At 62.9% G+C, this 55,989-nt stretch carries 57 protein-coding genes and 1 other RNA gene (2 of these 58 running past the window's edge); 32 read left to right on the top strand and 26 right to left on the bottom strand.

Going from position 1 to position 55,989, the window contains the following annotated elements; all coding sequences use genetic code 11:
* The 6 genes from AWB82_RS02150 to proC form a co-directional block, all read left to right on the top strand.
* Positions 1-774: the 3' portion of an FAD-binding oxidoreductase gene (locus tag AWB82_RS02150; RefSeq protein ID WP_086965600.1), read on the top strand. 645 nt of this gene lie to the left of the window's left edge; only the last 774 of its 1,419 coding nucleotides appear in the window; the start codon falls outside the window, past its left edge; it ends in the stop codon at positions 772-774.
* Between the two features lie 112 nt (positions 775-886).
* Positions 887-2,386 (top strand): FAD-linked oxidase C-terminal domain-containing protein, encoded by a 1,500-nt coding sequence (locus AWB82_RS02145; protein ID WP_235023140.1) that lies wholly within the window; start codon positions 887-889, stop codon positions 2,384-2,386.
* 145 nt (positions 2,387-2,531) lie between these two features.
* Positions 2,532-3,620 carry a glycolate oxidase subunit GlcE gene (glcE, locus tag AWB82_RS02140; protein ID WP_086965382.1) on the top strand — a complete coding sequence of 363 codons (1,089 nt, stop codon included), beginning with the start codon at positions 2,532-2,534 and terminating at the stop codon, positions 3,618-3,620.
* Positions 3,621-3,628: 8 nt separating this feature from the next.
* Positions 3,629-4,855 carry a glycolate oxidase subunit GlcF gene (gene glcF / locus AWB82_RS02135; RefSeq protein WP_086965380.1) on the top strand — a complete coding sequence of 409 codons (1,227 nt, stop codon included), beginning with the start codon at positions 3,629-3,631 and terminating at the stop codon, positions 4,853-4,855.
* Positions 4,856-4,899: 44 nt separating this feature from the next.
* A complete protein-coding gene (locus tag AWB82_RS02130) occupies positions 4,900-5,595 on the top strand; it encodes a YggS family pyridoxal phosphate-dependent enzyme (protein WP_086965378.1) in 696 nt (231 codons plus the stop codon).
* Between the two features lie 14 nt (positions 5,596-5,609).
* The gene (gene proC, locus AWB82_RS02125; RefSeq protein WP_086965376.1) at positions 5,610-6,422 is read left to right on the top strand and encodes a pyrroline-5-carboxylate reductase; all 813 of its coding nucleotides are present in this window, start codon (positions 5,610-5,612) and stop codon (positions 6,420-6,422) included.
* 52 nt (positions 6,423-6,474) lie between these two features.
* Here the strand turns inward: proC and AWB82_RS37875 are convergent, their stop codons facing one another.
* From AWB82_RS37875 to recG, 7 genes are all read right to left on the bottom strand, one after another.
* A complete protein-coding gene (locus tag AWB82_RS37875) occupies positions 6,475-7,614 on the bottom strand; it encodes a methyltransferase domain-containing protein (protein ID WP_235023136.1) in 1,140 nt (379 codons plus the stop codon).
* Between the two features lie 422 nt (positions 7,615-8,036).
* The gene (gene ubiA / locus AWB82_RS02115) at positions 8,037-8,897 is read right to left on the bottom strand and encodes a 4-hydroxybenzoate octaprenyltransferase (protein ID WP_086965375.1); all 861 of its coding nucleotides are present in this window, start codon (positions 8,895-8,897) and stop codon (positions 8,037-8,039) included.
* Between the two features lie 163 nt (positions 8,898-9,060).
* A complete protein-coding gene (locus tag AWB82_RS02110; RefSeq protein WP_086965373.1) occupies positions 9,061-9,549 on the bottom strand; it encodes a Dps family protein in 489 nt (162 codons plus the stop codon).
* Between the two features lie 175 nt (positions 9,550-9,724).
* On the bottom strand, positions 9,725-9,877 hold the full coding sequence (locus tag AWB82_RS37560) for a hypothetical protein (protein ID WP_159462551.1): 153 nt from the start codon (positions 9,875-9,877) through the stop codon (positions 9,725-9,727).
* Between the two features lie 35 nt (positions 9,878-9,912).
* A complete protein-coding gene (locus tag AWB82_RS02105) occupies positions 9,913-11,385 on the bottom strand; it encodes a catalase (RefSeq protein ID WP_086965371.1) in 1,473 nt (490 codons plus the stop codon).
* A gap of 329 nt (positions 11,386-11,714) precedes the next feature.
* On the bottom strand, positions 11,715-12,674 hold the full coding sequence (locus AWB82_RS02100; protein ID WP_086965369.1) for a hydrogen peroxide-inducible genes activator: 960 nt from the start codon (positions 12,672-12,674) through the stop codon (positions 11,715-11,717).
* A gap of 130 nt (positions 12,675-12,804) precedes the next feature.
* Positions 12,805-14,991 (bottom strand): ATP-dependent DNA helicase RecG, encoded by a 2,187-nt coding sequence (gene recG, locus AWB82_RS02095; RefSeq protein WP_086965367.1) that lies wholly within the window; start codon positions 14,989-14,991, stop codon positions 12,805-12,807.
* Between the two features lie 95 nt (positions 14,992-15,086).
* Here recG and queA point away from each other — a divergent pair, with 95 nt between their 5' ends.
* The 5 genes from queA to secF all read left to right on the top strand — a co-directional run bounded on the left by queA (position 15,087) and on the right by secF (position 21,045).
* Entirely contained in the window at positions 15,087-16,133 is a 1,047-nt protein-coding gene (gene queA / locus AWB82_RS02090; RefSeq protein WP_086965365.1) for a tRNA preQ1(34) S-adenosylmethionine ribosyltransferase-isomerase QueA, read from the top strand.
* Positions 16,134-16,179: 46 nt separating this feature from the next.
* Positions 16,180-17,340 (top strand): tRNA guanosine(34) transglycosylase Tgt, encoded by a 1,161-nt coding sequence (gene tgt, locus AWB82_RS02085; protein WP_086965363.1) that lies wholly within the window; start codon positions 16,180-16,182, stop codon positions 17,338-17,340.
* Positions 17,341-17,550: 210 nt separating this feature from the next.
* Positions 17,551-17,877: a preprotein translocase subunit YajC gene (yajC, locus tag AWB82_RS02080; RefSeq protein WP_086965361.1), complete on the top strand. Its 327-nt coding sequence runs from the start codon at positions 17,551-17,553 to the stop codon at positions 17,875-17,877.
* A gap of 124 nt (positions 17,878-18,001) precedes the next feature.
* On the top strand, positions 18,002-20,068 hold the full coding sequence (gene secD, locus AWB82_RS02075; RefSeq protein ID WP_086965359.1) for a protein translocase subunit SecD: 2,067 nt from the start codon (positions 18,002-18,004) through the stop codon (positions 20,066-20,068).
* 26 nt (positions 20,069-20,094) lie between these two features.
* The gene (secF, locus tag AWB82_RS02070) at positions 20,095-21,045 is read left to right on the top strand and encodes a protein translocase subunit SecF (protein WP_086965357.1); all 951 of its coding nucleotides are present in this window, start codon (positions 20,095-20,097) and stop codon (positions 21,043-21,045) included.
* An 81-nt stretch (positions 21,046-21,126) separates the two neighbouring features.
* Here secF and AWB82_RS02065 read toward each other — a convergent pair whose 3' ends face one another.
* From AWB82_RS02065 to AWB82_RS02055, 3 genes are all read right to left on the bottom strand, one after another.
* Positions 21,127-21,705, bottom strand: a complete 579-nt coding sequence (locus AWB82_RS02065) for a YceI family protein (protein ID WP_086965356.1) — start codon at positions 21,703-21,705, stop codon at positions 21,127-21,129.
* Positions 21,706-21,764: 59 nt separating this feature from the next.
* On the bottom strand, positions 21,765-22,328 hold the full coding sequence (locus tag AWB82_RS02060; RefSeq protein WP_086965354.1) for a YceI family protein: 564 nt from the start codon (positions 22,326-22,328) through the stop codon (positions 21,765-21,767).
* A 116-nt stretch (positions 22,329-22,444) separates the two neighbouring features.
* Positions 22,445-23,014, bottom strand: coding sequence for a cytochrome b (locus AWB82_RS02055; RefSeq protein ID WP_086965352.1), 570 nt, complete (start codon positions 23,012-23,014; stop codon positions 22,445-22,447).
* A 457-nt stretch (positions 23,015-23,471) separates the two neighbouring features.
* Between AWB82_RS02055 and AWB82_RS02050 the strand changes: the two genes are divergently transcribed.
* The 5 genes from AWB82_RS02050 to AWB82_RS02030 all read left to right on the top strand — a co-directional run bounded on the left by AWB82_RS02050 (position 23,472) and on the right by AWB82_RS02030 (position 27,943).
* Positions 23,472-24,131 (top strand): paraquat-inducible protein A, encoded by a 660-nt coding sequence (locus AWB82_RS02050; RefSeq protein WP_086965350.1) that lies wholly within the window; start codon positions 23,472-23,474, stop codon positions 24,129-24,131.
* On the top strand, positions 24,128-24,811 hold the full coding sequence (locus tag AWB82_RS02045; RefSeq protein ID WP_086965348.1) for a paraquat-inducible protein A: 684 nt from the start codon (positions 24,128-24,130) through the stop codon (positions 24,809-24,811). Before AWB82_RS02050 ends, AWB82_RS02045 begins: the two co-directional genes overlap by 4 nt.
* Positions 24,804-26,486: a PqiB family protein gene (locus AWB82_RS02040; RefSeq protein ID WP_086965346.1), complete on the top strand. Its 1,683-nt coding sequence runs from the start codon at positions 24,804-24,806 to the stop codon at positions 26,484-26,486. The genes AWB82_RS02045 and AWB82_RS02040 overlap by 8 nt, the downstream gene beginning before the upstream one ends.
* Entirely contained in the window at positions 26,483-27,187 is a 705-nt protein-coding gene (locus AWB82_RS02035) for a PqiC family protein (RefSeq protein ID WP_086965344.1), read from the top strand. The genes AWB82_RS02040 and AWB82_RS02035 overlap by 4 nt, the downstream gene beginning before the upstream one ends.
* Positions 27,188-27,334: 147 nt before the next feature.
* Entirely contained in the window at positions 27,335-27,943 is a 609-nt protein-coding gene (locus tag AWB82_RS02030; RefSeq protein WP_086965595.1) for a glutathione S-transferase C-terminal domain-containing protein, read from the top strand.
* A gap of 318 nt (positions 27,944-28,261) precedes the next feature.
* On the opposite strand, the gene AWB82_RS02025 is transcribed toward AWB82_RS02030, so the two are convergent.
* The 3 genes from AWB82_RS02025 to AWB82_RS02015 all read right to left on the bottom strand — a co-directional run bounded on the left by AWB82_RS02025 (position 28,262) and on the right by AWB82_RS02015 (position 30,600).
* Positions 28,262-28,819, bottom strand: coding sequence for a TetR/AcrR family transcriptional regulator (locus AWB82_RS02025; protein ID WP_086965342.1), 558 nt, complete (start codon positions 28,817-28,819; stop codon positions 28,262-28,264).
* Between the two features lie 160 nt (positions 28,820-28,979).
* Positions 28,980-30,110 carry a tRNA 2-thiouridine(34) synthase MnmA gene (gene mnmA, locus AWB82_RS02020; RefSeq protein ID WP_086965340.1) on the bottom strand — a complete coding sequence of 377 codons (1,131 nt, stop codon included), beginning with the start codon at positions 30,108-30,110 and terminating at the stop codon, positions 28,980-28,982.
* Between the two features lie 7 nt (positions 30,111-30,117).
* The gene (locus AWB82_RS02015; RefSeq protein WP_200818021.1) at positions 30,118-30,600 is read right to left on the bottom strand and encodes an NUDIX hydrolase; all 483 of its coding nucleotides are present in this window, start codon (positions 30,598-30,600) and stop codon (positions 30,118-30,120) included.
* 223 nt (positions 30,601-30,823) lie between these two features.
* Here AWB82_RS02015 and AWB82_RS02010 point away from each other — a divergent pair, with 223 nt between their 5' ends.
* The 12 genes from AWB82_RS02010 (at position 30,824) to ruvB (ending at position 43,818) form a co-directional block, all read left to right on the top strand.
* A complete protein-coding gene (locus tag AWB82_RS02010; protein WP_086965336.1) occupies positions 30,824-31,969 on the top strand; it encodes a Re/Si-specific NAD(P)(+) transhydrogenase subunit alpha in 1,146 nt (381 codons plus the stop codon).
* A gap of 14 nt (positions 31,970-31,983) precedes the next feature.
* A complete protein-coding gene (locus AWB82_RS02005; RefSeq protein ID WP_061117805.1) occupies positions 31,984-32,304 on the top strand; it encodes an NAD(P) transhydrogenase subunit alpha in 321 nt (106 codons plus the stop codon).
* Positions 32,305-33,747, top strand: coding sequence for an NAD(P)(+) transhydrogenase (Re/Si-specific) subunit beta (locus AWB82_RS02000; RefSeq protein WP_086965335.1), 1,443 nt, complete (start codon positions 32,305-32,307; stop codon positions 33,745-33,747).
* A 548-nt stretch (positions 33,748-34,295) separates the two neighbouring features.
* Positions 34,296-35,597 (top strand): THUMP domain-containing class I SAM-dependent RNA methyltransferase, encoded by a 1,302-nt coding sequence (locus AWB82_RS01990; RefSeq protein WP_086965331.1) that lies wholly within the window; start codon positions 34,296-34,298, stop codon positions 35,595-35,597.
* A gap of 81 nt (positions 35,598-35,678) precedes the next feature.
* Positions 35,679-37,076 (top strand): aminopeptidase P N-terminal domain-containing protein, encoded by a 1,398-nt coding sequence (locus AWB82_RS01985; RefSeq protein ID WP_086965329.1) that lies wholly within the window; start codon positions 35,679-35,681, stop codon positions 37,074-37,076.
* 2 nt (positions 37,077-37,078) lie between these two features.
* Positions 37,079-38,269 (top strand): UbiH/UbiF/VisC/COQ6 family ubiquinone biosynthesis hydroxylase, encoded by a 1,191-nt coding sequence (locus tag AWB82_RS01980; RefSeq protein ID WP_086965327.1) that lies wholly within the window; start codon positions 37,079-37,081, stop codon positions 38,267-38,269.
* 214 nt (positions 38,270-38,483) lie between these two features.
* Positions 38,484-39,578 (top strand): tRNA dihydrouridine synthase DusB, encoded by a 1,095-nt coding sequence (dusB, locus tag AWB82_RS01975; protein ID WP_086965325.1) that lies wholly within the window; start codon positions 38,484-38,486, stop codon positions 39,576-39,578.
* On the top strand, positions 39,575-39,808 hold the full coding sequence (locus AWB82_RS01970; protein ID WP_008351548.1) for a Fis family transcriptional regulator: 234 nt from the start codon (positions 39,575-39,577) through the stop codon (positions 39,806-39,808). The genes dusB and AWB82_RS01970 overlap by 4 nt, the downstream gene beginning before the upstream one ends.
* A gap of 64 nt (positions 39,809-39,872) precedes the next feature.
* Complete coding sequence (gene purH, locus AWB82_RS01965; protein WP_086965323.1) at positions 39,873-41,438, top strand: bifunctional phosphoribosylaminoimidazolecarboxamide formyltransferase/IMP cyclohydrolase; 1,566 nt, start codon at positions 39,873-39,875, stop codon at positions 41,436-41,438.
* 102 nt (positions 41,439-41,540) lie between these two features.
* A complete protein-coding gene (gene ruvC, locus AWB82_RS01960; RefSeq protein ID WP_086965321.1) occupies positions 41,541-42,083 on the top strand; it encodes a crossover junction endodeoxyribonuclease RuvC in 543 nt (180 codons plus the stop codon).
* Positions 42,084-42,107: 24 nt separating this feature from the next.
* Entirely contained in the window at positions 42,108-42,689 is a 582-nt protein-coding gene (ruvA, locus tag AWB82_RS01955) for a Holliday junction branch migration protein RuvA (RefSeq protein ID WP_086965319.1), read from the top strand.
* A gap of 67 nt (positions 42,690-42,756) precedes the next feature.
* Positions 42,757-43,818, top strand: a complete 1,062-nt coding sequence (gene ruvB / locus AWB82_RS01950; protein WP_086965317.1) for a Holliday junction branch migration DNA helicase RuvB — start codon at positions 42,757-42,759, stop codon at positions 43,816-43,818.
* Here ruvB and AWB82_RS01945 read toward each other — a convergent pair.
* Genes AWB82_RS01945 through tyrS form a run of 3 tightly spaced genes read right to left on the bottom strand, consistent with a single transcriptional unit; the run spans position 43,815 to position 46,180 of the window.
* Entirely contained in the window at positions 43,815-44,465 is a 651-nt protein-coding gene (locus tag AWB82_RS01945) for a histidine phosphatase family protein (protein ID WP_086965315.1), read from the bottom strand. The genes ruvB and AWB82_RS01945 overlap by 4 nt on opposite strands.
* Positions 44,466-44,478: 13 nt before the next feature.
* Positions 44,479-44,937: a D-aminoacyl-tRNA deacylase gene (gene dtd / locus AWB82_RS01940; RefSeq protein WP_086965313.1), complete on the bottom strand. Its 459-nt coding sequence runs from the start codon at positions 44,935-44,937 to the stop codon at positions 44,479-44,481.
* A gap of 4 nt (positions 44,938-44,941) precedes the next feature.
* The gene (gene tyrS, locus AWB82_RS01935) at positions 44,942-46,180 is read right to left on the bottom strand and encodes a tyrosine--tRNA ligase (RefSeq protein WP_086965311.1); all 1,239 of its coding nucleotides are present in this window, start codon (positions 46,178-46,180) and stop codon (positions 44,942-44,944) included.
* A 30-nt stretch (positions 46,181-46,210) separates the two neighbouring features.
* Here tyrS and AWB82_RS36920 point away from each other — a divergent pair, with 30 nt between their 5' ends.
* The gene (locus tag AWB82_RS36920) at positions 46,211-46,450 is read left to right on the top strand and encodes a hypothetical protein (protein WP_143756672.1); all 240 of its coding nucleotides are present in this window, start codon (positions 46,211-46,213) and stop codon (positions 46,448-46,450) included.
* Between the two features lie 116 nt (positions 46,451-46,566).
* Positions 46,567-47,697 (top strand): anhydro-N-acetylmuramic acid kinase, encoded by a 1,131-nt coding sequence (locus AWB82_RS01930; protein WP_086965593.1) that lies wholly within the window; start codon positions 46,567-46,569, stop codon positions 47,695-47,697.
* Positions 47,698-47,818: 121 nt separating this feature from the next.
* On the opposite strand, the gene erpA is transcribed toward AWB82_RS01930, so the two are convergent.
* The 3 genes from erpA to rplM all read right to left on the bottom strand — a co-directional run bounded on the left by erpA (position 47,819) and on the right by rplM (position 49,214).
* A complete protein-coding gene (gene erpA, locus AWB82_RS01925; RefSeq protein ID WP_086965309.1) occupies positions 47,819-48,184 on the bottom strand; it encodes an iron-sulfur cluster insertion protein ErpA in 366 nt (121 codons plus the stop codon).
* A 197-nt stretch (positions 48,185-48,381) separates the two neighbouring features.
* Complete coding sequence (rpsI, locus tag AWB82_RS01920) at positions 48,382-48,774, bottom strand: 30S ribosomal protein S9 (RefSeq protein WP_035497678.1); 393 nt, start codon at positions 48,772-48,774, stop codon at positions 48,382-48,384.
* Between the two features lie 11 nt (positions 48,775-48,785).
* Positions 48,786-49,214 carry a 50S ribosomal protein L13 gene (gene rplM, locus AWB82_RS01915; protein WP_086965307.1) on the bottom strand — a complete coding sequence of 143 codons (429 nt, stop codon included), beginning with the start codon at positions 49,212-49,214 and terminating at the stop codon, positions 48,786-48,788.
* A 582-nt stretch (positions 49,215-49,796) separates the two neighbouring features.
* Between rplM and AWB82_RS01910 the strand changes: the two genes are divergently transcribed.
* A complete protein-coding gene (locus AWB82_RS01910; RefSeq protein ID WP_086965305.1) occupies positions 49,797-50,219 on the top strand; it encodes an OsmC family protein in 423 nt (140 codons plus the stop codon).
* A 65-nt stretch (positions 50,220-50,284) separates the two neighbouring features.
* Here the strand turns inward: AWB82_RS01910 and rnpB are convergent.
* From rnpB to pyrC, 3 genes are all read right to left on the bottom strand, one after another.
* Positions 50,285-50,699: RNase P RNA component class A (rnpB, locus tag AWB82_RS01905), an RNA gene on the bottom strand.
* Positions 50,700-50,718: 19 nt separating this feature from the next.
* A complete protein-coding gene (locus AWB82_RS01900) occupies positions 50,719-51,525 on the bottom strand; it encodes a DUF3025 domain-containing protein (RefSeq protein WP_086965303.1) in 807 nt (268 codons plus the stop codon).
* A gap of 10 nt (positions 51,526-51,535) precedes the next feature.
* A complete protein-coding gene (gene pyrC / locus AWB82_RS01895) occupies positions 51,536-52,609 on the bottom strand; it encodes a dihydroorotase (protein ID WP_086965301.1) in 1,074 nt (357 codons plus the stop codon).
* Between the two features lie 180 nt (positions 52,610-52,789).
* Between pyrC and AWB82_RS01890 the strand changes: the two genes are divergently transcribed.
* The gene (locus AWB82_RS01890; protein WP_086965299.1) at positions 52,790-53,692 is read left to right on the top strand and encodes a class II glutamine amidotransferase; all 903 of its coding nucleotides are present in this window, start codon (positions 52,790-52,792) and stop codon (positions 53,690-53,692) included.
* Between the two features lie 48 nt (positions 53,693-53,740).
* Here AWB82_RS01890 and AWB82_RS01885 read toward each other — a convergent pair whose 3' ends face one another.
* From AWB82_RS01885 to AWB82_RS01870, 4 genes are all read right to left on the bottom strand, one after another.
* Positions 53,741-54,466, bottom strand: a complete 726-nt coding sequence (locus AWB82_RS01885; protein WP_086965297.1) for an amino acid ABC transporter ATP-binding protein — start codon at positions 54,464-54,466, stop codon at positions 53,741-53,743.
* Positions 54,463-55,140 carry a glutamate/aspartate ABC transporter permease GltK gene (gene gltK, locus AWB82_RS01880; protein WP_086965295.1) on the bottom strand — a complete coding sequence of 226 codons (678 nt, stop codon included), beginning with the start codon at positions 55,138-55,140 and terminating at the stop codon, positions 54,463-54,465. Before gltK ends, AWB82_RS01885 begins: the two co-directional genes overlap by 4 nt.
* Positions 55,140-55,880, bottom strand: a complete 741-nt coding sequence (locus AWB82_RS01875; RefSeq protein WP_086965293.1) for an amino acid ABC transporter permease — start codon at positions 55,878-55,880, stop codon at positions 55,140-55,142. Before AWB82_RS01875 ends, gltK begins: the two co-directional genes overlap by 1 nt.
* Before the next feature lie 68 nt (positions 55,881-55,948).
* Positions 55,949-55,989 carry the final stretch of a glutamate/aspartate ABC transporter substrate-binding protein gene (locus tag AWB82_RS01870; protein ID WP_086965292.1) on the bottom strand. 853 nt of this gene lie beyond the right edge of the window, so 41 of the gene's 894 nt are visible here — the last part of the coding sequence; the start codon falls outside the window, past its right edge — the gene reads right to left on this strand; its stop codon occupies positions 55,949-55,951.

Genomic DNA, 55,989 nt, shown 5'->3' with positions numbered 1-55,989 from the left:
ATCACCGAAATCACGGTGCGCCTCTATCCGCAACCCGAAGCGATCTCGGCGGCCGTATGCGCGTTTCCGTCGATGGGCGACGCCGTGCGCGCCGTCATCGAGACGATTCAGATGGGCGTGCCGATCGCGCGCGTCGAATTCGTCGACAAGCTCGCCGTGCGCGCCATCAACCGTCACTCGAACCTGACGTTGCGCGAGTCGCCGATGCTGTTCTTCGAATTCCACGGCACCGAATCCGGCGTCAAGGAACAGGCGCAGACCGTGCAGGACATCGTCGCGGAGAACAAAGGCGAAGATTTCGAATGGGCGACGCGCCCCGAAGACCGCAACCGTCTCTGGAACGCGCGCCACTCCGCCTATTTCGCGATGCTGCAACTGAAGCCCGGCTGCCGCGCCGTCACGACCGACGTCTGCGTGCCGATTTCGCGCCTCGCCGAATGCGTCGAGGAAACGGAGAAAGACCTGCAAAGCTCGTACTTGCCGAGCCCGATCGTCGGTCACGTCGGCGACGGCAATTTCCACGTCGCGATGCTGCTCGATCCGGCCAAGCCCGAAGAGCTGGAAGAGGCGGAGCGGATCAATCGGCTCATCGTCGGACGCGCGCTGAAGATGGGCGGCACCTGCACCGGCGAACACGGCGTCGGCCTGCACAAGATGGGCTTTCTGATCGACGAACACGGCGAGGACGCCGTTGGCGCGATGCGCGCGATCAAGCAGGCGCTCGATCCGAAGAACCTGATGAACCCGGGGAAAATCTTCACTTTCGAAGGCTGACGAAGTCGCGCAAGATGCACGCATGAGACAGGCGGCGCCGACCGCAGTGATCGAAAAAGGAGGAGACGTGAACGCACCCGACGAGCTCAAGCCCGAGCAGTTGTCGCCCAACCTGCCGCACGAGGACGCACCCGCGCTGACCGAGGATCAACTCGCGGCGCGTCAGCGCGAAGTCGTGCAGGCGTTGATGGCCGTGCTGCCGACGCACTGTCTGCTCTTTCGCGAGGAAGACACCGCCGCATACGAATGCGACGGCCTCGCCGCGTATCGGCGTCTGCCGCTTGCCGTCGCGTTGCCGGAAACCGAAGCGCAGGTGCAGCGCGTCGTGCAGATCTGCGCGCGTCTTGCCGTTCCAATCGTTCCGCGCGGCGCGGGCACCGGTCTGTCCGGCGGCGCGATGCCGATTCGCCACGGTATCGTGCTGTCGCTTGCGCGCTTTCGGAAGATCATCGAAGTCGATCCCTACGCGCGCACCGCGACCGTGCAGCCCGGCGTCCGTAACCTCGCCATTTCGGAAGCCGCCGCGCCTTATGGCCTGTACTACGCGCCCGATCCGTCGTCGCAGATCGCGTGCACGATCGGCGGCAACGTCTCCGAAAACTCCGGCGGCGTGCACTGCCTGAAATACGGGCTCACGGTTCACAACGTCCTGCGCGTGCGCGCGGTGACGATGGAAGGCGATATCGTCGAATTCGGCTCGCTCGGTCCCGACGCGCCCGGCCTCGATCTGCTCGCGGTGATGATCGGCAGCGAAGGCATGTTCGCGATCGTCACCGAGATCACAGTCAAGTTGATCCCGAAGCCGCAGACGGCGCAAGTCATCATGGCGAGCTTCGACGATGTCGTGAAAGGCGGCGACGCGGTCGCCGCGATCATCGCTGCGGGCATCATCCCGGCCGGTCTGGAAATGATGGACAAGCCCGCGACGCGCGCCGTCGAGGAATTCGTCAACGCGGGCTACGACCTCGACGCCGCCGCGATCCTGCTGTGCGAATCCGACGGCACGCACGATGAAGTCGCCGAGGAAGTCGTCCGCATGACGGCCGTGCTGCGCGAACACGGCGCGTCGCGCATCCAGATTTCACGGTCCGAAACCGAGCGCCTGAAGTTCTGGTCGGGCCGCAAGAACGCGTTTCCGGCGGCGGGCCGCATCTCGCCGGACTATTACTGCATGGACGGCACCGTGCCGCGCCGCGCGATCGGGCCGCTGCTCAGGCGCATCGAGGAGATGGAGAAGAAGTACGCGCTGCGCTGCATCAACGTGTTCCATGCCGGCGACGGCAACATGCATCCGCTGATTCTTTTCAACGGCAACGATCTCGACGAATGGCATCGCGCCGAGGCGTTCGGCTGCGACATTCTGGAGGCGTGCGTGGAACTGGGCGGCACGGTGACGGGCGAGCATGGCGTGGGCATCGAGAAGATCAATTCGATGTGCGTGCAGTTTTCGCCGGAAGAGCGCGACGCGTTCTTCGCCGTGAAGCGCGCGTTCGATCCGCCGGGTCTGCTCAATCCCGACAAGGGCATTCCGACGCGCGCGCGTTGCGCCGAGTACGGCAAGATGCACGTGCGCGGCGGGCTGCTGCCGCATCCCGAATTGCCGCGCTTCTGAAGTCCGACGAGGCGCGGCGCGCGTTCCGCTATCCATGTTTCTCCGAGTGCGACGGCGTTAAGCGGCCGGTACAATCGACCGGACAGCCGACAGAAAGCTGAAGACAGAAGTCGAATACCGAAATCGACGAACAAGCGGAACATCCATGGAACAGGACGACATCGTCGCCGGCTGGTCGGAGAGGATCGCCCGGGCCACCGAAACCGGCGCGCTGCTGCGGATTCGCGGCGGCGGCACCAAGGACTGGTACGGTCAGACGCTCCAGGGAGAGATCCTCGACACGCGCGCGTATCGCGGCATCATCGCCTACGATCCGGCCGAGCTCGTCATTACCGCGCGAAGCGGCACGCCGCTCGCCGAAATCGAAGCGGCGTTGAGAGAGCACAACCAGATGCTGCCGTTCGAGCCGCCGCACTTCGGGCGCAACGCGACGCTCGGCGGCTGCATTGCCGCGGGGCTCGCCGGCCCACGCCGCGCCTGGACCGGCGCGCCGCGCGATTTCGTGCTCGGCGCGGTCGTCATGAACGGGCACGGCCAAGTGCTGCATTTCGGCGGGCAAGTGGTGAAGAACGTCGCGGGCTATGACGTGTCGCGCCTGCTCGCCGGATCGCTCGGCACGCTCGGGCTGATTCTCGAACTGTCGATCAAGGTGCTGCCGCGCCCCGTCGCCGAAGCCACGCTGAAATTCGACATGCACGCCACCGACGGCGTGCGCAAGCTCAACGAGTGGGGCGGCCATCCCTTGCCGATCTGCGGCAGCGCGTGGCGCGACGGCACGCTCGCGTTGCGTCTCGCGGGCGCCGAAGCCGCCGTCAAAACCGCGCGCAACACGCTCGGCGGCGAAGTCGTCGATGCGGTCGAAGCGGATCGGTTCTGGATCGGCATGCGCGAGCAGACCGACCCGTTCTTCGCGGTCATCGAGCCGCGTTCGGCGCTGTGGCGGCTCGCGTTGCCGTCGATCGCCGAGCCGCTGCATCTGCCGGGCGCGCAACTGATGGAATGGGGCGGCGCGCAACGCTGGTGGATCACCGACACCGATCCGCAAACCGTGCGCATCAGCGCGAAACAGGCGGGCGGCCACGCGACGATTTTCCGCGCCGGCTCCGCCTACGATCGCAATGCCGGCGTGTTCACGCCGCTGCCCGCGCCGCTCATGAAGATTCATCGCGGCTTGAAAACCGCATTTGATCCGGCGCGCATCTTCAACCGCGCGCGTTTGTATCCCGACTTCTAGGCGCATCGATGCAAACCAATCTCGCCGATTTCATCCGCGGCACAGCCGATGGCGACGAAGCCGACGCCATTCTGCGCAAGTGCGTGCACTGCGGCTTCTGCACGGCGACCTGCCCGACGTATCAGTTGCTCGGCGATGAGCTCGACGGGCCGCGCGGACGCATCTATCTGATGAAGCAGATGTTCGAAGGCGCGCCGGTTTCGCGCAGCACGCAACTGCATCTGGACCGCTGCCTCACCTGCCGCAATTGCGAAAGCACGTGCCCGTCGGGCGTGCAGTACGGGCGTCTCGTCGAGATCGGGCGCAAGGTCGTCGAAGAGAAGGTGGAGCGGCCGATGCGTCAGCGTCTGCAACGGCGCCTGCTCGCGAGCTTCCTGCCGAACAGCACGCTCTTCACACCCGCGATGAAGCTCGGCCAGCAGTTTCGCGGCATCCTGCCGCGCAAGCTGCGCGCGAAAATTCCTCTCGCCGAACGGCCGCTCGCCGCGCCCACGAACAAGCACGAACGCAAGATGCTGATGCTCGCGGGCTGCGTCCAGCCGGCGATGATGCCCAATGTCAACACGGCGACCGCGCGCGTGTTCGACGCGCTCGGCATCGAGATCGTCACGGCGCCGGGCGCGGGCTGCTGCGGCGCGATCCGCCTGCACCTCGGCTACAACGACGACGCGCTCGACGACGTGCGCAACAACATCGACGCATGGTGGCCGTATGTGGAAAGCGGCGTCGAGGCGATCGTGATGAATGCGTCGGGTTGCGGCGCGACCGTGAAGGAATACGCGCATCTGCTGCGCAACGATCCGGCGTACTCGCAAAAGGCGCAAAAGATCGTCGATCTGACGCGCGATCTCGCCGAAATCCTGCCGATGTACGAAGAGGAACTCGTCGCGCTCTCGCGGCGGCGCGGCGTGCATACCGTCGCGTTTCATCCGCCTTGCACGTTGCAGCACGGGCAGCAGATTCGCGGGCGCGTCGAGCATCTCCTGACCGCGCTCGGACTGGAAGTGCGCCTGCCCGCGGACAGCCATCTGTGCTGCGGATCGGCGGGCACCTACTCGGTGCTGCAGCCGAAGCTCTCGTACACGCTGCGCAATCAGAAGCTCGACCGGCTGGAGAAGCTGGAACCGCAGATGATCGTGTCGGCGAATGTCGGCTGCATCGCGCATCTGCAAAGCGGCACGTCGACGCCCGTCACGCACTGGATCCAGTTGCTGGAGCATCTGCTGTACGGTTGAAGCCGCTTCGTATAATGAGTGGCTTCAACGCCCTACGCCCAAGCATGTCTATCGCCCAACATCTCGAAGAAGTCCGGCAACGTATCGCCAAGGCGGCGCGCGACGCGTCGCGCGATGCGGCTTGCGTCAAGCTGCTCGCCGTGTCCAAGACCTTTCCCGCGAACGACGTGCGCGCCGCCTTCGGCGCCGGCCAGCGCGCGTTCGGCGAGAACTACGTGCAGGAAGGCATCGCGAAGATCGCCGAGCTGGCCGATCTGCGCGGCGAGATCGAATGGCATTTCATCGGGCCGCTGCAATCGAACAAGACCAAGGTCGTCGCGGAACAGTTCGACTGGGTGCATTCGATCGACCGCCTGAAGATCGCCGAGCGGCTCTCCGCGCAGCGCCCGGAAGGCACGCCCGCGCTCAACGTCTGCATTCAGGTGAACGTGAGCGGCGAGGCATCGAAGAGTGGCGTCGAACCGGAAGAAGCCGTCGCGCTCGCGCATGCGGTCGCCGCGCTGCCGGGTCTGCGTCTGCGCGGCCTGATGGCGATTCCCGAGCCCGCCGAAACCCTCGATGCGCAACGCCAGCCGCACGCGCGCCTGCGCGAACTGATGAACACGCTGCGCGACGACGGCCTCGATCTCGACACGCTCTCGATGGGCATGTCCGCCGATCTCGAAGCCGCCGTGCTCGAAGGCGCGACGATGGTGCGCATCGGCACCGCGATTTTCGGCGCGCGCACCTACACCACCTGACCTCACGTTCAACCATGAAAATTGCATTCATCGGCGGCGGCAACATGGCCGCGGCGCTCATCGGCGGCCTTCTCAAGCGCGGCACATCGGTCGCCGATATCTACGCCATCGACATCGACAACGAAGCGCGCGCGCGTACCGCGAAGCAATTCGGCGTGGCGACGGGCGCGGCTGTCGACGCGAAGCTCGCGGAGTACGACGCGATCGTGCTCGCCGTGAAGCCGCAAGTGCTCAAAAGCGTGGCCGAAGCGCTTGCGCCGCATCTGTCGAAGCAGACGATCATCAGCATCGCCGCCGGCATTCGCGCGACGGATCTCTCGCGCTGGCTGAACGGTTACGCGCTCGTCGTGCGCACGATGCCGAACACGCCCGCGCTGATCGGCATGGGCGTGACCGGCATTGCCGCATTGCCCGGCGTGACCGATGCGGCGAAAGCGCTCGCCTCGCAAGTGCTGGAAGCGGTCGGCACGGCCGTCTGGTTCGACGATGAAGCGAAGCTCGACGCCGTCACCGCGATTTCCGGCAGCGGCCCGGCTTACGTGTTCTATTTCATCGAAGCAATGCAGGAAGCGGCGCGCCAGCTCGGCATGGACGAGGAGCAAGGCCGCGCGCTCGCCGTCGCCACGTTCACCGGCGCGGCGCAACTGGCCGCGCAATCGGGCGAGCCGGCGAGCGTGTTGCGCGAGCGCGTGACGTCGAAGGGCGGCACGACGGCGGCGGCGCTCGCCTCGTTCGATGCACAAGGGGTGAAGGACGCGATCGTGCGCGGCGCGCTGGCTGCAGAAGCGCGGGCGAAAGAGATGGGCGATGAATTGGGCGGGGCTTGAGCCGACCGGTCATTAAAGACGTAGCGCGCATACGCACGCGCGCCACGTCTGCTTAAAGCTTCTGCACGACGAACTCGATGCCGCACTCCGCGAATGCGCTCCGTGTCTGGTCGTAGCGCTCCATGCCGCGCAGGAAGCTGTGATCCAGAAGCTCGACCTTTTTTACGCTGACTTCGCGCTCGAAATCGCGCAGTAAATCCAGAACGTTGATCGACACGGGCGACCAGCTTTCGCGTTTGTACAGCGTGAACGTGTGCTTGTGGTCCTGGTTGAACGTCGACGGCCACACGCCCTGCTCGTACAGGTCTTCATCGGGCACGGTGATAACGAGATGGCCGCCCGGCTTGAGCACGCGCAACCAGTGGCGCAGCGCGACGCGCGGGTCGATCACGTGTTCGAGGCAGTGTCCGGAATAGACGAAGTCGAAGCTGTCGTCCCTGACGTTGTCGAGATATTGTGCGTCGCCCTGCTCCCGCTCGTACACCGTCACGCTGTCGATGCGCGGAAACAATGAGCGATACAGCGCGATGCTGTCGTTGCCGCCGCCGATATCGAGCCCGTTGCCCACGAGCCAGCGATTGCTGAAGCGCGCGTCGAGCAAACGGCGATTGAGCGAGATACAGGTCGTGCCCGGGACGCCCAGTGTGAGCTCTAACCGCTGCGTCCGATCGCCGGGCAGCACCCACTTCTTCAGCGCGTATTCGCCCCACGCGCGCGGCCAGAGAACCGCGTAGCCCGTTTCCTCGGCATGCCAGTGCAACGTGTGTGTGCCGTCGAACGACGCGAGCAATTCGAGGAACGTGGCTTCCTGGTCGAAGCCGTCCTCGACCCAGTCCGGAAGCGTGCCGTCGCTCGTCTGGAACTCACGCCGGTAAATGCGAACATCGTCCAGTACGATGAGCGCATCGTCCGCCCGGCCGCGAAGCAGTTCGAGTTCGGCGAGCAACGGCAGGCGTTCGGCCGGACTATGTTCGTGGCTCATGTAGCTCTTGCCGCCAAAGTCCGCGCCGGGGTAATGCGCGTCGAGGAAAACGAGGCAGCGATGCTCGGCGAGCGCGCCCGTCACCGGTGCCGAACGCAGAAACGTGAGACTGTCCACATTCGCGACATGGAGACGTTCGCTTTGTTCCGCCTCGGCAAAAAGCGGCCCGAAGATTTCGCACGAGAGCGCCTTCGTGAAACCGGCGTTCAAAGCCGCGCGGCAGGATTTACCTCGTCCATAACCGGTTTCGACGAGATGCGTGACCCGAAATCGGGAAGCAAGTCCAGCTAAATCGAATCGAGCAAGATAACCCATGACTGACACGCACCCAGAATGAATTGAGCGAACGGACGTCGCGGCGCGGAAAGATTCGCGGCGATCACCCGGCTCGTAGAAAAAAGAGTCTGACCGTCCGCCGTCGAACGACCGCCCGCACACAAAGTCTCTTCAGGTATCCAGACTAATTAATCGATACCAAACTTGCGAAGTTATCAAAGGATGAGGTCGCAAAGCCGCGATGCGAACAAATTTGTCGTTCACAGACTGTTTCGCGGATTTGCATGAAGCGATCAGCCACGTTTTCGTGCAACGTGCGTTGCACACGTTGCAGCGTGGACGTTGCGCGATGAGGATCAGCCCGCCAGCGCGTAATGCAGCGCGATGCCCGCGAACAGCATGCCGCCGAGCCAGTTGTTGTGCTTGAACGCGGCGAAGCACGCCATGCGTTCACGATTGCGGATCAGCCCATAGTGGTACACCGCGCAAACCGCCGCCGCGATCCAGCCGAGCCAGTAGCCCCAGCCAAATCCGAGCGCGATGCCGATGCCCGCGTAAATCGCCAGCGTCGCCGCGTAGCACAGCATGACGGCGAGCACGTCGTAGCGCCCGAAGGTGAGCGCGGAGGTTCGAATGCCGATCTTGATGTCGTCGTCGCGATCGACCATCGCGTACTCGGTGTCGTACGCGACCGACCAGAACACGTTCGCGGCGAGCATGATCCACGCGAGCATCGGCACGTGGTTCTGAACGGCGGCGAAGGCCATCGGAATGCCGAAGCCGAACGCGATGCCGAGATACGCCTGCGGGATCGCGAAGAAGCGCTTGGTGAACGGATACGAACCCGCCACGAACAGCGCGAACACCGACAGTTCCTTCGTGAGCGCGTTGAGCGGCAGGATCAGCAGGAACGCGACGAGCGCGAGCGCCGCCGCGAGCGCCACGGCCTCCCACGCCTTGATCTTGCCCGATGTGATCGGCCGCTCCGCCGTGCGCTTCACGTACCGGTCGAAGTCGCGATCGGCGTAGTCGTTGATCGCGCAGCCCGCGGAGCGCATCAGGATCGTGCCGACGATGAAAATGGCGAGCAGCATCGGCGACGGATGGCCGCCTGACGCGATCCACAACGCGTTGAGCGTCGGCCACAGAAGCAGCAGGCTGCCAATGGGCTTATCGAGGCGCACGAGGCGCAGGTAGAGCGGAAGTCGGGCGAGCATGGCGGAAAGACGAAGCGAGAAAACGCGATGCGGCTATTTTAGAACAGCGGCTTTTAGAACAGCGGCTTCGAAGCGCCTGAAAAGCGAAAACCCCGCGTGAGAGCGGGGTTTCGTCACTGCGAGAACTACGAACGCTGCGGAAGCGGTGGAAGCGGCGAAAGCCTCAAGCCAGCATCGCGCGCAGCATCCACGCGGTCTTCTCGTGCGTCTGCATGCGTTGCGTGAGCAGGTCGGCGGTCGGTTCGTCGTTCGCGGCTTCCGTCGACGGGAAGATTTCGCGCGCGGTACGCACCACGGCTTCCTGACCTTCCACCAGTTGGCGAATCATTTCCTCGGCAGCCGGCACGCCGTCCGCTTCCGGAATCGACGACAGTTTCGCGAACTCCTTGTAGCTGCCCGGCGCGTGCACGCCCAGCGCGCGAATGCGTTCGGCGATCGAATCGACGGCGAGCGCGAGTTCGTTGTACTGCGTCTCGAACATCAGATGCAGCGTGTTGAACATCGGACCCGTCACGTTCCAGTGAAAGTTGTGGGTCTTCAGATACAACGTGTACGTGTCGGCCAGCAGTCGCGACAGCCCATCGGCGATCTTCTTGCGGTCTTTGTCGCTGATGCCGATATTGACGGCAGGTGCAGTGCCTTTCTTCGCCATGATGACTCCGTGAGAGAGTGATTCGAGAGAGGTGCGAGCGCCGCGCTGCAAACGCTTGCAGCGCGGCGTTTTCGAGCGTTCGACAGTTTATCTTAGAAACGGGGAACGATTCATTGCGCAGCGACACTCGACTGCGCTGCGCTGCGTTGACGCACTCGCGCCCCGCCGACCACGCTCACGCACCGGCCACACCGCTCGCGACGACAAGCCCATAACCCGCCGCGACGATACCGAACGCAATCGCGATGCGCACGCGGCGCGAAGCCCGAACGCTCGTCGCTTCGATATGCTCGACCGCCTGTGCGATGTGATTCAACGCTTGAGACATGATGTTTTCTCCCGTGTTTCCGGCGCGCGTCGCAGTCAGACGGCGGCGGCGTCCTGCTCTTCGATCTTCTGGCCGAGCTTCGCGAGCGCGTCGATCACGCCCTGCGCGTAAGCCGGATCGATACGGCGGAAATGCCCGATCTGCCGCACGACGATTTCGTTCGGCACGCCATGAATGTGCCGCGCGATGTTGCCGAAGAAGCGCTCGCGCTGGGCGTCATCGAAGAGCCGGAACAGCGCGGCCGGCTGACTGTAGTAATCGTCGTCTTCGCGATGGTCGTAGCGATACACCGTTCCGCCCGCGAGCGGCGGCTCGTTCACGCTCGCGTCCTGCGCGAATTCGCCGAAACGGCTCGGCTCGTAGTTCACGCGGCCGCCGAGGTTGCCGTCGGTGCGCATCGCGCCATCGCGATGGAACGAATTGGCGATCGGCGCACGCGGCGCGTTCACCGGAATCTGGTGATGGTTGATGCCGAGCCGATAACGCTGCGCGTCGCCATACGAGAACAGACGCCCTTGCAACAACCGGTCCGGCGAGAAGCCGATGCCCGGCACCACGTTCGCCGGCGTGAACGCGGCCTGCTCCACGTCCGCGAAGTAATTCTGCGCGTTGCGGTTGAGTTCGATCACGCCGACGTCGATCAGCGGAAAGTCCTTGTGCGACCACACTTTCGTGATGTCGAACGGATTCACCTTCGACTGCGTAGCCTGCTCTTCCGTCATGACCTGAATGCTGAAATTCCAGCGCGGGAAATTGCCCTTGTCGATGTTCCCGACGAGATCGCGCTGCGCGCTTTCGCGGTCGTTCGCGACCACGGCGGCCGCTTCTGCATCGGTGTAATTCTCAAGCGGCTGCTGCGACTTGAAGTGGAACTTCACGTAGAAACGCTCGTTGTCCTTGCTAAGGAAGGAGTACGTGTGCGAGCCGAAACCGTGCATCTGACGATGGTTCTTCGGAATGCCACGGTCGCTCATGAGAATCGTCACCTGATGCAGCGATTCCGGATGACGCGACCAGAAATCCCATGCGGCGATGTTGCTGCGCATGTTCGTGTACGGATCACGCTTTTGCGTGTGGATGAAGTCGGGGAACTTCAACGGATCGCGAATGAAAAACACCGGCGTGTTGTTGCCGACGACGTCCCAGTTGCCCTCTTCCGTGTAGAACTTGATCGAGAAACCACGCACGTCGCGCTCGGCATCGGCCGCGCCGCGCTCGCCCGCGACCGTCGAGAAGCGCATGAAGATCGGCGTTTCCTTGCCGATGTCCGCGAACAATTTTGCCTTCGTGTAGCGCGAAATATCGTGCGTCACCCGGAAGGTGCCGAACGCGCCCGAGCCCTTGGCGTGGACGCGACGCTCGGGAATCACTTCGCGGTCGAAGTGCGCGAGTTTCTCGACGAGCCAGAAGTCCTGCAGCGTCACCGGGCCGCGCGGGCCGGCGGTCTGCGAGTTCTGGTTGTCGCCGACGGGTGCGCCAGCCACGGTCGTGAGTCGTTGGGTCGTCATCGTGATACTCCTGCTTTTTGCGTTTGCGTTGGATGATGTGGAGCGCGCGCTCAGGCCACGCGGGCGAAATCGGCGAGGGTCGAAACCGCCGTATCGCGAAAGCTGTCCCAGCGGTCGGAGAACGTCGCGGCGATCATGGAATCCTCTTGTCGTGGTCGGTGGAATCCGACTGAAGAAGATCGTAACGCAAACTATCGATTTTTATAATTCGATTAAATTTATATATGCGATAGATCAAACATCGCGCTGATTTCGCCGGGGCGCGATACCGCAAATGAAAACGCCGCGCTCCGTTGCCAGAGCGCGGCGTTTTGCAGGGAAAAACGTGATCAGTTCACTGCGACAGGCATATCGAGCTTTCTCACGCCGGGCAGATCGCAATTGGCGATCGCCTCAGAGATGGCGTCGATGGCCGGCATGCGCGTGAAGCTCTTGCGCCACGCGAGCACGACGCGCCGGTCTGGCACGGGCTCGTCAAACGCCACGTAGCTGAGCAGGCCCGAATCGATGCCCCCCGCATGCGGCTTCACCTCGCTCACCGACATGCGCGGCAGCACCGTAATGCCGACGCCGCTCGCGACCATATGGCGAATCGTTTCCAGCGACGAGCCTTCGAACGTCTTCTGGATGCCGTCCGCATTCTGCGAGAAGCGCATTAGTTCAGGACACACGCCGAGCACGTGATCGCGGAAGCAATGGCCGCTGCCGAGCAGCAGCATGGTTTCCTGCTTGAGATCGTCCGGATCGATCTTCGCGCGGTTCTCCCACGCATGACCCGACGGCATCGCGACGACGAACGGCTCGTCGTAGAGCGCGCGCACCATCAGGCCGGTTTCGGGGAACGGCAGCGCCATGATCGCTACATCGATTTCGCCCTGCTTGAGAAGCTCGATCAGCTTGAGCGTGAAGTTCTCCTGAAGCATGAGCGGCATCTGCGGGACCGCCTTGATCATCTGCTTGACGAGCGTCGGCAGAAGGTACGGTCCGATCGTGTAGATCACGCCGAGGCGCAGCGGCCCGACGAGCGGGTCCTTGCCCTGCTTGGCGATTTCCTTGATGGCGAGCGTCTGTTCGAGCACGCGCTGCGCCTGCGTCACGATCTGCTCGCCGATCGGCGTCACGCTGACTTCGCTCGTGCCGCGCTCGAAGATCTGCACGTTCAGTTCGTCTTCGAGCTTTTTGATTGCCACCGACAAGGTCGGCTGGCTGACGAAGCACGCCTCGGCCGCGCGGCCGAAATGCCGTTCCCGCGCGACCGCGACGATGTACTTCAGTTCAGTGAGGGTCATTGAAGGCCAATGAAATACATTGATTCGATAGGTTTGAGTTATACACCTGCCAACCGCCCTTCGACAAACTTTTGCCGCTTCCCGGAGCGGGCAGGCTAAATAGGGACTGACTTTGCCCGCGCGAGTTCAGTCAGGCCTTCAAATAGTGCTCCCGCGCGCCGAGCCAGCGCGCGAGATGGCGCGTGACGGCGTCGGGGAATTGCGCGAGCATTTGATCGGCGGCAGCGCGCGCCGGTTCGATCAGCCAGCCGTCGTTTTCGAGACTGGCGAAACGCAGCATCGCTTCACCCGATTGCCGCGCGCCGAGAAACTCGCCGGGACCGCGAATTTCGAGATCGCGTCGCGCGATCTCGAAGCCGTCGGTCGTCTCGCGCATCGTTTGCAGGCGCGAACGCGCGGTTTGCGACAGCGGATTCGCGTACATCAGCACGCAGACGGACGCAGCGCTGCCCCGCCCCACGCGCCCGCGCAACTGATGCAACTGAGCAAGGCCGAAGCGCTCCGCATGCTCGATCACCATCAGCGATGCATTGGGCACGTCGACGCCGACTTCGATCACCGTGGTCGCGACGAGCAACTGCACTTCGTTGCGCGAGAACGCGTCCATGACGGCGGCTTTTTCGGCGGGCGCGAGCCGCCCGTGAACCAGCCCGACGCGCAGTTCCGGCAGCGTCGCGACGAGGGTTTCGTAGGTCTCGACGGCGGTCTGAAGCTGCAGTGTCTCACTCTCCTCGATCAGCGGGCACACCCAATAAACCTGCCTTCCGGTCAACGCCGCCTCGCGCACGCGGCCGATGATCTCGTTGCGCCTTGCGTCCGACACGATCTTGGTTAGGATCGGCGTGCGGCCGGGCGGCAGTTCGTCGATGGTCGAGACGTCGAGGTCGGCGTAGTACGTCATCGCGAGCGTGCGCGGGATCGGCGTCGCGGACATCATCAGTTGATGCGGCTGGAAGTCGTGCCTGCCATCCGCCGCGTTCTGCGCCTTCGCGCGCAACGCGAGCCGCTGCGCGACGCCGAAGCGATGTTGTTCATCGACGATCACGAGCCCGAGGCGCGCGAATTCGACCGCGTCCTGGATGATCGCGTGCGTGCCGATGACGAGCTTCGCCGTGCCGAGCGCCGCCGCTTCGAGCGCGGCACGCTTCTCCTTCGCCTTAAGGCTGCCCGCGAGCCACGCGACCGTGACGCCCAGCGGCTCCAGCCAGCCGCGCAGCTTGCGCGCGTGCTGCTCCGCGAGGATTTCGGTCGGAGCCATGAGCGCGGCCTGATAACCCGAGTCGATCGCCTGCGCCGCCGCGAGCGCCGCGACGATCGTCTTGCCGCTGCCGACATCGCCTTGAAGCAGACGCTGCATCGGATGCGCGAGCGTCAGTTCGCCCGCGATTTCGGCGACCACGCGTTGCTGCGCGCCGGTCAGCGCGAACGGCAGCGCGCGCAAGAGGCGCACGACGAGCGACGCGTCGTCGTCCGCGGCGCGGCGCGGCATCGCGGGCGCGGCGCGCGTGCGCCGCTCCTCGTGCGCGCGTTTGAGCGAAAGCTGCTGCGCGAGCAACTCCTCGAACTTGATGCGCGTCCACGCCGGATGCGTGCCGTCGATGAGCGCGGTTTCGTCGGAATCGGCGCGCGGATGGTGTAGCGTCTTCACGGCATCGAGCAGAGCGGGCACGTTCAGCGGCTGCAAATGCGCTTTTGCAATCGGCGCCGGCAGCAGTTCCGGCAAATCGACGCGCGTGATCGCGTTATCGATCGCGCGGCGCAAATAGGCCTGCGAAATGCCCGCCGTCGACGGATAAACCGGTGTGAGCGCTTGCGGCAGCGGCGTGTCGTCATCGACCGGGCGCACGGCCGGATGCACCATTTCCAGTCCGAAGAAGCCGCCGCGCACGTCGCCGCGCACGCGCAGACGCACGCCGTGCGCCATCTGCTTGACCTGCGATCCGTAGAAATTGAGAAAGCGCAGCGTGAGTTCGTCGCCGGCGTCGTCGTGAATCTTCACGAGCAACTGGCGGCGCGGACGATACGCGATCTCGTTGTCGAACACGACGCCTTCGGTCTGCGCGATATCGCCGGGAATCAGCTCGCCGATGGGCATGAGCGAGGTTTCGTCCTCGTAGCGCATCGGCAGATGAAGGACGAGATCGATGTCGGATTTGAGACCGAGCTTGGCGAGCTTGTCCGCCGTCTTGACGACGGTTTTCGGCTTTTCCTCCGCCTTCGCCTTCTTTTTCGCCGGCGCGGCGGCGCGCGGCGCGTCGCTTTCCTCCAGGGTCAGCGGATCGGTCGAGGCGGCTACGCGGCGGTCGGACAAGGGCATTGACTCTCTTCGCAAGTACAATATGAGGTTTGTTCGGCGCGATTGCGCTTTTTTCGCGTCTTGTTCGCGCCTGAGTTGTGTCACCCAGCCACGTCATGTTCACGCTTTCCGATTTCGATTTTAATCTGCCGCCCGAGCTGATCGCGCAGAGTGCGCTCGCCGAGCGCAGCGCGAGCCGTCTGCTCGATGTAGACAATCGCACCGCGCCCGCCACGCTCACCGACCGGCGTTTTTCCGAGTTGCCGGATCTACTCGCGCCCGGCGATCTGCTGGTGTTCAACGATACCAAAGTCCTGAAGGCGCGCTTCTTCGGCCAAAAGGCCAGCGGCGGACGCGTCGAGGTGCTGGTCGAGCGGCTGACCGGCGCGACCACGGCGCTCGCGCAGATCCGCGCGAGCAAGGGCCCGACCGAAGGCAGCACGATCCGCCTCGCGGATGCGTTCGACGTGACCGTGGGCGAACGCGTCGAGCCGTTCTACACGCTGCACTTCCCGGCCGAATGCCTGACGCTCATCGAGCAACACGGGCGTTTGCCGTTGCCGCCGTATATCGAGCACGACGCCGACGCCTACGACGAAACGCGCTATCAGACCGTTTATGCGGCGAATCCGGGCGCGGTGGCCGCGCCGACCGCGGGCCTGCATTTCGACGACGCGCTTTTTGCGGAACTCGAAAAGCGCGGCGTCGAGCGCGCGACCCTGACGCTGCATGTCGGCGCGGGCACGTTCCAGCCGGTGCGCGTCGAGAATATCGCCGAGCACAAGATGCACAGCGAGTGGTACGACCTGCCGCAATCGCTCGTCGACCGCATCGCGGCCGTGAAGGCGCGCGGCAACAAGGTGATCGCGGTCGGCACGACGTCGATGCGCGCACTGGAAGCCGCCGCGCGCGACGCGGCGCAGGCCGGACGCCCGCTCTCGGCGACCCAGGCCGAAACCGATATCTTCATCACGCCGGGATACGCGTTTCGCGTCGTCGACCGGCTCGTGACGAACTTCCATCTGCCGAAGTCGACGCTGCTCATGCTCGTTTCGGCGTTCGCGGGCATGGATACGATCCGCGACGCGTATCGCCACGCGATCGAAGAGAAATACCGTTTCTTCAGTTATGGCGACGCCATGCTGCTGACGCGCCGCGACTAACTTTTCAACCGATGCGCTGGACTGTTTTCCAGTGGCAGGAACTCAAATGACCGCAACCCACACGCCGCCCGAGAATGGGCTCAAGTTCGAACTGCTGACGACCGACGGCCAGGCGCGCCGCGGCCGTCTCACGCTCAATCACGGCGTCGTCGAAACGCCGATATTCATGCCGGTCGGCACTTACGGCACCGTCAAGGCGATTCAGCCGCGCGAACTGGAAGAGATTCGCGCGCAGATCATCCTCGGCAACACGTTTCATTTGTGGCTGCGTCCCGGTCTCGAAGTCGTCGGCGCGCACGGCGGCCTGCACAAGTTCATGGGATGGAACCGGCCGATTCTCACCGACTCGGGCGGCTTTCAGGTGTTTTCGCTCGGAGAACTACGCAAGATCACCGAAGATGGCGTCACGTTCGCGTCGCCGATCAACGGCGACAAGCTCTTCCTGTCGCCCGAAGTGTCGATGCAGATCCAGAAAGTGCTGAACTCCGACATCGTCATGCAATTCGACGAATGCACGCCCTACGCGACCAACGGCATCGCGACCTCGCACAAGGACGCCGCCGATTCCATGCGCATGTCGATGCGCTGGGCGAAGCGCTCCATCGACGAGTTCGACCGGCTCGACAATCCGAACGCGCTGTTCGGCATCGTACAGGGCGGCATGTTCGAGGATCTGCGCGACGAATCGCTGGCGGGTCTGTCGGACATCGGTTTCCACGGCTTCGCGATCGGCGGCTTGTCGGTCGGCGAGCCGAAGGAAGACATGATGCGCGTGCTGAATCACATCGGGCCGAAGCTACCCGCGGACAAGCCGCATTACCTGATGGGCGTGGGCACGCCGGAGGATCTCGTCGCGGGCGTGGCGGCGGGCGTCGACATGTTCGATTGCGTGATGCCCACGCGCAACGCCCGCAACGGCTGGCTCTTCACGCGTTTCGGCGACCTCAAGATCAAGAACGCGACGCATAAGAACTCGTTGAAACCGCTGGACGAATCCTGCGCCTGCTACACGTGCCAGAACTTCACTCGCGGCTATCTGCATCATCTGCATCGCGTCGGTGAAATTCTCGGCGCGCAACTGAACACGATTCACAACCTGCATTACTACTTGCAACTGATGAGCGAAGTGCGCGATTCGATCGAAAATCACACGTTCGAAGCGTTTCGCAAGACCTTTGCGGAGAACCGCGCGCGCGGCGTCGATTGAAACCGCCGTCGAAACAGCCGCTCCAGCATTACAATTGCCTTTCTTCCGCTTGCGAAGCATGCCGCCGAAGTCTGGGAGAGCGCGTCGTAACGGCTTGAAGACAAAGCGCATTCCCGGAGTCTCGCGGCAAGGGCGAGTGGTAGAATACCGGGCTAATTTCTAATTCGAGTTTTTCGAACGTATTTGTGACGTTTTAACGGAGAGACCAACGTGTCGTTCATTTCCAATGCCTTTGGACAAGGCGCAACCGGTGGCGCGGAATCTAGCTTGATGAGCTTCCTGCCGCTAATCCTGATGTTCGCGGTGCTGTACTTCATCATGATCCGTCCGCAAATGAAGCGTCAGAAGGAACATCGCAACATGCTCGCCGCTATGGCCAAGGGCGATGAAGTGGTGACGAACGGCGGTATCGTCGGCAAGATCACCAAGGTGACGGACGCCTACGTTGGCGTGGAAATCGCCGAAGGCACGGAAATCACCGTTCAGAAGGCTTCCGTGACGACCATTCTCCCGAAGGGCACGATCAAGTCGCTGTAAGGCCACTCGTTCCACCGCGTCCGGCGCGGCCTCGCTCACCGAGCCATCCGTCTCCCGGCTGGCTCGTCGCGCATAACGCCGGACGCCCTCTTCTCCGAAGCCAACTTTCCGGTCGGCCATTCCCATGAATCGTTATCCCCTTTGGAAGTATGTCGTGATGCTGGTGGCGCTCGTCATCGGCCTCGTGTACACGCTCCCCAACTTCTTCGGCGAAGCGCCCGCAGTTCAGGTGTCGAGCGGCAAGGCGACGGTCAAGCTCGACTCGACTACGTTGTCGAACGTCGAGGCCGCGCTCGCCGCGAGCAACATCAAGCCCGACGAAGTCACCTTCGACAACTCGCAACTGAACGCGAACATTCGCGTGCGCCTGAAGGACACCGACACGCAGTTGCACGCGAAGGATCTGCTCTCGAAGGCACTGAACCCCGATCCGAGCGATCCGCAGTACATCGTCGCGCTGAACCTGCAGAGCGCCTCGCCGCGCTGGCTGACGGCCCTGCACGCGCTGCCGATGTACCTCGGCCTCGATCTGCGCGGCGGCGTCCACTTCCTGCTGCAGGTCGACATGGCCGGCGCGCTCAACAAGAAGCTCGACTCCGACGCCGCCGATGCGCGCACCTATCTGCGCGACCGCAATATCCGCGATGGCGGCGTGAACCGCGTCGGGCAGTCGGTCGTCGTGACTTTCTCGGATCAGTCGAGCGCGGACAGCGCGCGTCCCCTGCTCCAGACAGGCGTGTCCGAACTGCAATGGACCACGCGCCAGGGCAGCGACGGCTTCCAGGTCGTCGGCACGTTCTCGCCGGCCGCGCAGAAGCTCGTCGAAGACGGCGCGCTCAAGCAGAACATCACCACGCTGCATAACCGCGTGAACGAACTCGGCGTTGCGGAACCGGTGATCCAGCAGCAGGGTTCGGACCGCATCGTGGTCGAGCTGCCGGGCGTGCAGGACACCGCGAAGGCGAAGGACATCATCGGCCGCACGGCGACGCTCGAAGCGCGCCTCGCCGATCCTGTGAACACCTATATCGGCCCGAACGACGCGGTGCCGCCCGGAGACGAAACGTTCAAGCAGGGCGACCGCCTCGTGCTGCTGCGCAAGCAGGTGATCTTCACCGGCGACCGCATTATCGACGCGTCGGCGGGCTTCGACGAGCATCAGCGCCCGTCGGTCAACATCCGTCTGGATTCGGCCGGCGGCCGCGCGGTGTCGTCCGTTTCGCGCGACAACATCGGCAAGCCGATGGCAATGGTGCTGTTCGAAAAGAACAAGGGCGAAGTGCTGACGGTCGCGACCATCCAGTCCGAACTCGGCGACCGCTTCCAGATCACGGGTCAGCCGACGCCGCAAGCCGCGACCGATCTCGCGCTGCTCCTGCGCGCGGGTTCGCTCGCGGCGCCGATGGACATCATCGAGGAACGCACGGTCGGCCCGAGCCTCGGCGCGGACAACATCAAGAAGGGTTTCGATTCGGTGCAGTACGGTTTCGCCGCGATCGCTATCTTCATGATCGCGTACTACCTGCTGTTCGGCGTGTTCTCCATGCTGTCGCTCTCGGTCAACCTGCTGTTGCTGGTCGCGGTGCTCTCGCTTCTGCAGGCGACGCTGACCTTGCCCGGTATCGCCGCTATCGCGCTCGCGCTCGGTATGGCGATCGACGCGAACGTGCTGATCAACGAACGTATCCGCGAGGAACTGCGCAACGGCGCGCCGCCGCAGACCGCGATTCAGGAAGGCTTCAAGCACGCCTGGGCGACAATTCTCGACTCGAACGTCACGACGCTGATCGCCGGCCTCGCGCTGCTCGCGTTCGGTTCGGGTCCGGTGCGCGGCTTCGCGGTCGTGCACTGTATCGGCATTCTGACGTCGATGTTCTCGGCGGTGTTCTTCTCGCGCGGCCTCGTGAACCTGTGGTACGGCGGCAAGAAGAAGCTGAAGTCGCTCGCGATCGGTCAGGTGTGGCGTCCGGAAGGCACGAATGCCGAAGCCGCCGCAGCGGCCTATCTCGCGGCGCAACGCGGCGACGAATCGCCTGTCGATGAAATCGTGAAAACCGCGAAGGGCAAGACGAAGACCGCCGTGGCCGCGCCGCGCGCCGCAGCTCAGGCACAGGCGCGCACGGGCAAGCCGACGGTGCGCCGTCGTTCGGGCCCCGACATCGATCAACAGAAACCGGGCGAGTCCCGCTGAATCCGCTGAGTCCGGAGCAATAAACAATGGAATTCTTCCGCATTCGCCGCGACTTACCGTTCATGGAGCGCGCGTTGATTTTCAACGTGATTTCACTCGTGACGTTCCTCGTGGCCGTATTTTTCCTCATGCATCGCGGCCTGCATCTGTCGGTGGAGTTCACCGGCGGCACGGTTGTCGAGGTGCAGTATCCGCAAGCCGCGCAGCTCGAACCGGTGCGCGCGTCAATGTCGAGGCTCGGCTATGCCGACGCGCAGGTGCAGAATTTCGGCACGTCGCAGGACGTGTTGATTCGTCTGCCGCTCAAGCAGGGCCTGACGTCCGCGCAGCAAAGCGATCAGGTGATGAGCGCGCTCAAGGCCGACAACGCCGACGTGAAGCTGCAGCGCGTCGAGTTCGTCGGTCCGCAGGTCGGCAAGGAACTCGTGACGAACGGCCTGCTCGCGCTCGCGTGCGTGGTGGTCGGCATCGTGATTTACCTGTCGTTCCGCTTTGAGTGGAAGTATGCGGTCGCGGGCATCATCGCGAATCTGCACGACGTGGTGATCATTCTCGGCTTCTTCGCGTTCTTCCAGTGGGAGTTCTCGCTGTCCGTGCTGGCGGCGATTCTCGCGGTGCTCGGCTATTCGGTGAACGAGTCGGTGGTTATCTTCGACCGGATTCGCGAAACCTTCCGCAAGCAGCGCAAGATGACCGTGAAGGAAGTGATCGACCACGCCATCACGAGCACGATGTCGCGAACCATCATCACGCACGGCTGTACGGAAATGATGGTGCTGTCGATGTTTCTCTTCGGCGGCCCGACGCTGCACTATTTCGCGCTGGCGCTGACCGTCGGTATTCTGTTCGGCATCTACTCGTCGGTGTTCGTCGCGGCGGCGCTCGCGATGTGGTTCGGCGTGAAGCGTGAAGATCTCGTGAAGGACAAGAAGGACAAGTTCGATCCGAACGATCCGAACGCGGGCGCGCAGGTTTGAGCGTCGCGCGTTTCGTAAGGGCGTAAAAAAGCGGCCGGCCTTCAAAAAAGGCCGGCCGCTTTGCTTTGAGGCGTCGAGTCGTTACTGCTTCACGCCCTCAGCCTGAATATGCAAAACCGTCTTGAGGCTGAAACCATAAGACTTGCCGTAATCCATTCCGAAGTCGCCGCGATCGAAGGTCGTCGTCGCTTCGACGCCGCACACTTCCTTCTTCATCATCGGGTTCATGAAGCACTTGAAGCTCTCGATCTTCAGGTTGATCGGCTTCGTCACGCCGTGCATCGTCAGCGTGCCGATCACTTCCGAGGGCGTGTCGCCGTCGAACTTGATCGACGTGCCCTTGTACTCGGCCGTCGGATACTTCGCGGCATCGAAGAACTCGGCCTTCTGCAGATGCTCGTCCAGCTTCACATTGCCGGTGTTGACCGAAGCCACGTCGATCGTCACGTTCACCGTGCCGGTCTTCGCGGCGCGATCGAGCGTGACTTCACCGCTGCTCTTGTTGAACTTGCCGCGCCACGTCGACACGCCACCGAAGTGATCGGCTTCGAAGCTCGGATAGGTGTGGTTCGGGTCGAGCTTGTACGTGTCGGCGGCCATCGCGCCGAACGACATACCCAATGCGAGCGCGCCCGCGGCGATGATCGAAAGCTTTTTCAAGTTCTTCTCCTGACTAACCAGATACGCTGAATATGCGTCGTGTGTGACAAAAACGCCGCTCACTTCTTTGCGGCAACGATGTGAAACTTGATGACCACGTCGTCCGCGACGATCGACGTATCCTTCCATTCGCCCGTTCCTACATCGAACTGGGTGCGCTTGATCGGCAGCGCGCCGTCGAAGGTTTCCGTCGCGCCTTGCTGCGTGACCGTCACAGGAACCGTGACCGTCTGCGACTTGCCCTTGATCGTGATCTTGCCGGTCACGTTGTACTTGTTGCCGCCAGCCGGCGCGATCGCGCTGGAGACGAAGGTCGCGCTCGGATACTTGCCGGCGTCGAACCATTCCGCGCCGCGCACCTGCTTGTTGTAATCGTCGTCGCCGAGGTCGTAGCTGCCGGTGTCGATCGTGATGTTCGCCGTGCCCGCCGTCGGCTTCGCCGGGTCGAACGCGATCTGCGCGCTGAACTTGTTGAACTTGCCGTCGGTGGGGACGTTCATCTGCTTCGAGGTGGCGATCACCGTGCTCTTGCTCATGTCCACCTGCGCATGCGCGAGCGCGGACAGCGCGAGCGAAGCGGCCATAGTCGTAGCCAGCATCCAACGATTGAGTTTCACTTTCATGTGTGCCCTATTCAAACGGTCCGATCGAATAAACCGGTATTGGAAATCATAAGAACGCAATGACAATCCGCCGTTGGGAAACGCCTTGCCAACGGCGAGGAAACAATGCCACGCGTTTATCTGAGAAACGGCAGCATGCGACCGAGCAAGCCGTCGCGATCGACGAAATGATGTTTCAGCGCGGCGAGCACGTGCATCACGACGAAAAACAGCAACGTGTAATTCAACGCGATGTGAACGATGCGCAGCGTCGCCTTCAGCGCCTTGTCCGGTCCGATGATGGTCGGCAGCGGCAGCACGCCGAGATACACGACCTGAATGCCCGCCGCCGAGCTGTACAGATAACCCGACGCGGGAATGACGAGCATCAGCACGTACAGCAGGAAGTGCGTGAGATGCGCCGCGCCCTGTTGCCAGCGCGGCATGCCATCGGGCATCGAGGGCGCCCGATGCGTGGCGCGCCAGATGAGGCGCAGCAGCGCGAGGGCGAACACCGTCACGCCGATCCACTTGTGCCACGAGAAGTATTTGAGCTTCGTCGGCGTGATGCCCGGGATATCGGTCATGATCCAGCCGAGCCCGAAACCGCCGACGATCAACAATGCGATCAGCCAGTGCAGGCCGATCGCCGTGGCGCTGTATCGTTGCGCCGGCGCTGTCGCCGAGATGCCAGCGGTGCTTTCCATATTGCTTTCACCCGAGTGTTCGATGTTGCACGGCCTGTCGCCCGCCGACGACAAGTATTCAAGGCCGCCATGCTACATCAACAATAACGAATTGCCAGCGCGCGCGAAAGGGCCCGCGCGAAGGCCGCAAACCCAGTCACGACGTGGCTTTGCGGGGTTTCGAGCCCGCTTCGCGACCCTTGCGTGCCGCGCATGCAACGAACTATTCCATGCGTGCAACGGTCGATGAAGGCGCGAACAAGCGGCGCGAGCCGCGCCCGATTCCGGCATCAACGTATTAACGAGCGGGCCGGCGGTTTCATTCCCATGCGGCGAAGCACGCCGCCCGAAACGACCGCGACTCGCCATTTGATAACATGCTGCTTCCACTTTCGCTGGCCCGCTGTTTGCTAAGCTCCGTCGGAGCCCGGTCTCGCGGCCCCCGACCCATACGCTCGACACGCCTCGGGCCAAGACCATGAACGCGAACGAACCGGACGACCTGATCGCATGTCACGAATGCGACGCGCTCATCCAGAAACCTGCTCTGCCTCAACGCACTTCGGCGAAATGTCCGCGCTGCGGATCGCTGCTCTATCGAAGCATCTCGTCGAACCTCGACAAGATCAGCGCCATGACGCTCGCCGCGCTCGTCACGTTCGTGATCGCGCAGGCCTTTCCCATCGTCGAACTGAACGCAAACGGCCTCACGTCGCAAACGACGCTCATCGGCGCGATCGTCGCGTTGTGGGGCGAGCAGATGGAGATCATGGCCGTCCTCGTATTCTGCTCGACCATACTGTTTCCGTTGTGCGAACTACTCGCGCTGCTCTATGTGCTGCTCCCGCTGCGTGCCGGTTACGTTCCGCCGGGCTTAAATGCCGTGTTGCGCGGCATTCAGCTCATGCGCCCCTGGGGCATGATCGAAGTCTTCATGCTCGGCGTGCTCGTCACGCTCGTAAAGATGGTGAGCATCGCGCGCGTGATTCCCGAAGCGGCGCTCTTCGCGTTCGGCGTGCTGACGCTCATGCTCGCGGTCGTCGTGAGCTTCGATCCGCGTGCGCTGTGGGACCTCGCGGGCAGGCTCGGTCCGCGCCAATCGAAGCGACTCACAACCGATGCGAGGCAAAAATCGTGAGCGATTCCATCGATCAAAACACTGGCGAGCCGCAAGCGGCCACGACGCGCTACACCACGGCGTCGCGCGCGAACGTCGTCGGCTGTCACGCGTGCGGGCTCGTGCAGCCGCTCGCGCGCACCATCGAGAAGCAACGCTGCACACGCTGCGGCACGGCCGTGCACCGGCGCCATCCGGACAGCATCGCGCGCACGTGGGCGCTGCTCATCAGCGCGGCGATTCTCTACATTCCGGCGAACCTGTTTCCGATCATGCACACGTCGTCGATTCTCGGTTCCGAGGACGACACCATCATGAGCGGCGTCGCGCTCTTCTGGAACGACGGCGATTATCCGCTCTCGGCGGTGATTTTCATCGCCAGCATTCTCGTGCCGATGCTCAAGCTCATCTCGCTCTGCTTTCTCACGATCAGCGTGCAGCGGCGCTCCACATGGCGGCCGCGTCAGCGCACGACGCTCTTTCGCATCGTCGAGGGCGTCGGCCGCTGGTCGATGCTCGATGTCTTCGTGATCACGCTCACCATCGCGCTCGTGCGCTTCAAGTCGCTCGCCGTCATCACGCCGGGACCGGGCGCGCTCGCGTTCGCGTCGGTCGTCGTGCTGACGATGATCGCGTCCATGCAATTCGACCCGCGCCTCATGTGGGACAACATCGAACCGTCAGGAAAGAAATATGACTAGTGCCCAAGGTCCGAACGACCCGAAGCAGCCCGCGCCGCCTTCCAGCAATACTGGCGGCGGTAACGGAGGCAAAGGCGGCGGCTTGCCGCCGAACCTGCCCGAACCCGTGATCGAGCCGCGCAGCCGCTGGCTGCCCTCGCTCGTATGGTTGATTCCGCTCGTCGCGGCGCTGATCGGCGTGATTCTCGTCGTGAAAACAGTGTCGAGCCGCGGGCCGACCGTGACCATCAGCTTCGTCTCCGCGGAAGGTCTCGAACCCGGCAAGACGAAGGTGAAGTTCAAGGATGTCGACATCGGCACGGTCAAGACCATCACGCTGTCGAAGGATCATTCGCGCGTGCTTGTGGATGTGCAGCTCACCAAGGAAGCCACCGATTTCGCCGTCAAGGACACGCGCTTCTGGGTCGTGCGCCCGCGCGTCGCGGCAAGCGGCGTGACCGGCCTGTCGACGCTTCTCTCCGGCGCGTATATTGGCATCGATGCAGGCAAGTCCACCGACGACCAGACGCATTTCGTCGGCCTCGAAACGCCGCCCGCCGTCACCGGCGATCAGAAGGGCCACACCTTCACGCTGCACGGCGAATCGCTCGGCTCGCTCGATATCGGCTCCCCCATCTATTACCGGCGCGTGCAGGTCGGCCAGGTCGCCGCGTTCTCGCTGGATAAGGACGGCACCGGCGTCACGCTGCAGGTGTTCGTCACCGCGCCCTACGATCAGTATGTCGGCACCAACTCGCGCTGGTGGCATGCGAGCGGCGTCGATCTGCGGCTCGATTCGAGCGGCTTCACGCTCAACACGCAATCGCTCGCGACGGTCGTCTTGGGCGGCATCGCGTTTCAGACGCCGCCGAACCAGGAGGCAGGCCCGCAGGCGCAGACCAATGCGACCTTCCGCCTGGCCGGCGATCAGACCGACGCGATGCGTGACCCCGACGGCCAGGCCGTACACGTCGTAATGAACTTCAACCAGTCGCTACGCGGGCTGTCGGTCGGCGCGCCGATCGATTTCCGCGGCATCGTGCTGGGGCAGGTCACGGGTATCGGCGTGCAATACGATCAGAAGTCGCATTCGTTCATGATGCCGGTCACGATCGATCTTTACCCCGATCGCCTCGGCAAGCGCGCGAATCATATGCTGCCGGCGCAAGGTTCGGTGGCGAGCCAGGACATGCTGCAACTGCTGGTGAAGCGTGGCCTGCGCGGTCAGTTGCGCACCGGCAACCTTTTGACCAGCCAGTTGTATATCGCGCTCGACTTCTTCCCGAAAGCGCCGCCCACGAAGGTCAACAGCACTGGCGATCCGATCGAGCTGCCGACCGTGCCGAACACGCTCGACGAACTGCAACTGCAGATCGCGGACATCGCGCGCAAGATCGACAAGATTCCGTTCGACGAGATCGGCACGAATCTGAACGGCTCGCTCAAGAAGGCCAACGGGCTCTTCGACAAGCTCGACACGGAGGTCATGCCGGAAATGCGCGACACGCTCACGCAGGCGAAAAAGACCTTTGGTCAGGCGCAATCGACGTTGCAGTCGGACTCGCCGCTTCAGTCGGACGTGCATCAGGCGCTGCAGGAACTCACGCGCACGCTTCAATCGCTCAACTCGCTCGCGGACTATCTGGAGCGCCATCCGGAATCGCTCGTGCGCGGAAAATCGGGAGACAAACCATGAAGTTCGGCTCGTTGATATCGACCCTGTGCGCAGCGGCGATGCTCGCCGCCTGCGCCTCGCCGACGAGCCGTTTCTATACGCTCGCCGGCGGCGAAGCGCGGCCCGTGCCTTCCACGCAGGCCTCGTTCTATTTCGAACTCGCGCCCATCGACATGCCGCAGCAGGTCGCGAAGAATCAGTTGGTGGTGCAGACGAGTCCCGCGCAGGTACGCGTGCTCGAAGAGGAGCGCTGGGCTTCGCTGCCCGGCGACGAAGTGCGGCGCGCGCTGTCCGCCGATCTCACGCAGCAGCTCGGCGCGATCGACGTGTACGGCACGCCGCATCCGGAATCCGCGCCGGTGTATCGCGTGAAGGTGAACGTGCAGCGCTTCGAATCGTGGCCGGGCGCACAGGCCGTGATCGACGCCGTGTGGAGCGTGCGCGCCGCCGGCTCCGACACCGTGCTGACCTGCCGGACGGTCGCGCAGGAACGCGTGGACGCGGGCTACGACGCGCTCGTCGGCGGGCATCGCAAGGCGGTGGACGAACTCGCCTCCGCGATTTCGGCGGGTGTGCGCAGCCTCGGCTCCTTGCCGCGCGCGACCGTCAGCGCGCCTCCCGCATCCGCGAAAAGCAAGAGCGGCGCAAGCACGAAACCCGCCTCCGTGCCGGTGCTGCCGTGTCCTTCGACGAGCGCGGCGACCAGCGCCAGCGCGCAATGATCGACGCCGCCCGGCATCGCGCCGGGCGCGCTCATGTTGTCGGCAGGCGACATTGTTGCGCGCCGCTATCTCTAATTTGCCGATGGTTCGCGCGCGCCGGTTAAGATCGTCGACGCCCGCATTTCGAATCAACGTGAAGATTAGATGATGAAACTGATCGGTTCGCACCCCAGTCCATTCGTCCGCAAGGTGCGGATCGTCATGGCGGAAAAGAAGATCGACTGCGAACTGGTGCTCGAAGATGTCTGGGCATCCGATTCCAAGATCCACGACTACAACCCGCTCGGCAAGGTGCCGTGCCTCATCCTGGACGACGGCGAAGCGGTCTTCGATTCGCGTGTCATCTGCGAGTACGTGGACACGCTCACGCCCGTCGGCAAGTTGCTGCCGCAGGAGCGACGCGAGCGCACCGAAGTGCGCTGCTGGGAAGCGCTCGCCGACGGCATGCTCGACGCCGCTGTGCTGATTCGCCTAGAAGGTGTGTTGCGCGAAGAGGCGCATCGCAGCGACAAGTGGATTACGCGCCAGCGCCAGAAGATCGAAGACGGCTTGCGCGCGATGGCGCGCGGCATCGGCTCGAAACAATGGTGCTCGGCGAATCGCTTCACGCTCGCGGACATCGCCTGTTGCTGCGCGCTCGGTTATCTCGATTTCCGCATGCCCGATCTGAACTGGCGCGAAGGGCATCCGAACCTCGACAAGTACTACGCGCGCGTCTCGCAGCGTCAGTCGTTCGTGGATACCGCGCCGGTCTGATCATTCTCGAAAAGCGCTCCCGCGTTCGGTGGGAGCGTGCCGGCAAGGGCGTCTATCGACTAAACGAGACGTGAAACGCAAATTACGTTAATACGGAAACTTTATCTATCGCTAGATAGTTTTCGAATGACGCTAAGAAAAAAGCGGTATTCGGCAAATTCAGTTTTTCTTTCTGGAACCGCGCGCCACTGCGGTATCGCCGGACAAAAGCGCCGTCCGATTCAAGAAACGGCCTGATTCCGCCAAAATCTATCTATGCAACGATAGATAATCCCCAGTGAATTCACGGATTTTTCACAAGGTTATCCACAGGCTTATCTACCGCCGAAACGCCTCCGCGACTTCTTCCAGTCGTGAACGCGTCTGAAACAGACGACACGCGAGCAAACTTCCCTGAAGTGCGGCATACAAGGTCCGCGCTGCGGCCTCGGGTTTCCCGCCGGCATCGAGCGTGTCCTGCGCTTCACCTTCGGCGAGCACTTTCGCCAGCCAGTTTTCGTTTGCCTTGTAGAACGACTGCACCGCCTGCCGAACTTTCTGCGGCAGCGACTCGATGTCCGCCGCGAGCATGCCGCAAAGACAGATCTGATTGCCGTCGCCGATGATGCGCCCAAAGAGCTTCGTGTAGCGGTCGAGTTTCTTGTCGGCCGGGGCGGAGCTGTCGATCGCGTAGATCGATGACATCACGTCCGCGCTATACGCGTTCACCGCTTCGAGCGCGAGATCTTCCTTGGTCGGGAAGTAATAGTGAATGCTCGACGTCTTCACGCCGACCAGTTCGGACAAATCGCGATAGCTGAAACCGTTGTAGCCGCGCGTCATCAGGAGCGTCTGCGCGTGGTCCAGAAGTGCTTCGCGTACCGTGTTTTTATCCATGTCTTGCGCCTTTCGCAATGTTCTTGCTCCGGTTCTTACACTTATCCCTGCACTCGATGTGCGTATCTTTATCTACTCCTAGATAGACCGTCAAGCGACTGTTTCAAAAAAGCTTTATCGGCGCGGTGATAAAAAACCCCGACCGGAGTCGGGGCCGATACTAGCGCGCCGCGGCAAGCACCGCAGCTTCGGGCGACTCGCGCCCCGTCACCGCGTGCTCGATGATGCCGCCGCCCAGACACACATCGCCCTGATACAGCACGGCGGATTGTCCCGGCGTCACGGCCCATTGGGCGTCGTCGAACTGGAGCGCGAAGCGGCCATCGTCCGCACTAGCGAAGCTGCACGCGGCATCTTGCTGCCGATAACGCGTCTTCGCGCCGCACTTGACGCCTTCTTCCGGCGCGAAGCCCGCGACCCAGCTCGTATTTCCCGCGACGAGCGTCGGCGAAAGCAGCCACGGATGATCGTGCCCTTGCACGACATACAGCGTGTTCGTGGCCATGTCCTTGCCCGCGACGAACCACGGTTCGCCGCTGCCGTCTTTCGCCCCGCCGATGCCGATGCCTTTTCGCTGCCCGAAGGTGTAAAACGCGAGGCCGATATGCTCGCCGACGATCTTGCCCTCGTCCGTCTTCATCGGGCCGGGTTTGGTCGGCAGATAGCGGTTCAAAAATTCGCGGAATGGCCGTTCGCCGATGAAGCAGATGCCAGTCGAGTCCTTTTTCTTCGCGTTCGGCAGGCCGATCTGTTCGGCGATCTCGCGCACTTTCGTCTTCGGGATTTCGCCGAGCGGGAACAGCGTCTTCGACAATTGCGCCTGATTCAGCCGATGCAGGAAGTACGACTGATCCTTGGTCGAATCGGTGGCCTTGAGCAACTGGAAGAGCCCGTCCTGTTCGCGCACGCGCGCGTAGTGGCCCGTCGCGATGGTTTGCGCGCCGAGCGAGATCGCGTGATCGAGGAACGCCTTGAACTTGATTTCGGCGTTGCACAGCACGTCCGGATTGGGCGTGCGGCCGGCCGAATATTCGCGCAGAAACTCCGCGAACACGCGGTCCTTGTATTCGGCGGCGAAGTTGACCGCTTCGACATCGATGCCGATCAGATCCGCGACCGACACCACGTCGATCCAGTCCTGCCGGGTCGAGCAGTATTCGCCGTCGTCGTCGTCTTCCCAGTTCTTCATGAAAAGGCCGACGACGTCGTAGCCTTGTTCCTTCAAAAGCCATGCCGTCACGGACGAATCCACGCCGCCCGACATGCCCACCACCACTCTTTTCTTGCTCATAGGGATATCACGCCCGCACCACCGGCGCGACCGAATGCGTGTGAATGAAATCGAGCGGCACGCGCCGCCCGGATAAATAATCGTCGACACATTTCATCACGAGCGGCGTCCGATGCCGGTCGACGGATGCGCGCAGTTCGTCGGCGCTGAGCCACATCGCGCGCACGATGCCTTGGTCGAGCGAACGGCCGCTCTCTTCGCCCAGCGACTTGCCGCAGAACGTGAAGCGCAGATACGTGACGTCGCGGCCCGGCCGCGCGAAGTGCGTCATATATGCGCCGACGAGCGCCTCGGGCTCGAAGCGATGCGCCGTTTCCTCGAACGTTTCGCGGATCACCGCTTCGGCGAGCGTTTCGCCTGCTTCGAGATGACCGGCCGGTTGGTTAATGCGCAGTCCGGCGGACGTGTGCTCTTCGATAACGAGGAAACGTCCGTCGCGCTCGACGATGGCGGCCACCGTAACGTGGGGGGCCCAAGTGTCTGATTTCATGGTGAGATATTTTACCGTTCCGGAGGCGATCACGCGCGAGCGTTCTAAGGGTAAGCGCTGACGGCCGGTATGCGGAACGAGTGCCGGATCGGATTCTTGCGCGCGCATTCTTCGGTTACAGTTGCGATAGCCGTAAGTTCCAGCATTTGAAATAAAACTCAGCCTTAAGCCTTCCTGATCCTTGCCCGGGTGACGGAGGCAACAAAGACAGGAGGATTACAAGATGCACATCGGAGTGCCTGCTGAAACGCGGGCGAATGAGGCGCGAGTCGCCGCCACGCCCGAAACGGTCAAAAAGCTCGTCACGCAAGGACATCGTGTTTCCGTCCAGAGCGGCGCGGGCTTGCCGGCAAGCTATATCGACGATGCGTTCGCTCAGGCGGGCGCGGATCTCGTCGATGCCGCCACGGCCTTTTCCGCCGAGATCGTCCTCAAGGTGCAATCGCCCAGCGAAAGCGAACTGGCGATGCTCAAACCGGGCGCCGTGCTCATCGGCATGCTCGATCCTTTCAATACGGAGAACACAGCTCGGCTCGCGTCGTCGGGCGTCACCGCGTTCGCGCTCGAAGCCGCGCCGCGCACCACGCGCGCGCAAAGTCTCGACGTGCTGTCGTCGCAGGCGAACATCGCCGGATACAAGGCGGTGTTGATGGCCTGCCAGTATTACCAGCGCTTCATGCCGATGCTGATGACCGCCGCCGGCACCGTGAAAGCGGCGCGCGTGCTCGTGCTCGGGGCGGGCGTCGCGGGCTTGCAGGCGATCGCGACGGCCAAGCGGCTCGGCGCGGTCGTCGAAGCATCCGACGTGCGCCCGGCCGTGAAGGAGCAGATCGAGTCGCTAGGCGGGAAATTCGTCGACGTGCCTTTCGAAACCGACGAGGAACGCGAGGCGGCGGTCGGCGTCGGCGGATACGCGCGGCCGATGCCGCCAAGCTGGCTCGCGCGACAAGCGGCGCAAGTGCACGAACGCGCGAAGGCGGCGGACATCGTCATCTCGACCGCGCTGATTCCCGGGCGTCCCGCGCCGACGCTGATTTCCGTCGAAACGGTCAAGCACATGAAGCCGGGCTCGGTGATCATCGATCTCGCCGCCGGACGCGGTCCCGAGTTCGAGGGCAAAAAAGGCGGCAACTGCCCGCTCACCGAGGTCGATCAAGTGGTGATGAAGCACGGCGTGCATATCGTCGGTCACACGAATCTCGCTTCGATGGTCGGCGCCGATGCCTCCGCGCTCTACGCCCGCAATCTCCTCGACTTCCTGAAGCTGATCCTCACCAAGGAAGGCACGCTCAACATCGATCTTGCGGACGATATCGTCGCGGCCACGCTCCAGTGCCGCGACGGACAAGTCGCCCGCGCCACGGCCTGAACACGGAGACGCACATGGATGTCATCAATCACACGGTGATCAACCTCATCATCTTCGTGCTGGCCATCTACGTCGGCTACCACGTGGTGTGGAACGTCACGCCCGCGCTGCATACGCCGCTGATGGCCGTGACCAACGCGATTTCGGCGATCGTCATCGTCGGCGCGATGCTCGCGGTCGGTCTGACGGTCGGCGTCGCGGGCAAGTTTTTCGGCACGCTCGCCGTGCTGCTCGCGGCGGTGAACGTGTTCGGCGGCTTTCTCGTCACACGGCGAATGCTCGAAATGTTCAAGAAGAAGGAACCGAAGAAGATCGTGAGCAAGGAGGGTGCGTAAATGAGCCTGAACGTCGTCACTCTCTTGTATCTCGTCGCCTCGGTGTGCTTCATTCAGGCGCTCAAAGGCTTGTCCAATCCGAAGACCGCGCGCATCGGCAATACGTTCGGCATGGCGGGCATGACGATCGCCATTCTCACCACGCTCGCGCTGATCGTGAAACAGGCCGCTTATCTCGAAGCGAATCTGGCGCTCGGGCTTTCGCTGCTGTTCGTCGCGCTGATCATCGGCGGCGGCGCGGGCGCGTACATCGCGGCGAAAGTCGAAATGACGAAGATGCCCGAACTCGTCGCGGCGATGCACTCGCTGATCGGTCTCGCGGCGGTGTGCATCGCGTATGGCGTGGTGGCCGAACCCGCCGCGTTCGGACTCGCGCCGCTGGGCGAGCCGATTCCGTACGGCAATCGCGTCGAGTTGTTCATCGGCACGTTCGTCGGCGCGATCACGTTCTCGGGTTCGGTCATCGCGTTCGGAAAACTGTCGGGCAAGTACAAGTTCCGGCTCTTTCAGGGCGCGCCGGTCGTGTACTCGGGGCAGCATCTGATCAACCTGCTGCTCGCCATCGCGATGATCGGCTTCGGCGTGATCTTCATGCTCACCGAAGCGTGGCTGCCGTTCATCATCATGACGCTCATCGCGTTCGCGCTGGGTGTGCTGATCATCATTCCGATCGGCGGCGCGGACATGCCGGTGGTCGTGTCGATGCTCAACTCGTACTCGGGCTGGGCGGCGGCGGGCATCGGCTTCTCGCTGAACAATCCGATGCTGATCATCGCGGGTTCGCTCGTCGGCTCGTCGGGCGCGATTCTGTCGTACATCATGTGCCGCGCCATGAACCGGTCGTTCTTCAACGTGATTCTCGGCGGCTTCGGCGGCGAGGCGGGCGGTGCGGTTGCCGGCGGCTCGACGGAGCAGCGTCCGGTCAAATCCGGTTCCGCCGATGACGCCGCGTTCATGCTCGGCAACGCGGAAAGCGTGGTGATCGTGCCGGGTTACGGCCTCGCGGTCGCGCGCGCGCAGCACGCGTTGAAGGAGCTGACCGACAAGCTGGTCGAGAAAGGCATCGATGTGCGGTACGCGATTCACCCGGTCGCGGGGCGCATGCCGGGGCATATGAACGTGCTGCTGGCCGAAGCCGAAGTGCCTTACGAGATGGTTCAGGAGATGGACGAAATCAACAGCGAATTCGGCCAGACGGACGTGGTGCTCGTGCTCGGCGCAAACGACGTGGTGAACCCCGCCGCGAAGACCGATCCGAAATCGCCGATCGCTGGCATGCCGATTCTGGAAGCGTACAAGGCGCGCACGATCATCGTGAACAAGCGCTCGATGGCGGCGGGTTACGCCGGTCTCGACAACGAACTGTTCTATATGGACAAGACGATGATGGTGTTCGGCGATGCGAAGAAGGTCGTGGAGGAGATGATGAAGGCGGTGGAGTGAAAATGTAAATTTGTTAGTCCGAGAACCGCACCACTCGGGTATGAGTGGTACGGTTTTCGACTGGCAAATTCTTCCCCCGCACCATGCGTTATTTATTTAGTAGAACTTTCGGTAGCCGCGAAAAACGGTATTACATGCGGCAATTAATGTTTGGACTGATCTTCCCCGCATTTTTCTTGTAAAGGTTGTTGCATGGGGAACGTCCGTTGACACTGCAAACCTGTCTCGTATTGATCCTTTTTTTGGCGAACACCCTTCTCTATCCCTATGCGAGGTTTGTCTATGAAGGGGTGGTTCGCTACATCGTCGGAGACAACATTTTCGTGTTTCCAGTACTGTTGGTACTGCCCGTAAAAGTATTGATGATGATCTTGTGTTGGGTGTTTGCGATTTTCATTTCGCCCGTGGGCCTCATATATCTGTACTTCAGCAGCGTAAAAAGCCCGGGGTAAGTCCTTCGGTGGAAATCTGACTGTTCCTTGACTAGTAGTGAGGGGGCGGTGTTAGCCGCGTACAATACCGCCTTTACTCGTCCGAAAAAGCAGCTCATGTCCTCCCCTCTCTTCGACTGGTTTGTCCCCTGCCCGCGCGGTCTCGAAGCGCCGCTCGCCGCCGAGCTCACGGAGATCGGAGAGCGACACGTGGCGGGCGCGCCGCTGTCCGGCGGCGGATCGCTGAATGTCGGCGCGCAAGTGCCCGGCGGCGTGCACTTTCGAGGCGGCTGGGTCGCGGGCATGGCGGCGAATCTGCATTCGCGCATCGCGAGCCGCGTGCTGCTGAAAGTCGCGCAAGGCGCGTATCGCAACGAGCACGATATTTACGAACTCACGCATCAACAGCGCTGGGAGCAATGGTTCACGCCCAGCCAGACGATGCGCGTCGATCTCACCGCGATCAAATCGCCGGTGAAGAGTCTCGAATTCACGACGCTGCGCGTGAAGGACGCCGTCTGCGACCGCCTGCGCGACGTGGCCGGCGCGCGCCCGAGCATCGACACCGCGCAGCCCGACGTCCGCGTGTTCGCGTTCCTCACGATGAACGAGTGCACGCTCTATCTCGACACGTCCGGCGAACCGCTCTTCAAACGCGGCTGGCGTCTGGACAAGGGCGCCGCTCCGCTGCGCGAAAATCTCGCGGCGGGCATCCTGCGCCTCACCGGTTGGACGCCCGGCACGCCGCTGTTCGATCCCATGTGCGGCAGCGGCACCTTCCTGGCCGAAGCGGCGCAAACGGCGCTCAACATCGCGCCGGGCAACGACCGGCGCTTCGGCTTCGAAAAGCTGAAGCCGTTCCATCCGGGCATGTGGCAAAAGCTCAAGACGGCCGCGCTCGAACAACGCCGTGCCGCCCGCGCGTCGCAAGCCGAGCTAAGCATTTTCGGCAGCGACATCTCCGGCGACATGCTCGAAAAAGCGCGCGCGAACCTGGGCCGCGCCGGTATCACCGACCTCTCGCTCAAACAGATCGACGCCCGCAACATGGTCCCGCCGACCGACGCACCCGGCATCCTTATAGCGAATCCTCCGTACGGCGAGCGCATCGAAGTGCGCGGGCGCGGTCCGCGCGGGGAAATTCGCGATACGCCGCGCTCCCGCCAGGACGATGACGCCTTTGCTCGCGCCCAACCCGATCCGATCGACACCGAGTTCTTCATCTCGTTCGGCAACGCGCTCAAACAGCGCTTTCCGGGATGGCGCGCCTACGTGCTCACGTCCGACCGCAAGCTGCCGGGCTTGCTGCGGCTGCGTGAATCGACGAAAACGCCGCTTTTCAACGGCGCGCTTGAATGCCGCCTGTTCCGCTTCGATCTGATCGCGGGCAGCGTGCGGAATCGTCCCGCTGGCGAATGAGTATGCGGCGCGGTGAGCGGCCGCGCCACCAGGCCGAATGGCCGAGTGCCGCCGTCGCGAAGCCGGCGCTACAATCGGCGCATGAACTCACCGACCGAACTCGCCAGTCCCATCGCCGTCGACATCTACCGTGCGCGTCGCGAGCGCGTGCTCGCCGTGCTGCGTGCGCAAGGCGGCGGCGTCGCCATCGTGCCGACCGCGCCGGAAGTCATGCGCAACCGCGACGCGGACTACCCCTTCCGTCACGACAGCTACTTTTACTATCTGACGGGCTTCAACGAACCCGAAGCGACGCTCGTGCTGAACGCGAGCGCGCACGACGGCGAGCCCGCGTCGATCCTCTTCTGTCGCGAAAAGAACGCGGAGCGCGAAATCTGGGAAGGGTTCCGCTTCGGCCCCGACGCCGCGCGCGACGCATTCGGTTTCGACGCCGCGCTTCCCATCGATGTACTCGACGAAGAAATGCCCCGCCTGATCGCCGACAAGCCCGCGCTGCACTACGCGCTCGGCACCTCGGCGGAACTGGATGCCCGCGTGCGCGACTGGCTCGCCGCCGTGCGCGCGCAAAGCCGCACCGGCGTGCGCGCTCCCGCCCGCGCCGAGAATCTGTTGCCGGTTCTCGACGAAATGCGCCTCGTGAAAGACGCGCATGAAATCTCGATCATGCGCCGCGCGGCATCGATTTCCGCCGAAGCGCACCGTCGCGCGATGCGTGCGTGCCGCCCGGGCATGCGCGAGTACGAGATCGAAGCCGAGCTGCTCTACACATTCCGCCGCCACGGCGCGCAGGCGCCGGCGTACGGTTCTATCGTCGCGGCGGGCGCGAATGCCTGCGTGCTGCACTACCCGGCCGGCAACGCGATCGCGCGCGATGGCGACCTCATTCTCATCGATGCCGCGTGCGAGCTCGACGGCTACGCATCCGACATCACGCGAACCTTCCCTGCGAGCGGCCGTTTCACGCCGGCGCAACGCGAACTCTACGACATCGTGCTGGCCGCGCAAGCCGCCGCCATCGACGCGACGCGCGCCGGCGTCAGCTTCGACGCGCCGCATCAGGCCGCGTTGAAAGTGTTGTCGCAAGGCTTGCTCGATACCGGCATCCTCGACAAGGCGAAGTTCGGCAGTGTCGACGACGTCCTCGCGCAACGCGCCTACGCGCGCTTCTATATGCATCGCACGGGACACTGGATCGGCATGGACGTGCACGACGCGGGCGAATATCGCGAAGCCGACGGCCCGCTCGACGAGCAAGGCATGCGTGCCTGGCGCACGCTGCTTCCCGGCATGTCCCTCACGATCGAGCCGGGTCTTTACGTGCGCGCAGCCGAAGACGTGCCGGAACGGTATTGGAACATCGGCATCCGCATCGAAGACGACGCCATCGTCACCGAAAATGGCTGCGAGCTGATCACGCGCGAAGTGCCCGTCGCCGCCGATGAAATCGAAGCGCTGATGCGCGAATCAAACGCAAACTGATCATGACCGACGTTCAAGGCATCGAACCGCATTTCGATTACGACATCGCCATCGTCGGCGCGGGACCGGTCGGCCTCGCGCTCGCCGGATGGCTCGCCCGGCGCAGCGCGACATCGCGGCTGTCCATCGCGCTGATCGACGCGCGCACGCCTGACGCCGCCGCCCACGACCCGCGCGCGCTCGCGCTCTCGCACGGCAGCCGCGTGATGCTCCAGCCGCTCGGCTTTCCCGGCGACGCCACGCCGATCCGCCGCATCCACGTGTCGCAGCGCGGGCACTTCGGCCGCACGCTGATCGAGCACGACGAGCACGAGTTGCCCGAACTGGGCTACGTGGTGCGCTACGGCTCGCTCGTCGGCGCGCTCGCCGATGCGGTGCGCGCGACGAAAGTCGACTGGCTCACCGATACCTCCGCCCTCGCGCCGCTGCAGGACAACGACGGCGTCACGCTGCCACTGCAATCCGCGAGCGGCGCGCGCACGATTCGCGCGAAGGTGCTCGTGAACGCCGAAGGCGGCCTTTATCAGAAAGGCGAGCCCGCCGATGAGCGCCGCGCGAGAGACTACGGCCAGACGGCGATCGTCGGCACGGTGAGCGTGTCCGATCCGCGCGCGAATGTCGCGTGGGAGCGCTTCACGCAAGAAGGGCCGATCGCGCTTTTGCCGTGCGGCGGCCAACGTCACGCAGACTACGCGCTCGTCTGGTGCTGCTCGCCCGACGAAGCCGCGCGCCGCATGCAACTCGACAACGACACGTTCCTCGCCGAACTCGGCGCTGCGTTCGGCACGCGCATGGGCCGCTTCACGCGCATTGCGTCGCGCGCGGCTTTCCCGCTCGGGCTGACTGCCCTCGACGTGCTCGTCGACCGGCGCACGGTTGCGATCGGCAATGCCGCGCAGACGCTGCATCCCGTCGCGGGTCAGGGCCTGAATCTCGGCCTGCGCGACGCGCTGGCGCTCACCGACGCGCTTTCCGCTGACGGTCCGCGCCCGCTCGCGCTGGCCCGTTTCGCGCAGCGCCGCGCGCTCGACCGGCGTCTCACGATCGGCGCCACCGACACGCTCGCACGCATTTTCACGGTGGATTTCCCGCCGTTTGCAGCGATGCGCGGCCTCGCGCTGACCGCGCTCGAATTCCTCCCGCCGCTAAAAACCGCCCTCGCCCGTCAGATGATGTTCGGTCAGCGGCGCTGATCGAGCACGAAAAAAGGGCAATCGTCTACGCCGAGTGAAGGAACTTATCCTCTATGAACGCACGCGCTTTCATAGAAGATTTAATGACTTGCATGCGATTGCTCTTAATTTCAGCACGCGCTTCGCGTTAAAATAGCTGTTTCCCCTTCCGCAACGTTGCATCCGCCTGACGCGGCTTTCGCCGGCATCGACAGCGCGGATCGTTTTAGCCTTCATGCCCACAATCGGTTCACACGTCCTGCGCAATAACCTGTTCGTCGCCCCGATGGCAGGCGTCACCGACCGCCCGTTCCGGCAGCTCTGCAAGCGCATGGGCGCGGGCTACGCCGTGTCGGAGATGGTCGCGTCGAACGCGCAGTTGTGGAAAAGCGAGAAGACCATGCGCCGCGCCAACCACGCGGGCGAGGTCGAGCCGATTTCCGTGCAGATCGCGGGCGCCGATCCGCAGATGCTCGCCGAAGCCGCGCGCCATAACGTCGCGAACGGCGCGCAGATCATCGACATCAATATGGGCTGCCCGGCGAAGAAGGTGTGCAACGTGGCCGCGGGATCGGCGCTGCTGCAGAACGAGCCGCTGGTCGCGCGCATCGTCGAAGCCGTCGTGCAGGCGGTCGGCGTGGGGCCGGACGCGGTGCCCGTTACGCTCAAGATTCGCACGGGGTGGAATCGCGAGAACAAGAACGCGCTGACCATCGCGCGGATCGCGCAGGACGCGGGCATTTCGATGCTCACGGTCCACGGCCGCACGCGCGCCGATCTCTACAAGGGCGACGCCGAGTACGACACCATCGCGGCCGTGAAGGCATCGGTGAAAATTCCGGTGGTCGCGAACGGCGACATCGCCACGCCCGAAAAAGCGCGCGCCGTGCTCGCGGCAACGAGCGCCGACGCCATCATGATCGGCCGCGCGGCGCAGGGGCGTCCGTGGCTCTTTCGCGAGATCGAGCATTTTTTGAAGACCGGCGAGCGCCTGCCGCCGCCGCGCATCGACGAGATCCAGCAGGTGATGAACGAGCACCTCGAAGATCACTACGCCTTTTACGGGGAATTCACGGGCGTTCGGACTGCGCGCAAGCATATCGGCTGGTACACTCGCGGCCTTTCCGGCGCCAACACCTTCCGACACCGGATGAATACGCTGGACACGACCAAAGAACAATTGCTCGCTGTCAACGAATTCTTTGCCGCGCAAAAGGCGTTGTCGGACCGTCTCGTCTACGTGGACGAAGCCGGCGACGCCGAAGACGCGGACGGGGAAGAATCGTGCGGCGGGCTCAACAACACGACAGACCCACTGATTGCCGCATGAGCAGACATAACATCGAACAATGCGTCCGCCAGAGCCTCGACAACTACTTTCAGGATCTGGACGGCTCCAACCCGCACGACGTGTACGACATGGTGATTTCGTGCGTGGAAAAACCGATGCTCGAAGTAGTGCTTGAGCAGGCGGGCGGAAACCAATCGCTCGCGGCCGAGTATCTCGGCATCAACCGCAACACCTTACGCAAGAAGCTTCAGCAGCACGGATTGATTTGATTCTTCGGACTGAGGCGCGCGCCTTGGTCCGGCCTGGTTTCCCTTTTCGATTTCAGTGTCCATCATGATCAAGCAAGCGCTCCTCTCCGTTTCCGACAAATCCGGCATCGTCGATTTCGCCAAATCGCTGTCGGCGCTCGGCGTCAAGCTCCTCTCGACCGGCGGCACGGCGAAACTGCTCGCCGACGCTGGCCTGCCCGTGACCGAAGTCGCCGATTACACCGGCTTTCCGGAAATGCTCGACGGGCGCGTGAAGACGCTGCATCCGAAGGTTCACGGCGGCATTCTCGCGCGTCGCGACCTGCCCGAGCACATGGCGGCGCTGGAAAAGCACGAGATTCCGACCATCGATTTGCTGGTCGTGAACCTGTACCCGTTCGTGCAGACGGTGTCGAAGGAAGAGTGCTCGCTGGAAGACGCGATCGAGAACATCGACATTGGCGGTCCGACGATGCTGCGCTCGGCGGCGAAGAATCATCGCGACGTGACGGTGATCGTCGATCCGGCCGACTACGCCGCCGTGCTCGACGAGATGCGCGCGAACAATAATGCCGTCGGCTACAAGACGAACTTCCGTCTCGCGACGAAGGTGTTCGCGCACACCGCGCAGTACGACGGAGCGATCACGAACTATCTGACGAGCCTGACCGAGGAACTGCGGCATTCGAGCCGCAACACCTATCCGGCGACGTTCAACCTGGCGTTCGAGAAGGTGCAGGATCTTCGATACGGCGAGAATCCGCATCAAAGCGCGGCGTTCTACCGCGATCTTTCCGTGCCGGCCGGCGCGCTCGCGAACTACGAGCAGTTGCAGGGCAAGGAGCTGTCGTACAACAACATCGCCGATTCCGACGCCGCGTGGGAATGCGTGAAAACGTTCGATGCGCCCGCCTGCGTCATCATCAAGCACGCGAATCCGTGCGGCGTGGCGGTCGGCGCGAACGCGGCCGAAGCGTACTCGAAGGCGTTCCAGACGGACCCGACTTCCGCATTCGGCGGCATCATCGCCTTCAACCGCGAAGTCGACGAAGCGTCGGCGCAGGCGGTCGCGAAACAGTTCGTCGAAGTGCTGATCGCGCCGTCGTTCAGCGAAGCGGCGCGCGCCGTGTTCGCGGCGAAGCAGAACGTGCGCCTCTTGCAGATCGCGCTCGGCAACGGCCACAACGCGTTCGATCTGAAGCGCGTCGGCGGCGGTCTGCTCGTGCAATCGCTCGACGCGAAGAACGTGCAGCCGCACGAGTTGCGCGTCGTGACGAAGCGCCATCCGACGCCCAAGGAAATGGACGATCTGATGTTCGCGTGGCGCGTGGCGAAGTTCGTGAAGTCGAACGCGATCGTGTTCTGCGCGAACGGCATGACGATGGGCGTCGGCGCGGGCCAGATGAGCCGCGTGGATTCCGCGCGCATCGCGGGCATCAAGGCACAGAACGCCGGTCTCACGCTGAACGGCTCGGCGGTGGCATCGGATGCGTTCTTCCCGTTCCGCGACGGCCTCGATGTCGTCGTGAACGCGGGCGCGACCTGCGTGATCCAGCCGGGCGGCTCCATGCGCGACGACGAAGTTGTCGCCGCGGCCGACGAACATAATGTCGCGATGATTTTCACGGGCACGCGTCATTTCCGCCATTAATCGCGGTCGGTTCATTTAAGATTGGCCTGTTTGCGCTTCGCACGGCGCAAACAGGCCTTTTTGATTTGGAAGCCGTACCAGCCGGAACGCACCACACAACGAATGAGAATCCTCGGCATCGACCCCGGCCTGCGCGTAACGGGCTTTGGCATCATCGACAAGACGGGGCACACGCTCAACTACGTGACGAGCGGCGTCATCAAGACAGCCGATGCCGATCTGCCTTCGCGTCTCAACACCATTTTCAGCGGCATCTCGACGCTCGTCGCGCAGCACAATCCGGATCAGGCGGCGATCGAAAAAGTCTTCGTCAACGTGAATCCGCAATCGACGCTGCTGCTCGGACAGGCGCGCGGCGCCGCGATCTGCGGGCTCGTCGCGAGCGGCGTGCCGGTTGCCGAATACACGGCGCTACAACTGAAGCAGGCCGTCGTCGGCTACGGACGCGCGACCAAGGAACAAATGCAGCAAATGGTCGTGCGCCTGCTCGCCCTTTCCGGCGTGCCCAGCACAGACGCCGCCGACGCGCTCGGCATGGCGATCTGCCATGCGCACGGCGGGACCGGTCTCGCGGCGCTGGGTGACATCGCGCCGGGGCTCGCGAAGAAAGGCTTGCGCGTGCGGCGTGGCCGTCTCATCGGCTAAATCTCTTTTACGAAATACCCAAACATGATCGGTCGCATCGCCGGCGTTCTGCTGGAAAAAAATCCGCCGCATTTGCTCGTCGACTGCAACGGCATCGGCTACGAAATCGACGTGCCGATGAGCACGTTCTACAACCTGCCGAATCTGGGCGAAAAAGTCGTGCTGCTCACGCAGTTGATCGTGCGCGAAGACGCGCATCTGATCTATGGCTTTCTCACCGCGCAAGAGCGCTCGACGTTCCGCGAGTTGATGAAGATCAGCGGAATCGGCGCGCGCATGGCGCTGGCGGTGCTCTCGGGCATGAGCGTGCACGAGCTCTCGCAGACCGTGACCACGCAGGATGCCGCGCGCCTCACGCGTGTGCCGGGCATCGGCAAGAAGACGGCGGAGCGCCTGCTGCTCGAACTGAAGGGCAAGCTCGGCGCGGATCTCGGCGCGATCCCGGGCACGGTTTCGCAGTCCGATCACGCGTCCGACATCCTCAACGCGCTGCTCGCGCTCGGCTATTCGGAGAAGGAAGCGCTCGCCGCGGTCAAGAACGTGCCGGCGGGAACGGGCGTGTCCGAGGGCATCAAGCTGGCGCTAAAAGCGCTTTCGAAGGCTTGACGATGGCGATTGGGCCTAACCCATTCGGCCAGATTCGCCGCGGAAAAGCTCGCTGTACAATCGAAAAATGATCGAAACCGACAAACTCGCCGCCGAACGCGTCATCTCGGCCTCGCCCGTCTCGCGCAACGAGGAAGCGTTCGAACGCGCGCTCCGTCCGCACAAGCTCGATGAATACATCGGGCAGGAAAAGGCGCGCGGCCAGCTCGAAATTTTCATCGAGGCGGCCAAGCGCCGCTCCGAAGCGCTCGATCACGTGTTGCTGTTCGGACCGCCAGGGCTCGGCAAGACAACGCTCGCGCACATCATCGCGCGGGAAATGGGTGTGAATCTGCGGCAGACGTCGGGGCCGGTGCTGGAGCGCGCGGGCGATCTCGCCGCGCTGCTCACCAATCTCGAAGCGAACGACGTGCTGTTCATCGACGAAATTCACCGGCTCTCGCCGGTCGTCGAGGAAATCCTGTATCCGGCGCTCGAAGATTATCAAATCGACATCATGATCGGCGAAGGGCCGGCCGCGCGCAGCGTGAAGCTGGATCTTCAGCCGTTCACGCTCGTCGGCGCGACCACGCGCGCGGGCATGCTGACGAATCCGCTGCGCGATCGCTTCGGCATCGTGTCGCGGCTGGAGTTCTATAACGCGAGCGAACTGGCGCGCATCGTGACGCGATCTGCGTCGTTGTTGAAGGCGGAAATCGTGCCGGAAGGCTCGTTTGAAATCGCGAAGCGCGCGCGCGGCACGCCGCGTATCGCGAACCGCCTGCTACGTCGCGTGCGCGACTACGCCGAGGTGAGAGCCGACGGCGTGATCAGCGCCGATGTCGCCGACAAAGCGCTGAAGATGCTCGACGTCGATCCGGTCGGCTTCGACCTGATGGACCGCAAGCTGCTCGAAGCGATTCTCCACAAGTTCGATGGCGGGCCGGTTGGCGTGGATAACCTCGCCGCGGCCATCGGTGAAGAGCGCGACACGATCGAAGACGTGCTGGAACCCTATCTGATTCAGCAGGGCTTTTTGCAGCGCACGCCACGCGGACGCGTCGCCACGATGCTCACGTATCGGCACTTCGGCATCGCGGCGCCGGATGCGGGGCCGATCCGCGATCTTTGGGATGCGAACAGCAGCTAGGCGCGCTTGCGGAGGTTGTCGTCGTCCGTATCCGTCGACAGATGCGCGATATCGCCCCACGACACGACCTTCGCGCCGCCATCGGCGTAGTCCACCACATTGACGCTGCAATTGAGCAGCGGCCAGTTGCGCGGCTCCTGCAACGACAACTTCATCGCGAATCGATAAACGCAATCGAGCACGCCGCCATGCGCGACGACCGCGACACGACCGCCCGCGTGTCCGGCGACAATCGGCTCCATCGCATGCACCACACGGTGATAGAACACGCGCTGCGATTCGCCCTCGCCGGGTGGTGAGAAGCCGGGATCGCGCGTCTGCCATTCGACGTATTCAGCGGGAAACTTGTCGTTGATCTCGTCGCTGTCGTGGCCCTGGAACGCGCCGTAGAAGCGCTCGCGCAGGCTCTGCGATAAACGCACGTCGAGCCCGAGCGCATCCGCGAAAGGACGCGCCGTCTGCTGCGCGCGTTGCAGGTCGCTCGAATAAACCGCGTCGATTTGCCCGTCGCGCGCAAGACGCTGACCGAGTTGTTCCGCCTGTAGAAAGCCGTGCTCGGACAAGGGAATGTCGATATGCCCCTGAATGCGTTTGATGCGATTCCAGTCGGTTTCGCCGTGTCGAATAAAAAGGACCTGCGTCGTCATAGCCATCCTGAAATCAGGGCCGCACTTGCAGCCAGAAAGTGACCGGCCCGTCGTTCACGAGCGACACTTGCATCTCCGCACCGAACTCGCCCGTTTCGACGACCGGATGCTTCGCGCGCGCTTGCGTCACGAAATAGTCGAACAGCCGCTTGCCTTCGTCGGGCGGCGCGGCGGGCGTGAAGCTCGGGCGCAGGCCGCTCGACGTATCCGCCGCGAGCGTGAATTGCGATACCAGCAAGACGCCGCCCGCGCGACCCGCGCCATCCATGTTCGACACGGACAGGTTCATCTTCCCCGCGGCGTCGCTGAACACGCGATACGCGAGCATCTTCGCGAGCAATTTGTCGGCGGCGGCTTCGTTGTCGCCGCGCTCGGCGCAGACCAGCGCGAGCAGGCCCGCTTCGATCGCGCCGGTCACGCGCTCGCCCACGCGCACGTCGGCGCGCTTTACACGCTGAATGAGCGCGATCATCGACTCAGGCGGTCAGCGTGACGCGCGCGAAACGGCGCTTGCCCACCTGCACGACGAACTCGCCCGCCTCGATCTTCAGTGCCTTGTCGGAGACGGTCGCGCCGTCGATCTTCACGCCGCCCTGCTCGATGTTGCGCAGCGCTTCGCTCGTCGAGGGCACGAGCCCCGCCTGCTTCAGCAACTGGCCGATCGCAATCGGCGCGCCCGCGATCGCCACCGTAGGAATGTCGTCCGGCACGCCGCCCTTCGCGCGATGGTTGAAGTCGTCGAGCGCACGCTCGGCATCCGCCGGCGAGTGGAAGCGCGCGACGATTTCCTGCGCGAGCATCACCTTGAAGTCGCGCGGATTGCGGCCGCTTTCGGCTTCGCGTCTGTAGCCTTCGATTTCGCTCATCGGACGGAACGAAAGCAGTTCGAAATAACGCCACATGAGAACGTCCGAAATGCTCATCAGCTTGCCGAACATCTCGGTCGGCTTCTCGCTGATGCCGACGTAATTGTTCTTCGACTTCGACATCTTCTCGATGCCGTCGAGCCCTTCCAGCAACGGCATCGTCAGAATGCACTGCTGCTCCTGGCCGTACTGCTTCTGCAATTCACGGCCCACGAGCAAGTTGAACTTCTGGTCTGTGCCGCCGAGTTCCAGATCCGCGTTCAGCGCGACGGAATCGTAGCCCTGCATCAGCGGGTAGAGGAGTTCGTGGATCGAAATGGGCACGCCGCCCTGGAAGCGCTTGGTGAAGTCTTCGCGCTCCAGAATGCGCGCGACCGTGTAGCGCGACGCGAGCTTGATCATGCCGTCGGCGCCAAGTGGCATGGACCATTCGCTGTTATAACGAATCTCGGTCTTCTCGCGATCCAGCACGAGCGCGGCCTGCTCGAAATACGTCTTCGCGTTCATCTCGATCTGCTCGCGCGTGAGCGGCGGGCGCGTCGCGTTGCGGCCGGACGGATCGCCGATCAGCGACGTGAAATCGCCGATCAGGAAAATGACCTGATGGCCGAGATCCTGCAACTGGCGCATCTTGTTCAGCACGACCGTATGGCCGATGTGGATATCGGGCGCGGTCGGATCGAGACCGAGTTTGATGCGCAGCGGCTTGCCCGTCGCGGCGCTTCTCGCGAGCTTCTGCGCGAATTCGTCTTCGATCAGCAGTTCGTCGCAGCCGCGCTTGGCGATGGCGAGCGCGCTTTGGACATCGTCGGTGATCGGAAAGCTGGACGCGTTGGAATCAGTGGTCATGCTTGCGGCTTGTGAATTCAAAAGGGTTCGATGACCGGCGATGCATCGGCCTGGCCGACGCTCGAAACCGGCGTGGCCGGCGCGGATGCCGCGTCAAAAAGGCGGCGCGCGGAAAACGACGAAATCGCGCGCAATTGCTTGTTCAGGCTCAGGATTTTACGCGATGACGCGACCGTTCGCGCCGTTTCGTGTCTGATCGCGCGGTTTTGCGCGGCAATCGGCCCTTCGGAATGTGCGGCGCAGTTTGGACGGACACCAGATGCATCTTAACGATTCGCTCCTTAACGCGGATAATCGCCGCTTAACCGGCAAACCCCGGCAAACCCCGGCAAACCCGGCAAACCGGCATCGAAGAGGAGAGGAGCGTGGGAAAGAAAACCGAAGCAATCGAAACCGGCAAGTCGGACGGCGTGTACTTCGGTTTGATGTCCGGAACCAGCATGGACGGCGTCGACGGCGTGGCCGTTCAGTTCGCGACGGGCAAGCCGCCCGTGGTGATCGGCGAGGCGCACGTGTCCTTTTCGAAAGGCTTGCGCGATGCGCTCTTCGAACTGCAATCGCCCGGCGACAACGAACTCGAACGCGCAGCGCTCGCGGCGAACGCGCTCGCGACGCGCTATGCCGTCTGCTGCCACGAACTGCAGAGCATGAGCGGCTGCTCGGCGACGAAAGTACGCGCAATCGGCGTGCATGGGCAGACCGTGCGGCATCGGCCGGAAAAGGGTTACACGCGGCAGATCAACAATCCAGCGCTGCTCGCGGAAATGACCAGCATCGATGTGATCGCCGATTTCCGCAGCCGCGACGTCGCCGCGGGCGGCCAGGGCGCGCCGCTCGTTCCGGCGTTCCACGCCACCGTATTCGGCGAAAAGAACGAGACGCGCGTCGTGTGCAATCTGGGCGGCATCAGCAACATTACGATTCTCGCGGCGAGCGGCGAAGTGCGCGGCTTCGATTGCGGCCCGGCAAACGTGCTGATCGACGAATGGGCTTTGCGCCACACCCAGCGCGCATACGACGATGGCGGCCAGTTCGCGGCTCAAGGCCGGATCGACCGGGCGCTTTTGAACGCGTTGCTCGACGAACCGTTCTTCGAACTCGCGCCGCCCAAGAGCACGGGCCGCGATCTGTTCAATCCGGCGTGGATGGACGCGAAACTCGCCGCCTTCGCGAGCCTCGCTCCCGCCGACATCCAGGCGACGCTCACCGCGCTCACCGCCACGACCGTCGCCCGCGAGATTGCGCGACACGCGCCGGACACCCGCGCCGTATATGTGTGTGGCGGCGGTGCGCGCAACCCGGTTCTGATGAAGATGCTCCGGCAGGCGCTCGAAGACGGCGGCGTTCCCGGCGTACCGGTGATGACGACCGAGGCGCTCGGCGTGCCGCCGCAGCAAGTCGAAGCGCTCGCGTTCGCGTGGCTCGCGATGCGCTGCGTCGCGCGCGAACCGGGCAACCTGCCTGCGGTGACGGGCGCGGCGGGCGAGCGCGTCCTCGGCGCGATTTATCCGCACTGACGCGCGCTCAAAAACAAAAACGGAGCCCGCAGGCTCCGTTTCGATCACATCGATTGATGCGCGCTCAAAAACAAAAACGGAGCCCGCAGGCTCCGTTTCGATCACATCGATTGATTCGTGCTCAGACCGAGAACGACGAACCGCAACCGCAAGTCGTGGTGGCGTTCGGATTCTTGATGACGAACTGGGCGCCGTTGAGGTCGTCCTTATAGTCGATTTCCGCGCCGACGAGATACTGATAGCTCATCGAGTCGACGAGCAGTTGCACGCCCGCCTTGTCCAGCACGGTGTCGTCTTCGTTCACTTCTTCGTCGAACGTGAAGCCGTACTGGAAACCCGAGCATCCGCCGCCTTGCACGAACACGCGCAGCTTCAGATCCGGATTGCCTTCTTCGTCGATCAATTGCTTGACCTTCTCCGCTGCCGCGTCGGTAAAGACGAACGGCATCGGCATTTCGGTCGTGGGGGTGTCGCTGACAGCGCTCATTCGAACTCTCCAATTAAGCTTCTAACCGCTATTGTAGGGCTGATCTCAATATCGTGCCGAATGTCCATGGAATCAATGGGCTATATGAAAATTCGACATGTTCCGCGTTTGCGTGCGGCAAAACGAAAAAAAGCCGCCTGCACGTGACGTGCGGGCGGCTTTTGCAGCTTCGCCGGAACTTGCCCGGCGAGAAGCGCTTAACGCTTCGAGAACTGCTTCCTGCGGCGTGCCTTGTGGAAACCGACCTTCTTACGTTCCACTTCACGCGCGTCGCGGGTGACGAAGCCAGCGTTCGACAGTTGCGACTTAAGCGTAGCGTCGTAGTCCATCAACGCGCGCGTGATGCCGTGGCGAACCGCGCCTGCCTGACCCGTTTCACCGCCGCCATTCACGTTGACCTTGATGTCGAACGTGGTGCCGTGGTTCGTGAGTTCCAGCGGCTGACGCACGATCATCAGCGACGTTTCGCGCGAGAAGTAGTCGGCGATGGGCTTGCCATTGACGATGATCTCGCCCTTGCCCGACTTGATGAAGACGCGAGCGACGGCGCTCTTGCGGCGGCCCGTACCGTAGTTCCAGTTACCGATCATGTGGGCTCCCCTTAGATCTCGAGCGCTTTAGGCTGTTGAGCCGTATGCGGATGCGTTGCTTCGGCGTAGACCTTCAGCTTCTTGATCATCGCGTAGCCGAGCGGACCCTTCGGAAGCATGCCCTTGACAGCCTTCTCGAGCGCGCGGCCCGGGAAACGCTCTTGCATCTTGCCGAAAGTCGTTTCGTAAATGCCGCCCGGGTAGCCCGAGTGACGATAGTACTTCTTGTCCGTGGCCTTGTTGCCAGTGACTTTCAGCTTGCCGGCATTGACGATGATGATGAAATCACCAGTGTCGACGTGCGGGGTGAATTCAGGCTTATGCTTGCCGCGAAGACGGCGTGCCACTTCGCTGGCGACACGGCCGAGAACCTTATCCGTCGCGTCAATCACGTACCATTCGCGCGTCACCTCTTCGGCTTTTGCGGAAAACGTCTTCATGATCGATCCAAAAAATTGATCTGCCCAGGTTTGCTCGTTGGAGCTTGTCTTGTTCGGCCCTGCTTATATGAGCGTTCTAGACGCGTGCAGGCTCTCACAAGCCTCTCTTCACGGGCGTGTAGCGAAGAGAACTTTGAATTATAAAGGGAATTGGGTCGCCGCGTCAAAGATTTGCGTCGGGCGGTGCGAGGACGAAAAAAAGCCCAAGCAGCTTGGCTCGGGCTTAATCCACCAAAGGAGGAGGTGGAGGAGACAGGAACGAGTATAGGCACGGCCATGCTGCAAAGCAAGAAGATCTGCATGGTGAAAACGAATTTCACTATTTGAAATTAGAATGAGACGAACGTCAATCAATAAATATCTTTAAATTCATACGCTTGTGCGCGATAAGTGGTAAAAATTCGGAGCGATCTCGATTTAGAGGACTTCCTCGACTGAACCTTCGATCGCAGATGCCAAGACCGCCGCGCCGATTTTCGCTTCGTCAACCGGTAGATGCTCGTAAGCAGCGACCTATGGGAAGTTCCTAAACCGCTACAATGTAGCCTCTGTAATGACGCGCTGAGCAGCTGGAGCCTGAGCATGGAATGCAAAGTTAGCTGGATGGGACAAGACGGCATGGCCTTCGCCGCCGAAACGGGAAGCGGCCATCTCGTGAACATGGATGGCGCGCCCGAAGGCGGCGGCCGCAATCTCGCGCCGCGCCCGATGGAAATGGTCCTGCTCGGCACCGGCGGCTGCACCGCCTACGACGTCGTGATGATCATGAAGAAGAGCCGTCAGGAGATCCAGGGCTGCTCAGTCACGCTGAAGGCCGATCGCGCGAGCGAAGACCCGAAGGTTTTCACGAAGATTCACTTTCACTTCACCGTGACCGGAAAGAATCTGAACCCGGCGACCGTCGAGCGCGCGATCAACCTGTCGCATGACAAGTACTGTTCGGCGTCGATCATGCTGGCGAAGTCGGCGGAGCTCACGCATTCGTTCGAGATCGTCGAAGCGTAATCAGGCCGCAAGCCGAAACGAAAAGAGCCGACGTCGCGAGACGCCGGCTCTTCTCTTTTGAATGACAACAAAGCGGGCCGATAAGCCGGATTTTGTGCACGCGCCGCCCGAAGGCGAACGCGCGTGGCAATCATTCCTCTAGACGCGCCATTGCTGACGCGCTCAAGCTTCCTACCCGCAGACGAAACGGGGGCCCCGTCCTGCATCGCGAGGATGCGCGCCTGCCTATTTGGAATTGCTCCGGGTGGAGGTTACCGTGCCGGAACGTCTCGCGACGCCCGCGGTGCGCTCTTACCGCACCGTTTCACCCTTACCTGATCTCCGGACTTGCGCCCGGAGCCATCGGCGGTTTGCTTTCTGTTGCCCTGTTCCGCGTGTTGCCACGGATGGCCGTTAGCCATCACCCTGCCCTGTGGAGTCCGGACTTTCCTCGCCCTCTTCGGCCGAAACCGTCGAGGCCGCGATTGCCTGGCCCGCTTTGCAACTTACGATTTTAACATCACCGGGAACGGCGGCCCGGGCGGAACACGCAGACGTCGTCATAGAAATCGGGCGATGCGTTCGCCTCCCACCAGCCCGGCACGCCCAGCACAGGCAGCGGCGCGAATGCGCGGCTGTCGAGCGGCCCGGCGTTCAGGCGCTGCGCCACGCGTTCGTCGAGCAGCGCGCGGCGAGCGGCATCGTCGAGTTCGAAATAGTCGGCGGGAACGTCGACGATCCACGCGTGCCCTGTGCACGCCTTGTACGGCGCGACGAGCTTTTCCAGCAGCGCGTGCCCGAAGATGCGCGCCTCGCAGCGTGTGCCCCATGCTGCGCGCTCGTCCGTGAACAGCGTGCGCCAGTCGAAACTGCGCAGCGCATCGGCAAGCGATGCATCGGCGCAAGCGAAGAGCACGGCGTTTTCATCGAAGAGCGTGAGGGCGTCGCGCACGCCGCCGCGCGTCGGTCCAATGCCAAGCGCATCGATCTGCTCCGCCTGGCGCGCGTTGAGCGCCGCTTTGATGCGCGGATACGCGAACCACATCGCGCCGTTGAAGAAATCGTGGAGATTGTGGCGCGTCGGCACGCGGCCGGTCTCCGCGATGTGACCTTCGTAAGACGCCCCCGCCGGCAGCGCTTCCTGCGCGATGAACGCAAGCGGCTTGCCTCGACCGGTGACATGCGCGGCCGCCGCCGCGTCGTCGTTCAACGCCGCGAGATATTCGCCGTAACCGGCGAGCGCCGCCGCCTGCCAGCGCCGGCCGCGCGGCTCGATGGACGCAAGCCACGGCCGCGCCCAGTCGATATCGGCGAAACCCTCGCTCACGTTCGAAAGCTTAATGCGTGTCCACGAAGCGCCAGCCGATCGACTCGCCGCCGCGCAACGGCACGATCGTCGCGTCGCCGGCGGCGAATTCGGCGGGCAGCGTCCACGATCCGCGTTCGAGCGTCACCGTTTCCTTGCTGCGCGGCAGACCGTAGAAGTCCGCGCCGTGAAAGCTCGCGAAGCCTTCGAGCTTGTCGAGTGCGCCGGCCTTGTCGAAGGCTTCGGCATAGAGTTCGAGCGCGTGCAGCGCCGTGTAGCATCCCGCGCAGCCGCATGCGTGCTCTTTCAGGCCCTTCGGATGCGGCGCGCTGTCCGTGCCGAGGAAATAGCGCGGATTGCCCGACGTGGCCGCTTCGACCAGCGCCACGCGATGCGTCTCGCGCTTCAACACCGGCAGGCAGTAGTAATGCGGACGCATGCCGCCGACCAGCATGATGTTGCGGTTGTACAGCAAGTGATGCGCGGTGATCGTCGCGCCGATCGGACCTTCTGCCTCGCGCACGTAATCGGCGGCGTCCTTCGTCGTGATGTGCTCGAACACGATCTTCAGCGCGGGAAAATCGCGGCGCAGCGGCGTCATCACGCGATCGATGAAGACCTTTTCGCGATCGAACACGTCGATGTCGCTATCGGTCACTTCGCCGTGAGTCAGCAAAGGCATGCCGACTTCCTGCATCGCTTCGAGCGTCTTCGCGCATTTGCCGAGGAGATCCGTCACGCCCGCGTCGGAATTGGTCGTCGCGCCCGCCGGATACAGCTTCACGCCATGCACGAAGCCGCTTTCCTGCGCACGGCGGATTTCGTCGGGCGGCGTGTTGTCGGTGAGATAGAGCGTCATCAGCGGCTCGAAGCCGGCTCCCGCGCCTTCTTTCGGCAGCGCGGCCAGAATGCGCTCGCGGTAGGCCGCGGCCATTTCCGTCGTCGTCACGGGCGGCTTCAGGTTCGGCATGATGATCGCGCGGCCGAACTGGCGCGCCGTATGCGGCAAGACGGCGGCGAGCGTCGCGCCGTCGCGCACGTGAAGATGCCAGTCGTCGGGGCGCGCGATCGTGAGCGAATTGGGCGAGGATGAGGTAGCGGACATGGCGTGGTGACGGGGAGCGTTGAAATGGCGCAAGTTCACGCAAGGACAGGAAAAAATCGCCGTGGAAATTCCACAACGCGCGCATCTGCGAGCGTTTGGGCGATTTTTTCGGCTCGACCTCGGTGATATGCTTGTCGAACATATTGTAACAACAGGCCAAAAGCCGCCGCCTCAAGCATCATGTGCCAACTTCTCGGAATGAATTGCGCCGAACCGACCGATGTGACGTTCTCGTTCACCGGCTTCGCGGCGCGCGGCGGCGTCACGGATCATCATGCCGACGGCTGGGGCATCGCCTTCTTCGAAGACAAGGCCTGCCGGCTTTTCATCGATCATCAGTCGTCCGCCAGCTCGCCGCTCGCGGACATGGTGAAGCGCTATCCGATCAAATCGAAGAACACGATCGCGCATATCCGCAAGGCGACGCAGGGGCATATCCTGTTGGAGAACTGCCATCCGTTCATGCGCGAATTGTGGGGCCGGCACTGGATCTTCGCGCACAACGGCGATCTGAAAGGCCATGCGCCCGAACTCACCGGCGTGTATCAGCCGGTCGGCACGACGGACAGCGAGCTCGCGTTCTGCACGTTGTTGCAGGGCCTGCGGCGCGCGTTTCCGTGCTCGCAGCCGCCGCTCGAAGAGCTATTCGACGCGCTCGCCGGGCTTACGCGCGACATCACGCAATACGGCGTGTTCAACTTTCTGATGTCGAACGGGCAGGCGCTCTTCTCACACTGCTCGACGCATTTGTACTATCTGGTGCGTAGCTGGCCGTTCTCGACGGCGCATCTGATCGACGCGGATATGTCGATCGATTTCGCCAAGTACACGACGCCGGAAGACCGCGTCGCTGTGATCGCCACCTCGCCGCTCACCGACAACGAAATCTGGACGCGCTTCGCCCCCGGCGATCTCGCGATGTTCCAGTGCGGCGATCTCGCCCGCACGGTGAATATTCCAGTGCCGGACGAGGTCGCGAAGAAAGCAGCCGAGCCGCTCGCGAAGGCGTGCGTCGGGTCGGCGCTGACGATCGACGAGATCCGGACGACGGCGGCGGTGGAATCGGAACTCGGGATCGAATAAAAAAAACGGCGCTTCTTTTCAGAAGCGCCGCTTTCTTTCACGACGAGGTCAGTGCAGGATCTTCGCGAGAAAGTCCTTCGCGCGATCGGACTTCGGATTGGCGAAGAACGCCTCCTTCTGATCGTCCTCGACGATAATCCCGCGGTCCATGAAGATCACGCGGTTCGCCACCTTCTTCGCGAAGCCCATTTCGTGCGTCACGCACATCATGGTCATGCCTTCCTGCGCCAGTTCGACCATCACGTCGAGCACTTCGTTGATCATCTCCGGGTCGAGCGCGGACGTCGGCTCGTCGAAGAGCATCGCGATCGGGTCCATCGACAGCGCGCGCGCAATCGCCACGCGCTGCTGCTGACCGCCCGACAACTGGCCCGGAAACTTGTCGGCCTGCGCGCGCAGGCCGACGCGATCCAGCAGCTTCAAACCCTTTTGCATGGCTTCGTCGTTCGACCGGCCGAGCACCTTGATTTGCGCGAGCGTCAGGTTCTGCGTGATCGTCAGATGCGGAAACAGCTCGAAGTGCTGGAACACCATGCCGACCTTCGAACGCAGCTTCGACAAATTCGTCTTCTTGTCCGTCAGCGACTGGCCGTTGATCGTGATCTCGCCCTTCTGGAACGGTTCGAGGCCGTTCACGGTCTTGATGAGCGTCGACTTGCCCGAACCCGACGGGCCGCACACCACGACCACCTCGCCCTTCTTCACTTCGGTCGTGCAGTCGGTGAGCACCTGAAACTGCCCGTACCACTTGGAAACATTCTTGATAGAGATCATCTTGCGACCTTTTTCTGAAGACTTTTGACGAGGGCCGACGCCACCACGCAAATCACGAAATAGCACGCGCCCGCGAACAGGACCATTTCGACGGTCGTGCCGTCGCGATCCCCGATATTCGTCGCCGTGCGGAAGAAGTCCGCGAGACTGATGACGTAGACGAGCGATGTATCCTGAAACAGGACGATCGCCTGCGTGAGCAGAAGCGGCACCATCGCGCGGAATGCCTGCGGCAACACGACGAGCTTCATCGCCTGGGCGTAGGTCATGCCGAGCGCGAACGCCGCGTTGACCTGCCCGCGCGGCACCGCCTGAATGCCGGCGCGGATGATTTCCGAATAGTACGCGGCTTCGAAGAGCGAGAACGCGACCATGGCCGAGGCGAGACGAATGTCGATGTCCGCCGACAGCCCGAGCACGTTCTGCAGCAACTGCGGCACGATCAGGAAGAACCACAGCAGCACCATCACGAGCGGGATCGAGCGGAACAGCGTGACGTACATGCTCGCGAACCATTGCAGCGGCTTCACACCCGAGAGACGGAACAGCGCGAGCACGGTACCCCAGATGATGCCGACCACGATGGCGAGCACGGTGATCTGAAGCGTGATCTTGGCGCCCGTCATCAACGTGGGCCACGAGGCGAGCACACCACTCCAGTTGAACTGATGCATTACTTGCCTCCGATGTAGCCGGTCAGCCGGGTTCTCGCTTCGACCCAGCGCATCAACTGCATCACGACCAGATTGATGAGCATGTAGGCGACCGTCACCGCGATGAACGACTCATACGTCTGCGCCGTGTAGTCGACGAGCTGGCGCGCCTGAGCGGACAAATCCAGCAGACCGATGGTCGACGCGACCGCTGAGTTCTTGAACACGTTGAGGAATTCCGACGTGAGCGGCGGCACGATGATGCGGTACGCGACCGGCATCAGCACGTAACGGTATGTCTGCCATTGCGTGAAGCCCATCGCGAGGCCGGCATTGCGCTGTCCGGGCGGCAGCGCGTTGATGCCCGAGCGCACCTGTTCGCACACGCGCGCGCCGGTGAAGAGCCCAAGACAGATGATCGACGACGAAAAGAACTGCGCCGTGGGCGGCAGTTGCTTGAACCAGTTGCCGATGGAAGGCGGCAGCAATTCCGGTATCACGAGATACCAGACGAAGAACTGCACGATCAGCGGAATATTGCGGAAGATCGCGACGTAGACGGTGCCGATGCCCGCCAGCGTGCGATTCGGGACCGTGCGCAAGATGCCGAACAACGAGCCGACCACGAGCGCGATCACCCAGGCCGCGAGCGACACGGTAATCGTCACCCAGAAGCCGGAGATCAGCCAGCCGAGATAGGTGGTGGGCTCGCCGGTCGAAACCGGACTCAGCAGGATGCCCCAGTTCCAGTGATAAGACATGGACTCACTCCAAAAAGAAACGGAAGAAGCAAGCTCCTTCCGTTTCGTTCGTTCGAGACTCGAACCGGTTAGTCGATTGCCTTGTCATTCGGGCTCTTGTAGAGAGCCT

It is taken from the genome of Caballeronia glebae (assembly GCF_001545035.1).
Lineage (GTDB): Bacteria > Pseudomonadota > Gammaproteobacteria > Burkholderiales > Burkholderiaceae > Caballeronia > Caballeronia glebae.
Note: the sequence above shows the minus strand (reverse complement) of the source record. Positions and strands in the feature narration are given on the sequence as shown.

Excerpts from the sequence above, each read along its gene's own strand:
- glcE (WP_086965382.1), top strand. The coding sequence starts at position 2,532 with ATGGAACAGGACGACATCGTCGCCGGCTGGTCGGAGAGGATCGCCCGG.
- glcF (WP_086965380.1), top strand. The coding sequence starts at position 3,629 with ATGCAAACCAATCTCGCCGATTTCATCCGCGGCACAGCCGATGGCGAC.
- AWB82_RS02130 (WP_086965378.1), top strand. The coding sequence starts at position 4,900 with ATGTCTATCGCCCAACATCTCGAAGAAGTCCGGCAACGTATCGCCAAG.
- proC (WP_086965376.1), top strand. The coding sequence starts at position 5,610 with ATGAAAATTGCATTCATCGGCGGCGGCAACATGGCCGCGGCGCTCATC.
- ubiA (WP_086965375.1), bottom strand. The coding sequence starts at position 8,897 with ATGCTCGCCCGACTTCCGCTCTACCTGCGCCTCGTGCGCCTCGATAAG.
- AWB82_RS02110 (WP_086965373.1), bottom strand. The coding sequence starts at position 9,549 with ATGGCGAAGAAAGGCACTGCACCTGCCGTCAATATCGGCATCAGCGAC.
- AWB82_RS37560 (WP_159462551.1), bottom strand. The coding sequence starts at position 9,877 with ATGTCTCAAGCGTTGAATCACATCGCACAGGCGGTCGAGCATATCGAA.
- AWB82_RS02105 (WP_086965371.1), bottom strand. The coding sequence starts at position 11,385 with ATGACGACCCAACGACTCACGACCGTGGCTGGCGCACCCGTCGGCGAC.
- AWB82_RS02100 (WP_086965369.1), bottom strand. The coding sequence starts at position 12,674 with ATGACCCTCACTGAACTGAAGTACATCGTCGCGGTCGCGCGGGAACGG.
- recG (WP_086965367.1), bottom strand. The coding sequence starts at position 14,991 with ATGCCCTTGTCCGACCGCCGCGTAGCCGCCTCGACCGATCCGCTGACC.
- queA (WP_086965365.1), top strand. The coding sequence starts at position 15,087 with ATGTTCACGCTTTCCGATTTCGATTTTAATCTGCCGCCCGAGCTGATC.
- tgt (WP_086965363.1), top strand. The coding sequence starts at position 16,180 with ATGACCGCAACCCACACGCCGCCCGAGAATGGGCTCAAGTTCGAACTG.
- secD (WP_086965359.1), top strand. The coding sequence starts at position 18,002 with ATGAATCGTTATCCCCTTTGGAAGTATGTCGTGATGCTGGTGGCGCTC.
- secF (WP_086965357.1), top strand. The coding sequence starts at position 20,095 with ATGGAATTCTTCCGCATTCGCCGCGACTTACCGTTCATGGAGCGCGCG.
- AWB82_RS02060 (WP_086965354.1), bottom strand. The coding sequence starts at position 22,328 with ATGAAAGTGAAACTCAATCGTTGGATGCTGGCTACGACTATGGCCGCT.
- AWB82_RS02055 (WP_086965352.1), bottom strand. The coding sequence starts at position 23,014 with ATGGAAAGCACCGCTGGCATCTCGGCGACAGCGCCGGCGCAACGATAC.
- AWB82_RS02050 (WP_086965350.1), top strand. The coding sequence starts at position 23,472 with ATGAACGCGAACGAACCGGACGACCTGATCGCATGTCACGAATGCGAC.
- AWB82_RS02040 (WP_086965346.1), top strand. The coding sequence starts at position 24,804 with ATGACTAGTGCCCAAGGTCCGAACGACCCGAAGCAGCCCGCGCCGCCT.
- AWB82_RS02035 (WP_086965344.1), top strand. The coding sequence starts at position 26,483 with ATGAAGTTCGGCTCGTTGATATCGACCCTGTGCGCAGCGGCGATGCTC.
- AWB82_RS02030 (WP_086965595.1), top strand. The coding sequence starts at position 27,335 with ATGAAACTGATCGGTTCGCACCCCAGTCCATTCGTCCGCAAGGTGCGG.
- AWB82_RS02025 (WP_086965342.1), bottom strand. The coding sequence starts at position 28,819 with ATGGATAAAAACACGGTACGCGAAGCACTTCTGGACCACGCGCAGACG.
- mnmA (WP_086965340.1), bottom strand. The coding sequence starts at position 30,110 with ATGAGCAAGAAAAGAGTGGTGGTGGGCATGTCGGGCGGCGTGGATTCG.
- AWB82_RS02015 (WP_200818021.1), bottom strand. The coding sequence starts at position 30,600 with ATGAAATCAGACACTTGGGCCCCCCACGTTACGGTGGCCGCCATCGTC.
- AWB82_RS02010 (WP_086965336.1), top strand. The coding sequence starts at position 30,824 with ATGCACATCGGAGTGCCTGCTGAAACGCGGGCGAATGAGGCGCGAGTC.
- AWB82_RS02005 (WP_061117805.1), top strand. The coding sequence starts at position 31,984 with ATGGATGTCATCAATCACACGGTGATCAACCTCATCATCTTCGTGCTG.
- AWB82_RS02000 (WP_086965335.1), top strand. The coding sequence starts at position 32,305 with ATGAGCCTGAACGTCGTCACTCTCTTGTATCTCGTCGCCTCGGTGTGC.
- AWB82_RS01990 (WP_086965331.1), top strand. The coding sequence starts at position 34,296 with ATGTCCTCCCCTCTCTTCGACTGGTTTGTCCCCTGCCCGCGCGGTCTC.
- AWB82_RS01985 (WP_086965329.1), top strand. The coding sequence starts at position 35,679 with ATGAACTCACCGACCGAACTCGCCAGTCCCATCGCCGTCGACATCTAC.
- AWB82_RS01980 (WP_086965327.1), top strand. The coding sequence starts at position 37,079 with ATGACCGACGTTCAAGGCATCGAACCGCATTTCGATTACGACATCGCC.
- dusB (WP_086965325.1), top strand. The coding sequence starts at position 38,484 with ATGCCCACAATCGGTTCACACGTCCTGCGCAATAACCTGTTCGTCGCC.
- AWB82_RS01970 (WP_008351548.1), top strand. The coding sequence starts at position 39,575 with ATGAGCAGACATAACATCGAACAATGCGTCCGCCAGAGCCTCGACAAC.
- purH (WP_086965323.1), top strand. The coding sequence starts at position 39,873 with ATGATCAAGCAAGCGCTCCTCTCCGTTTCCGACAAATCCGGCATCGTC.
- ruvC (WP_086965321.1), top strand. The coding sequence starts at position 41,541 with ATGAGAATCCTCGGCATCGACCCCGGCCTGCGCGTAACGGGCTTTGGC.
- ruvA (WP_086965319.1), top strand. The coding sequence starts at position 42,108 with ATGATCGGTCGCATCGCCGGCGTTCTGCTGGAAAAAAATCCGCCGCAT.
- ruvB (WP_086965317.1), top strand. The coding sequence starts at position 42,757 with ATGATCGAAACCGACAAACTCGCCGCCGAACGCGTCATCTCGGCCTCG.
- AWB82_RS01945 (WP_086965315.1), bottom strand. The coding sequence starts at position 44,465 with ATGACGACGCAGGTCCTTTTTATTCGACACGGCGAAACCGACTGGAAT.
- dtd (WP_086965313.1), bottom strand. The coding sequence starts at position 44,937 with ATGATCGCGCTCATTCAGCGTGTAAAGCGCGCCGACGTGCGCGTGGGC.
- tyrS (WP_086965311.1), bottom strand. The coding sequence starts at position 46,180 with ATGACCACTGATTCCAACGCGTCCAGCTTTCCGATCACCGACGATGTC.
- AWB82_RS36920 (WP_143756672.1), top strand. The coding sequence starts at position 46,211 with ATGACCGGCGATGCATCGGCCTGGCCGACGCTCGAAACCGGCGTGGCC.
- erpA (WP_086965309.1), bottom strand. The coding sequence starts at position 48,184 with ATGAGCGCTGTCAGCGACACCCCCACGACCGAAATGCCGATGCCGTTC.
- rpsI (WP_035497678.1), bottom strand. The coding sequence starts at position 48,774 with ATGATCGGTAACTGGAACTACGGTACGGGCCGCCGCAAGAGCGCCGTC.
- rplM (WP_086965307.1), bottom strand. The coding sequence starts at position 49,214 with ATGAAGACGTTTTCCGCAAAAGCCGAAGAGGTGACGCGCGAATGGTAC.
- AWB82_RS01910 (WP_086965305.1), top strand. The coding sequence starts at position 49,797 with ATGGAATGCAAAGTTAGCTGGATGGGACAAGACGGCATGGCCTTCGCC.
- pyrC (WP_086965301.1), bottom strand. The coding sequence starts at position 52,609 with ATGTCCGCTACCTCATCCTCGCCCAATTCGCTCACGATCGCGCGCCCC.
- AWB82_RS01890 (WP_086965299.1), top strand. The coding sequence starts at position 52,790 with ATGTGCCAACTTCTCGGAATGAATTGCGCCGAACCGACCGATGTGACG.
- AWB82_RS01885 (WP_086965297.1), bottom strand. The coding sequence starts at position 54,466 with ATGATCTCTATCAAGAATGTTTCCAAGTGGTACGGGCAGTTTCAGGTG.
- gltK (WP_086965295.1), bottom strand. The coding sequence starts at position 55,140 with ATGCATCAGTTCAACTGGAGTGGTGTGCTCGCCTCGTGGCCCACGTTG.
- AWB82_RS01875 (WP_086965293.1), bottom strand. The coding sequence starts at position 55,880 with ATGTCTTATCACTGGAACTGGGGCATCCTGCTGAGTCCGGTTTCGACC.